Source organism: Kitasatospora sp. NPDC101447 (assembly GCF_044767225.1).
Taxonomy (GTDB): domain Bacteria; phylum Actinomycetota; class Actinomycetes; order Streptomycetales; family Streptomycetaceae; genus Kitasatospora.
The window spans coordinates 56917-103780 of sequence record NZ_JBIWNL010000005.1; the positions used below are offsets into that span (position 1 = coordinate 56917).

The 46864-nt window shown below is 72.3% G+C and carries 43 protein-coding genes and 1 pseudogene; 18 read left to right on the plus strand and 26 right to left on the minus strand.

Annotated elements, in window-relative coordinates:
- Positions 1–22: 22 nt before the first annotated feature.
- Positions 23–691 carry a helix-turn-helix domain-containing protein gene (locus ACIRST_RS09175; RefSeq protein ID WP_402801641.1) on the minus strand — a complete coding sequence of 223 codons (669 nt, stop codon included), beginning with the start codon at positions 689–691 and terminating at the stop codon, positions 23–25.
- A 143-nt stretch (positions 692–834) separates the two neighbouring features.
- Here ACIRST_RS09175 and ACIRST_RS09180 point away from each other — a divergent pair, with 143 nt between their 5' ends.
- Entirely contained in the window at positions 835–1824 is a 990-nt protein-coding gene (locus tag ACIRST_RS09180; protein WP_402801062.1) for an alpha/beta fold hydrolase, read from the plus strand.
- Positions 1825–1875: 51 nt separating this feature from the next.
- Here ACIRST_RS09180 and ACIRST_RS09185 read toward each other — a convergent pair whose 3' ends face one another.
- Complete coding sequence (locus ACIRST_RS09185; protein WP_402801064.1) at positions 1876–2937, minus strand: glycosyltransferase; 1062 nt, start codon at positions 2935–2937, stop codon at positions 1876–1878.
- Positions 2938–4090: 1153 nt separating this feature from the next.
- On the opposite strand from ACIRST_RS09185, the gene ACIRST_RS09190 reads away from it, so the two are divergent.
- Positions 4091–4603: a hypothetical protein gene (locus ACIRST_RS09190; RefSeq protein ID WP_402801066.1), complete on the plus strand. Its 513-nt coding sequence runs from the start codon at positions 4091–4093 to the stop codon at positions 4601–4603.
- Positions 4604–4726: 123 nt separating this feature from the next.
- Here ACIRST_RS09190 and ACIRST_RS09195 read toward each other — a convergent pair whose 3' ends face one another.
- Together ACIRST_RS09195 and ACIRST_RS09200 are read right to left on the minus strand one after the other, a co-directional pair.
- A complete protein-coding gene (locus ACIRST_RS09195) occupies positions 4727–5416 on the minus strand; it encodes a hypothetical protein (protein WP_402801068.1) in 690 nt (229 codons plus the stop codon).
- Positions 5417–5637: 221 nt separating this feature from the next.
- Complete coding sequence (locus ACIRST_RS09200; RefSeq protein ID WP_402801070.1) at positions 5638–8382, minus strand: M4 family metallopeptidase; 2745 nt, start codon at positions 8380–8382, stop codon at positions 5638–5640.
- A 310-nt stretch (positions 8383–8692) separates the two neighbouring features.
- Between ACIRST_RS09200 and ACIRST_RS09205 the strand changes: the two genes are divergently transcribed.
- From ACIRST_RS09205 to ACIRST_RS09215, 3 genes are all read left to right on the plus strand, one after another.
- Positions 8693–9451, plus strand: a complete 759-nt coding sequence (locus ACIRST_RS09205) for a hypothetical protein (RefSeq protein WP_402801073.1) — start codon at positions 8693–8695, stop codon at positions 9449–9451.
- A gap of 99 nt (positions 9452–9550) precedes the next feature.
- The gene (locus ACIRST_RS09210; RefSeq protein WP_402801076.1) at positions 9551–11710 is read left to right on the plus strand and encodes a bifunctional polysaccharide deacetylase/glycosyltransferase family 2 protein; all 2160 of its coding nucleotides are present in this window, start codon (positions 9551–9553) and stop codon (positions 11708–11710) included.
- A 97-nt stretch (positions 11711–11807) separates the two neighbouring features.
- Entirely contained in the window at positions 11808–12194 is a 387-nt protein-coding gene (locus ACIRST_RS09215) for a hypothetical protein (RefSeq protein ID WP_402801078.1), read from the plus strand.
- 180 nt (positions 12195–12374) lie between these two features.
- On the opposite strand, the gene ACIRST_RS09220 is transcribed toward ACIRST_RS09215, so the two are convergent.
- From ACIRST_RS09220 to ACIRST_RS09230, 3 genes are all read right to left on the minus strand, one after another.
- Complete coding sequence (locus ACIRST_RS09220; RefSeq protein ID WP_402801080.1) at positions 12375–13850, minus strand: UbiD family decarboxylase; 1476 nt, start codon at positions 13848–13850, stop codon at positions 12375–12377.
- A 13-nt stretch (positions 13851–13863) separates the two neighbouring features.
- A complete protein-coding gene (locus ACIRST_RS09225; protein WP_402801082.1) occupies positions 13864–14469 on the minus strand; it encodes a non-oxidative hydroxyarylic acid decarboxylases subunit B in 606 nt (201 codons plus the stop codon).
- 189 nt (positions 14470–14658) lie between these two features.
- A complete protein-coding gene (locus ACIRST_RS09230) occupies positions 14659–15879 on the minus strand; it encodes an alpha/beta hydrolase family protein (RefSeq protein ID WP_402801084.1) in 1221 nt (406 codons plus the stop codon).
- A 211-nt stretch (positions 15880–16090) separates the two neighbouring features.
- Here ACIRST_RS09230 and ACIRST_RS09235 point away from each other — a divergent pair, with 211 nt between their 5' ends.
- Complete coding sequence (locus tag ACIRST_RS09235) at positions 16091–16855, plus strand: sporulation protein (protein WP_402801086.1); 765 nt, start codon at positions 16091–16093, stop codon at positions 16853–16855.
- Between the two features lie 273 nt (positions 16856–17128).
- Here ACIRST_RS09235 and ACIRST_RS09240 read toward each other — a convergent pair whose 3' ends face one another.
- Both ACIRST_RS09240 and ACIRST_RS09245 read right to left on the minus strand, forming a co-directional pair.
- Positions 17129–18400, minus strand: a complete 1272-nt coding sequence (locus ACIRST_RS09240) for an alpha/beta hydrolase family protein (RefSeq protein ID WP_402801089.1) — start codon at positions 18398–18400, stop codon at positions 17129–17131.
- Between the two features lie 329 nt (positions 18401–18729).
- A complete protein-coding gene (locus ACIRST_RS09245; RefSeq protein ID WP_402801092.1) occupies positions 18730–19335 on the minus strand; it encodes a hypothetical protein in 606 nt (201 codons plus the stop codon).
- A 432-nt stretch (positions 19336–19767) separates the two neighbouring features.
- On the opposite strand from ACIRST_RS09245, the gene ACIRST_RS09250 reads away from it, so the two are divergent.
- A complete protein-coding gene (locus ACIRST_RS09250) occupies positions 19768–20535 on the plus strand; it encodes a glycoside hydrolase domain-containing protein (protein WP_402801094.1) in 768 nt (255 codons plus the stop codon).
- Positions 20536–20681: 146 nt separating this feature from the next.
- On the plus strand, positions 20682–21194 hold the full coding sequence (locus ACIRST_RS09255) for a peptidoglycan DD-metalloendopeptidase family protein (RefSeq protein WP_402801097.1): 513 nt from the start codon (positions 20682–20684) through the stop codon (positions 21192–21194).
- 81 nt (positions 21195–21275) lie between these two features.
- Here the strand turns inward: ACIRST_RS09255 and ACIRST_RS09260 are convergent, their stop codons facing one another.
- The 3 genes from ACIRST_RS09260 to ACIRST_RS09270 all read right to left on the minus strand — a co-directional run bounded on the left by ACIRST_RS09260 (position 21276) and on the right by ACIRST_RS09270 (position 23768).
- Positions 21276–22082, minus strand: a complete 807-nt coding sequence (locus tag ACIRST_RS09260; protein WP_350522365.1) for a DUF2182 domain-containing protein — start codon at positions 22080–22082, stop codon at positions 21276–21278.
- Positions 22083–22249: 167 nt separating this feature from the next.
- Entirely contained in the window at positions 22250–23203 is a 954-nt protein-coding gene (locus ACIRST_RS09265; protein WP_402801098.1) for an NADP-dependent oxidoreductase, read from the minus strand.
- Positions 23204–23396: 193 nt separating this feature from the next.
- Complete coding sequence (locus tag ACIRST_RS09270) at positions 23397–23768, minus strand: winged helix-turn-helix transcriptional regulator (RefSeq protein ID WP_402801101.1); 372 nt, start codon at positions 23766–23768, stop codon at positions 23397–23399.
- Positions 23769–23860: 92 nt separating this feature from the next.
- Here ACIRST_RS09270 and ACIRST_RS09275 point away from each other — a divergent pair, with 92 nt between their 5' ends.
- Positions 23861–24700: an SDR family oxidoreductase gene (locus ACIRST_RS09275; RefSeq protein WP_402801103.1), complete on the plus strand. Its 840-nt coding sequence runs from the start codon at positions 23861–23863 to the stop codon at positions 24698–24700.
- A gap of 87 nt (positions 24701–24787) precedes the next feature.
- Here the strand turns inward: ACIRST_RS09275 and ACIRST_RS09280 are convergent, their stop codons facing one another.
- The 4 genes from ACIRST_RS09280 to ACIRST_RS09295 all read right to left on the minus strand — a co-directional run bounded on the left by ACIRST_RS09280 (position 24788) and on the right by ACIRST_RS09295 (position 28381).
- Positions 24788–25363 (minus strand): hypothetical protein, encoded by a 576-nt coding sequence (locus tag ACIRST_RS09280; protein WP_402801105.1) that lies wholly within the window; start codon positions 25361–25363, stop codon positions 24788–24790.
- A 196-nt stretch (positions 25364–25559) separates the two neighbouring features.
- A complete protein-coding gene (locus tag ACIRST_RS09285) occupies positions 25560–26999 on the minus strand; it encodes a hypothetical protein (protein WP_402801108.1) in 1440 nt (479 codons plus the stop codon).
- 83 nt (positions 27000–27082) lie between these two features.
- Complete coding sequence (locus tag ACIRST_RS09290) at positions 27083–27433, minus strand: hypothetical protein (protein ID WP_350522371.1); 351 nt, start codon at positions 27431–27433, stop codon at positions 27083–27085.
- A gap of 72 nt (positions 27434–27505) precedes the next feature.
- Positions 27506–28381 carry an alpha/beta fold hydrolase gene (locus tag ACIRST_RS09295; RefSeq protein WP_402801111.1) on the minus strand — a complete coding sequence of 292 codons (876 nt, stop codon included), beginning with the start codon at positions 28379–28381 and terminating at the stop codon, positions 27506–27508.
- Positions 28382–28520: 139 nt separating this feature from the next.
- Between ACIRST_RS09295 and ACIRST_RS09300 the strand changes: the two genes are divergently transcribed.
- Positions 28521–29015 (plus strand): MarR family transcriptional regulator, encoded by a 495-nt coding sequence (locus tag ACIRST_RS09300; RefSeq protein WP_402801113.1) that lies wholly within the window; start codon positions 28521–28523, stop codon positions 29013–29015.
- 454 nt (positions 29016–29469) lie between these two features.
- Here ACIRST_RS09300 and ACIRST_RS09305 read toward each other — a convergent pair whose 3' ends face one another.
- From ACIRST_RS09305 to ACIRST_RS09315, 3 genes are all read right to left on the minus strand, one after another.
- Positions 29470–30393 carry an FAD-dependent monooxygenase gene (locus tag ACIRST_RS09305; RefSeq protein WP_402801115.1) on the minus strand — a complete coding sequence of 308 codons (924 nt, stop codon included), beginning with the start codon at positions 30391–30393 and terminating at the stop codon, positions 29470–29472.
- Positions 30394–30506: 113 nt separating this feature from the next.
- Complete coding sequence (locus ACIRST_RS09310) at positions 30507–30791, minus strand: hypothetical protein (RefSeq protein ID WP_402801118.1); 285 nt, start codon at positions 30789–30791, stop codon at positions 30507–30509.
- Between the two features lie 90 nt (positions 30792–30881).
- The gene (locus ACIRST_RS09315; protein WP_402801119.1) at positions 30882–31493 is read right to left on the minus strand and encodes a CGNR zinc finger domain-containing protein; all 612 of its coding nucleotides are present in this window, start codon (positions 31491–31493) and stop codon (positions 30882–30884) included.
- A 104-nt stretch (positions 31494–31597) separates the two neighbouring features.
- Between ACIRST_RS09315 and ACIRST_RS09320 the strand changes: the two genes are divergently transcribed.
- The 3 genes from ACIRST_RS09320 to ACIRST_RS09330 all read left to right on the plus strand — a co-directional run bounded on the left by ACIRST_RS09320 (position 31598) and on the right by ACIRST_RS09330 (position 34431).
- Positions 31598–32446, plus strand: coding sequence for an SDR family NAD(P)-dependent oxidoreductase (locus ACIRST_RS09320; protein ID WP_402801121.1), 849 nt, complete (start codon positions 31598–31600; stop codon positions 32444–32446).
- Between the two features lie 181 nt (positions 32447–32627).
- Entirely contained in the window at positions 32628–32969 is a 342-nt protein-coding gene (locus ACIRST_RS09325; protein WP_402801123.1) for a hypothetical protein, read from the plus strand.
- Positions 32970–33039: 70 nt separating this feature from the next.
- On the plus strand, positions 33040–34431 hold the full coding sequence (locus ACIRST_RS09330) for an alpha/beta fold hydrolase (protein WP_402801125.1): 1392 nt from the start codon (positions 33040–33042) through the stop codon (positions 34429–34431).
- 132 nt (positions 34432–34563) lie between these two features.
- Here the strand turns inward: ACIRST_RS09330 and ACIRST_RS09335 are convergent, their stop codons facing one another.
- Positions 34564–34779, minus strand: a complete 216-nt coding sequence (locus ACIRST_RS09335; protein WP_402801126.1) for a hypothetical protein — start codon at positions 34777–34779, stop codon at positions 34564–34566.
- A 385-nt stretch (positions 34780–35164) separates the two neighbouring features.
- On the opposite strand from ACIRST_RS09335, the gene ACIRST_RS09340 reads away from it, so the two are divergent.
- Positions 35165–35578 (plus strand): peptidoglycan-binding domain-containing protein, encoded by a 414-nt coding sequence (locus ACIRST_RS09340; protein ID WP_350522382.1) that lies wholly within the window; start codon positions 35165–35167, stop codon positions 35576–35578.
- 239 nt (positions 35579–35817) lie between these two features.
- Here ACIRST_RS09340 and ACIRST_RS09345 read toward each other — a convergent pair whose 3' ends face one another.
- The 5 genes from ACIRST_RS09345 to ACIRST_RS09365 form a co-directional block, all read right to left on the minus strand.
- Positions 35818–36675, minus strand: coding sequence for a protein kinase (locus ACIRST_RS09345; protein ID WP_402801129.1), 858 nt, complete (start codon positions 36673–36675; stop codon positions 35818–35820).
- A 187-nt stretch (positions 36676–36862) separates the two neighbouring features.
- Positions 36863–37921, minus strand: coding sequence for an NAD(P)-dependent oxidoreductase (locus tag ACIRST_RS09350; RefSeq protein WP_402801131.1), 1059 nt, complete (start codon positions 37919–37921; stop codon positions 36863–36865).
- Positions 37922–38366: 445 nt separating this feature from the next.
- Positions 38367–38588 (minus strand): helix-turn-helix domain-containing protein, encoded by a 222-nt coding sequence (locus tag ACIRST_RS09355; protein WP_396552824.1) that lies wholly within the window; start codon positions 38586–38588, stop codon positions 38367–38369.
- On the minus strand, positions 38588–39079 hold the full coding sequence (locus ACIRST_RS09360) for a DUF2975 domain-containing protein (RefSeq protein ID WP_350522385.1): 492 nt from the start codon (positions 39077–39079) through the stop codon (positions 38588–38590). Before ACIRST_RS09360 ends, ACIRST_RS09355 begins: the two co-directional genes overlap by 1 nt.
- 236 nt (positions 39080–39315) lie before the next feature.
- Positions 39316–41757, minus strand: coding sequence for a helicase C-terminal domain-containing protein (locus ACIRST_RS09365; protein ID WP_402801133.1), 2442 nt, complete (start codon positions 41755–41757; stop codon positions 39316–39318).
- 333 nt (positions 41758–42090) lie between these two features.
- Here ACIRST_RS09365 and ACIRST_RS09370 point away from each other — a divergent pair, with 333 nt between their 5' ends.
- The 4 genes from ACIRST_RS09370 (at position 42091) to ACIRST_RS09385 (ending at position 45720) form a co-directional block, all read left to right on the plus strand.
- A complete protein-coding gene (locus ACIRST_RS09370) occupies positions 42091–42258 on the plus strand; it encodes a hypothetical protein (RefSeq protein WP_402801134.1) in 168 nt (55 codons plus the stop codon).
- A gap of 23 nt (positions 42259–42281) precedes the next feature.
- Entirely contained in the window at positions 42282–42857 is a 576-nt protein-coding gene (locus ACIRST_RS09375) for a GNAT family N-acetyltransferase (protein WP_402801135.1), read from the plus strand.
- Positions 42858–43438: 581 nt separating this feature from the next.
- A complete protein-coding gene (locus ACIRST_RS09380; protein ID WP_402801136.1) occupies positions 43439–44650 on the plus strand; it encodes a Shedu anti-phage system protein SduA domain-containing protein in 1212 nt (403 codons plus the stop codon).
- A gap of 155 nt (positions 44651–44805) precedes the next feature.
- Positions 44806–45720, plus strand: coding sequence for an IS982 family transposase (locus tag ACIRST_RS09385; RefSeq protein WP_402801138.1), 915 nt, complete (start codon positions 44806–44808; stop codon positions 45718–45720).
- A gap of 17 nt (positions 45721–45737) precedes the next feature.
- Here the strand turns inward: ACIRST_RS09385 and ACIRST_RS09390 are convergent.
- Positions 45738–46730, minus strand: a pseudogene (locus tag ACIRST_RS09390) (IS30 family transposase); the annotation flags it as partial.
- Between the last annotated feature and the right edge of the window lie 134 nt (positions 46731–46864).

Genomic DNA, 46864 nt, shown 5'->3' on the forward strand with positions numbered 1-46864 from the left:
GACGCCCGAGGTCCGCTCCGCGCTACCGGGCCGCGCGGCCGGGGGCCGGGGTGCGCGGCCGTAGGCGCTCCCCCTGCGGCCCGAACATGACCAAGTATTCGACCGGTCCGTCGGGCCCGGCGTTCGCAACCCCGTGGGCGGTGCGGGTGTCGAACTCGACCACCTCCCCGGCGCTCAGGACGAGGTCCTGCTCGCCGAGCGCCAGCCACAGCCGCCCGTACAGGACGCAGAGCCATTCGTACCCGTCGTGGGAGACCTGCCGCGGCCGCGCCGGCGTCGCGTCGACGGGCGGCAGCACGTGCTTGTGGGCGTGCAGGCCCCCGACGTAGCGGGTCAACGGCAGCACCGCCTTGCCGTCACCGGGACGCTGCGGCATCGGGATGCGCGATCCGGCCGCGGCGGCGGGCGCGGTGCCGGGCGCAGGGCCGGGTACGGTGCCGGGCGCAGTACCGGGCGCAGTACCGGGCGCGGTGCCGGCCAGCTCGTCCAGGGAGATGTCGTACGCCTTCGCGAGCCGCAGCAGCACCTCCAGGGTCGGCTTGCGCCGACCGGTCTCGATCCGCGACAGCGTGCTCAGCGAGATGCCGGTCGCGCGGCTGACGCCGGTGAGCGTGGCGCCGCGCTGCTCGCGCGCGGTCCGCAGCCGCGGGCCCATGGCCGCCAGCGCGTCGGCCACGACGTCGTCCGTCACCATCGCCCGACTCCCTCCAGCCGTGCCGCCTCCACCGCCCTGTCCTGCCAGTTTGCCAGAATGACAAGGGTGCTCGCGTCGGACGGCCGCCACGCCGCAAGATCGGTGGGAAACCGCGGCCGACCGTGAACCGAGGAGAAGTCATGCACCAGCCCGCGCCGTCCACCGACCTGCGCCACCGCACCATCGAGGCGCCCGCCGGCCGCCTGCACCTGGTCGAACAGGGCACCGGACCGCTGGTCCTGCTCGTCCACGGCTTCCCCGAGTCCTGGTACTCCTGGCGCCGCCAGCTCCCGGCCCTCGCGGCAGCGGGATACCGGGCCGTGGCGCTCGACGTGCGCGGCTACGGCCGCTCCTCCAAGCCGGCCGCGACGGACGCCTACCGAATGCTCGACCTCGTGGCGGACAACGTCGCCCTGGTGCACGCCCTGGGCGAGGAGAGCGCGGTGGTCGTCGGGCACGACTGGGGCTCCACCATCGCGGCGACCTCCGCCCTGCTCCACCCCGAGGTCTTCCGGGCCGTCGCGCTGCTGAGCGTCCCCTACGCGCCGCCCGGCGGCCCCCGCCCCACCGACGTCTTCGCGCAGATGGGCGGCGACCAGGAGTTCTACGTCTCGTACTTCCAGGAGCCCGGCCGGGCCGAAGCGGAGATGGAGCCCGACCTCCGGGGCTGGCTCGCGGGCTTCTACGCGGCCCTGTCCGCCGACACCATGCCCACCGAGGGCGAGCCCGACCCGCACTTCGTGACCCGCACCGGCGGCCGGCTGCGCGACCGCTTCCCCAGCGGCAAGCGGCCCGCCTGGCTGACCGAGGACGACCTCGACGTGTACGCCGGGGAGTTCGAGCGCACCGGCATGACCGGGGCCCTCAACCGCTACCGCACCATGGACCGCGACTGGGAGGACCTCGCCCCGTACGCCGGCGCCCCGATCAAGCAGCCGTCCCTGTTCATCGGCGGCGCCCTGGACGCCTCCACGACCTGGATGGCCGACGCGATCGACGCCTACCCGGCCACCCTTCCCGGCCTGGCCTCCGCCCACATCCTGGACGGCTGCGGGCACTGGGTCCAGCAGGAGCGCCCCGAGGAGGTGAACCGCCTGCTGACCTCCTGGCTGGACTCCCTCCAGGACTGAACCGTCGGACGTTCGGGCCGGGCTCCGTCGCAGGAGAACCCGGCCGCGGGCTCAGGCCGGTACCGGCACGACCGCCCGCGCGGCTCGCTCCGCGAACTCCCGGTTGGCGAGCGTCTGTTCGCGGTACCGCTCGGGCAGGTCGGCGAGGGCCAGCAGACGGTCGCAGGCCTCCAGCGAGCCCTTCGGATCGCCGACCCAGTACGACGTGACGGAGTACTCGAAGAGCAGCCCCCAGCGGTACACCCAGGGCTGGGTGAACAACCAGTCGTCGGGCATCGCGCGGTCGAGGCCGGCCCGGGCGAAGGCGTGCGCGCTGTGGTGGCGTCCCATCAGGCGCAGGCGGGAGACCAGTTCGTAACAGGCCTCCAGCCGTTGCGGCCGGCTCTCCCAGGCCCGCAGCAGCGCCTCCATGGCCGACGGCCAGTCGCCCTGCTCGGCGGTCAGCACGCCGACCTGGAGCAGCGCGTAGTAGACCTCCTCCGCCCACGCCCCCATCCCCGCGCGCCGCCGGTACAGCTCGACGGCCTCGGCGGTGCGGCCGAGGTCGCGGAGGGTCTGGGCGAGGTAGAAGACCGTGCGCGGGTTGGCGGGGTCGCGTTCGAGGTCCTCCCGCAGCAGGCGTGCGTCGCGCTCGAACTTGTCGGACCGCGACCCGCCGTCGGCGAAGTGCTCGATGACCAGCGCGTCGAGGTCGGCGGACCGGTCCGCCTGATCCGTCGTCAGATACTCGTGGGTGGAGCCCTCGTAGCGCCAGGCCGTCGAGCCTCGGACCAGCCGCTTGATCCGGTACTCCAGGTCGGCGGCGTGGCGCAGCAGGTAGGAGTCGGCGGTCAGCTCCGGGAGCGGGCCCTCCTGCCGCACCACCATGTCCGCGTCGACGAGCAGCAGGTAGTCGGCCTTGCCGTGGGCGTGCCGGATGTTCAGCGTGCGGTTGTGCCCGAAGTCGACCCAGGGCTCCTCGTGCAGCTCGCCGGGGATTCCCGCGAGCGCGCGGCGGATCAGCTCCTGGGTCCCGTCGGTCGATCCGGTGTCGGAGATGACCCAGGTGTCGACCAGGTCGCGCACGGAGGCGAGGCAGCGTTCGATGACCGCCGCCTCGTCCTTGACGATCATGCACAGGCAGATGGTGGGCCTCGCCCCACGGGGGCGGGGGTTCTCGTGTGGTGCCACAACGGCCTCTCGGGGGTGGGGCTGCGGGGGCGCGGGGGCGTGGGGAGCGGCGGGTGGACGGAGCAGGGCAGGCGGAGTTCCGCCCCTGGTCCCGCGCGATGGGTCCTGACTCTATTTCGGCCGCGCTCGCGTTCCGCGGTCCAACACAGCCTCCCGCTGTCCGGGGGCGCCCCATGAGCACGGCCGGTGTGGGCCAGGTCGGTGATTTCCCGGGACGCCGCCATCCGGACCGCTCAGCTCACCGAATTATCGGAGCGCTGTGGCGGGACGGTCCGCCCTGCCGCTCTCCGAGGGAAATGAGGTGTACCGGGTGTCACCACGCAACACAGGGCCGAGGACGGCGGCGCAGGACCGCCGCGTGCAGCTGGCCGCGGGTGCGGCACTGCTCATCACGACCGTCGTGTCGACCGCCGGCACGGCTTCCGCCGGCGGGTTGTTCGCCTTCCAACCCCACCCCGGCGACCACCGGGTCGACGGCTCGCAGCACTGCCCGCCGGACCACGGGCACGGGCACTGGTTCGGCCAGGGAGACGAGCACGGCGGTGACGGCCACGGGGACGAGTGCAACCCCGCCCCGGCCGGGCCCACGGGGCCGACCGGGCCAACCGGGCTAACCGGGCCAACCGGGCCAACCGGGCCAACCGGGCCAACCGGGGCCACGGGAGCCACCGGCCCAACTGGCGCAGACGGCATCGGCACCACAGGACCGACCGGACCGACAGGTCCGACCGGAGCGACCGGAGCGACCGGGGCCACAGGTCCGACCGGCGCAGACGGCATCGGCGTCACAGGACCGACCGGACCGACAGGACCCACCGGTGCGACGGGAGCCAATGGGGCCACAGGTCCCACTGGCGCGATCGGGGCCACAGGAGCCTCAGGTGCAGCCGGCGCTACCGGACCCACCGGAGCCACCGGGCCCACTGGACCCACGGGAGCCGCGGGAGCCACCGGCGCGACAGGCGTGGGTAGCACAGGTGCCACAGGCCCCACCGGGCCCACGGGAGCCACTGGCGCGGTCGGGGCCACAGGAGCCACCGGGGCTACAGGTGCAACCGGGCCCATCGGGCCCACGGGAGCCACCGGCGCGACGGGTGTGGGCGCCACAGGCGCCACGGGACCCACCGGTGCTGTCGGCCCCACCGGCGCTGCAGGAGCCACCGGCGCCCAGGGCCCGTGCAGTTCGCTGGAGACCGCGGTCCACGGCCAGTTCCTCTACACCGGCGTGGTCAAGAACGGCGCCGTGCAGGTCGGCAGCCAGCCGCTCAACGGCTCGGGGGCCGGGACCACCACCTGGGCGTCCGCCCAGGCCCTGCCTGCGGGTGCCTCCCCCGCGTGCAGCGTCTCCGTGGTCGACCAGGGCGACCACGTCATTCTCCAGGCGATCACCACGAACGGTGTGGTGTACCAGACGAGTTGCACCTTCGCGAGCAACACGACGGCGGTGAGCTGCCCGAACCCGTGGGCGCTGCTCTCCTCGGAGCCCGCCCGGCAGTCGGAGTCGGGCGCTCCGCCGTTCGGCACCGAGCAGCAGCGCGGCCCGGCCCCCGCCGAGGGGGCACGGTCGATCAAGGTGTCCTGGGAGCCGTACGTCCGCCGCCCCTCCTGATCCGCCCTCCCGGACGGACCCGCCCGCCCCTGCCTGCCGTGTCGGGGGCGGGCGGCGTCCGGGAGAACGGGGCTCTCAAGGAGGCAGTCCTGAAGGCAGGGCGAGCCTGTCCCGCCCTGCTCGTCAGGGAGTGTCAGTCGCCGCGTACTCCCCCGTCAGGCCTGCGCGGGCCAACGCCCGGATGATGGCCGGCCCGTCCGACGAATCCCGGTCCGACGAGTCATCGTGGCAGTCGGTCCGGACCAACCGGTCAAGCAGCTTCTGCGGCTCCAGCCGGTAGGCCTCCGCGTCGGCCAGGAGGCTGTCGGCGCTCGCCCCGCCGACAGTGCGGTCCAGGTTGGCCGTCAGTTCGGCCAGTACCTCGCTGCGGTCGATGAAGGAGCTCATGCCGCAGTCCAGGCCGTCGTCGTCGAGGTCGTCCGGGTACGGCGCCCGGGCCCAGGTGCCGTTCTCGTACCAGTAGACGCACCCGATCTCGTACGCTTCGATCCGGTCCCGCAGCTCCTCGTACGGCAGCCAGTCCGGGCCGCCCGCCAGCACGTCGATCGCCGGCTCGTGCCATTTGACGCCGCTGGCCTCGTCCTCGCCGTAGAGCACGAACCGGCCGTCGCCGCCCTTGGACATGACCCACCAGGTGCAGCCGCAGTCGTCCCAGTGCAGGCCCTCGTCGTCGATCCACCGGCCGGTGCGGTGACGGGGCGGGCGCTCCTCGTCCTCGGTGGTCGCCCCGAGGGCTGCGAGCAGTGCCCAGCGCGCCCACAGCTCCTCGGCCGGCGGAAGGTCCTGCGGCAGTCCCGGCCGGTGAACGGTCATGTGTGGTGCCCCCGTGTGCGTTTCGATGGTGATCGCCGCACACGATACGGTCCGACACCGACACGACCGGGCTCCGGGCCCGACGTGAAGAGGCCCCGCCCGGCCGCGAAGGGGAAGCGGCCGGGCGGGGGGACCGGGGAGCAACGGGGTCCTGGCGTCCGGGGTGGGGACGCTCGGGGTCGGGACGCTCGGGGTGGGACCCCGGGGGCAGCGTTCCTCGGTCAGCAGGTCACGGCCGCGCTCTCGCGCATGACCAGATCGGTGCGGCCGGGCGTGGCGTCGGCCCAGAGCACCCGGGTGCCGCGGTCGGCCGCCGGCATGTACTGGCCGCCCCGGTTGCAGGAGAACCGCTGCGGGGTACCGCCCTCGATCGGGAGCTGCCACAGCTTCGGCAGGTCGGCGTTGGCGACGCGCCGGCCCTTCGGCCAGGTGAAGGCGTAGGCGAAGGTGACGGCCTTCTCGGAGGCGGTCAGTTCGTCGATCTGGCGCGGCTGCGTGGTGCTGCCGGTCAGCAGGTCGCTCACACCGGAGCCGTCGAGGGCGCCTGAGCGGATCGAGGTGCCGCGGCTCCTATCGGACGGCGTCTCCAGCCAGAGCAGCCGCTTCTCGGTCAGCAGCGTGCGGACCGCCAGGGTTTCCACGGTGTTGCCCGCACCGCCCGCGACGTACTGGGCGACGACCTTGCCCGCGGAGAGCGAGTAGACGGTCGGCGCGTAGACGGTGCGTTCGCCCTCCTGCCAGCGCTCGGTCCAGGCGAGCAGGTCGCCGCGCAGCGAGAGGGCCTGCCCGTGGTGGCCGTCGGGCAGCGCGATCGGTGCGGCGGGCGCGCCGTTCACGGAGAGCCACGGCAGGGTGCGGCCGGTGCTGAAGTCCATCGCCTCGAAGGCGACGGTCCCGCCGGCGACCCGGACGCCCGAGAGCATCTGGCCGGTGGTGCTGTGGACGGTGCGCGTGGCACCGCCGTCGAGCGGGCGGACCAGCACGGACCAGTCCGGCCGGCCCGGGGTGGTCTCGCCCTGGGAGACCCAGGCCGCGACGGTGCCGTCGGTGGCGGGCGCGCTGTGCGAGCGCTTGTCCCCGACCGGGCTGAGCCGGACCGGCTCGGCGGAGCTGCCGACGGTCCCGGTGAGGATGCCGAGGAATCCCGCCTCGCCGTTGGCCATCACCCAGCGGCCGTTGACGACGTCGGGCCGGTTCTGGGTGCCCACGGTGAGCGAGCGCACCAGGGTGCGGCTGTCCATGCCGATCCGCCGCTCCCAGCCCTCCTTGATCCCGTGCGCGTCGAACGCGGCGGTCACCGTGCGGAGTTGGGCACGGGTGAGGCCGAGCGAGCGACCGGCGGCGAGCACCGCGTTGCGGGCGTCGACGAAGGTGTCCAGCGGGGTGAGGTACTCGGCGAGCGCCCGGTAGACCAGCCGGTCGGCGAGCAGCGGGTCCAGGGTGCGCCGGATGTCCCACAGCGCGCCGCTCATGATCGCCGAGTTGTCGTGCGAGGCGTCCTCGCTGAAGTGGACCGGGAACCCGATGTAGTCGTTCACGGTGCTGCGGCCGGTGTCGAGGCGGCGCGCCGCGCAGTCCTGCGGGGTGCCGGTGCGGCAGAGGCTCTCGCCGAGCAGGGCGGCCCGCGGGTCGGTCATCGGGATGCCGAGGGTGGTGGCCTCGACCGCGTTGCCGAAGTAGTCGGCGAGGGCCTCGTCGAGGGCGCCGGACTGGTCCCGCATGACGAGCTTGGCGGTGTTCTCGACGACGCCGTGCGTCATCTCGTGGCCGGAGACGTCGAGCGCGGCGGCGAACGGGTAGTACTTGGCGTTGCCGCTCCCGTAGGTCATCCGCCCGCTGCCCCAGTAGGCGTTCGCCAGGCTCTCGCCCCCGCTGGTCACGTTCACGACGGCGTTGACCGGGCCGCCGACGCCGTCGATCCCGTCCCGGCCGAGCCGGTCGCGGAAGAAGTCGTAGACGGCGCCGGCGTTGCGCTGGGCCTCGGCGGCGCCGATGGCGGCGAGCGAGGCCGGGAAGTCCGGGGTCGGCGAGCTCACCGGGCGGACCCCGTCGGGCAACGGGCCGCCCACCTCGTACTCGTCCCGGCCGCCGGCGTCGTAGACGGTCAGCGCGGTGGGCCGGGTGAGGTCGATCAGCTGGTAGGTGCCGTCCGGCAGGCGGGCGATGTTGACGCGGGTAGGACGGCCTTGGACGTCCGGCGCGGTTCCGACGGCGGGTTCGAGGCCGGCCGCCGGCGTAGCCGCGGCCGCGACGGCGGGCGCCCCGGCGGCGCGGGCCCGGACGGTGTGGGCGAGGGCGACCGCGCCGGTGGTGGCGTCCACGTAGATCTCGCGGGCCCTGCCCTCCCAGACCGTCCGGTCGGTGCCGCGCACGGTGTAGTGCCGGGCCAGTCGGCCGGTGCCGCCGGGCAGCACCACCGGACCGCCGTCCTCGGCGGTGACGCCGGTGCGGGCCGGACCGTCCTCGACGGAGGCGAGCGCGAGGCCGCGCAGCACCTCGTCCGGCAGGGCCTGGACGGTCGGGGCGGTCAGGCCGGTGAAGTACTTGCCGCCGACCGACTCGACGTGCTGCGCCTTGCCCTCCCCGGCCAGGTGGACCAGGTAGGCGGCGCCGAAGACCGGCAGGCCGCCGTACCGCTGTTCGAACCGGACGGTGCGCCGGCCGTCCGCCGAGCGCTCCACGCCGCTCACGACGAGCTGCGCCGGGTCGACCCGGTAGCGCTCCCGGTGGGCGGCGAGGTGGGCGCGGGCCGCCTCCGCGGCGTCCCCCGGGGCCGGCTCGTTCACGCCGGTGACCAGCTGCGGGGCGGTGGTGTCCGTGCCGGCGACCAGACCGGGCACGGGGTCGGTGTCGGCGGCCGGATCCCCGGCCGGTCCGGCGAGCGCCGGCGGCACGCCGACGCCGAGGCCCAGAACGACGGCCACTGCGGCACCGAGCAGCCTGGGCGTACGGGAACGGTGGTGCACTGCGGGTCCTCCCTCGGGAAAGCGGGGGTCCGGTCGCATGCCGGACCACGCGTGCGCAGCGGGCGCCCACCCCACGACTCGTCCGTTCTCCGGAGTCGGCCGCCCGCCATGTGACGAACATAGGTCATCATCCTTCATATGTCGATCAACTGCTTATGATGCCCGGCCCGTCGAGGTCCCACCGGGAGGGTGTGACAGCACGCCGCGCGGCGGCGCTGTACAGGTACGACCACCGCGCCGGACGCCCACCAACGATCAATGGGGGGCATCCGTGGTCATTCCTGCACCGACAACGCTTGGACTCGATACCGTGCCCGTCACGTCGTACGGCCCGTGGCCGACCACCGAGGAGCAGTCGCACCCTCCACTGGTCCCGAGGTACTTCCCCGGCGTTCCCCCCGTCGGAGCCGGCGCGGCCCCGACCGGGCACTTCGCCCCCGTGGACGGTCCGGCCGACGACCTCTCGTGGTCCGACGACGCGCACGGCCCGTCCACCGTCGAACTGCCCGCCGTCACCGGCGCCGTGGACCAGCAGGCCGCCACCGATGTCGCGGACCGGCAGGCCCCGCCCGCGCCCCCGCCCGTGTTCGTCGACGCCTCCGGCCGACGTCAGCGCCGAATCCGCCGGCTCGGGGCGGTGCTGGCCGTACCGGCGGGCGGGTACCTCGTGCTGCTGGGCAGCACGCTGCTCGGCGGCCCCACCGTGAACGCGCCGTTCCTCCCGCTTCCCCAGCCGCCGGCACCGACTGCTCCCGCGTCGGCGGCCACTCCGTCCGAGGCGCCGTCCGACCCGCCGGAGGCAGCGGACCGGCCCAGCGCACCGCCCGCGGTGGCGCCCGCCGCCCGCCGGACCGACACCGGGTCGGCCGGAGACCACCGCCCCCAGGCGAACGGCGCGCCCTCGCCCGGCGGGTCCGGCACGGGCACACCCGGCGCCGCCGACACCGGCTCCCCCGATCCCGTCACCGTCCCCACGTCGGCGCCCAAACCGACACCCGCCGCCCCGTCCGGGCGCGGCCGCCCGACCACCCCGCCGGGCAACTCGGGCAACAAGCCCGTCAAGCCCTGACGCCCCCACGCCCCCACGCCCCCGCGCCCCCGCGCCCCCACGCCCCCACGCCCCCACGCCCCCGCGACACTCCCCCGCCCCGGACCCGAAAGCAGCACCATGAGCACAACACACCGACGACGACGAGCCCCCGCACGCACCCGCGGGGGCCGACGAGGAGTCGTGCGGCAGGGCCCGCTGCGCACCCACTGGCTGCTGCTCACCGCCCTGCTGCTCACCCTCTCCGGTGCCCTGCTGCTCCAGGGGTACACCCAACACAGCTTCGACGACCGCCCCGACCAGTCGGCCGCACACACGAGCGCGACCACCGTGCCGGAGGCGATCCGCGACGGCGGTCCGGTGATCGACGCCGCCGGACCCGAGCCGCGCAGCGCCACCCCGAAGCCGGGAACCGTCGCCCTCACCTTCGACGACGGCCCCGACCCGACGTGGACGCCGCAGATCCTCGACGTCCTGCGCCGGGAGGGGGTGCACGCCACGTTCTTCGTCGTCGGCACCCAGGCCGCCGCCCATCCGGACCTGATCCGCCGGATCGTGGCCGAGGGCCACCAGATCGGCGTGCACACCTTCACCCACACCGACCTCGGCGCCGCGCCCGACTGGCGCCGCTCGCTGGAGCTGCGCGAGACCCAGCTCACCCTGGCGGGTTCGGCCGGGGTGACCAGCTCCCTGCTGCGGCCGCCGTACTCCTCCCAGCCGGACGCCCTGGACGACCGCGGGTGGGACGCCGTACGGCAGGCCGGGCGAGCGGGATACCTGACCGTGCTCACGACCCAGGACAGCGAGGACTGGCGCCGGCCCGGAACCGCGCAGATCGTGCAGACCCTCGACGACGCCCCGGGCGGTCCGGGCCGGATCGTGCTCATGCACGACGCCGGCGGCGACCGCTCGCAGACCGTGGCCGCGCTCGCCGACCTGCTGCCCCGGTTGAAGGCCCGCGGCCTGCACCTCGCCACCGTCAGCGAGGCGGTCGGCCTCGCCGACCCCGTGCACGCGGCCGGGACCGCCGACCGGCTCCAGGGGACCGCGTTCATCTGGCTCCTCCGGGGCGGCGACTGGACGCTCACCGCCCTGGGCTGGCTGCTGTGGGCGGCGGGCGCGATCAGCGTGCTGCGGGCCGTCGCCGTCCTGGCGGCCGCCCGCCGGCACGAGCGCCTTCGGCGTCGGCCCTGGGGCCCGCCGGTCACCGAGCCCGTCAGCGTGATCGTGCCCGCGTACAACGAGTCCGCCGGGATCGAGGCCGCGCTGCGCTCGCTGCTCGCCTCCGACCACCCGCTGGAGGTGATCGTGGTCGACGACGGATCCACCGACGGCACCGCCGACCTCGTCGAGTCGCTGAACCTGCCGTACACCCGGGTCATCCGGCAGGAGAACGCGGGCAAGCCGGCCGCCCTCAACACCGGCATCGCAGCCGCCCGCGCGGAGCTGCTGGTGATGGTCGACGGTGACACCGTGTTCGAGCCGGACGCCGTCCGCCACCTCGTCCAGCCCTTCGCCGACCCCTCGGTCGGAGCGGTCTCCGGCAACGCCAAGGTGATCAACCGCGGCGGCCTGCTCGGCCGTTGGCAGCACATCGAGTACGTGGTCGGCTTCAACCTGGACCGCCGGCTCTTCGACCTCGCCGAGTGCATGCCCACCGTGCCGGGAGCGGTCGGCGCCTTCCGCCGCTCCGCGCTGCTGGCGGTCGGCGGCGTGGGTGAGGAGACGCTCGCCGAGGACACCGACCTCACCATGGCGCTGTGCCGGGCCGGCTGGCGAGTGGTCTACGAGGAGCGGGCCAAGGCCTGGACCGAGGCCCCCGCCTCGCTGGACGCCCTGTGGCGCCAGCGCTACCGCTGGTGCTACGGCACCCTGCAGGCGATGTGGAAGCACCGCGGCGCCCTCGTCCAGGGCGGCCAGGCCGGCAAGCTGGGCCGACGCGGGCTGCTCTACCTGTTGATGTTCCAGGTCCTCCTGCCCCTGCTCGCACCGGTGGTCGACGTGTTCGCGCTGTACGGGCTGGTCTTCCTGGACCCGGCGCGGATCATCGGCCTGTGGGCGGCGTTCCTCCTGGTCCAGATGCTGATGGGCGCCTACGCGTTCCGCCTGGACAAGGAGCGGCTCGGGCCGCTGTGGAGCCTGCCGTTGCAGCAGTTCGTCTACCGCCAGCTGATGTACCTGGTGGTGATCCAGTCGGTCTTCACCGCGCTCGCGGGATCCCGTCTGCGCTGGCAGCGGATGCAGCGCTACGGCACCCTCCGGGTCCCGACGGGCGGCTGAACCGGGCACGAGTGACCTGAAGCGGCGACGGGCAGCAGGGAACCGTGTTCCGGGGAGCGGACGTCCGGAACAGCAGATGATCAACTTCGGGGGAAACGTGAACACGCACCACCTGCCGTCACCGGGCGCGACGAGGGCCGACCGGACTGCTCTCTGCCTGGTCAGCTGGATCCTGACGGCCATCGCCACGTTCGTCTGGCTGCTGCTGGGCACACTGATCGCACTGGCGACCATCGGCCGTCACCCGGACCACTCGATCGACTGGGCCGCGGCCTTCGTGCTCCTGCCACTGGCCTGGACCGCCGGCGTGGCGGGGCTCACCTGGTTCGGCTACGGGCTGACGCGACCCGGGTCGGCCCCGAGATCCCGGTGGGCCTTGACCGGCTGCGGCGCATTGGCGGGGACCCTGTTGGGGGCGCTCGTGCCGACCGTGGGCCGGTCACCGCTGGACGCCGTCCTCACCCTGCTCACCGGGGCCGGGTGACCGCTGCAGACCGACCCGGAAAGCGACCGGGCACGGCCGGGCATGTGCTCGCTCCGACGCATCGCGGACGGACCGGGGGCTGACGGCGACGCGGGCGGGCCCCGGCTCCCGGCCGCGACGGTCCGCCGGGTCGGCGCCGGCGGACCTCGGTCCCCTTCCTGAGCCCTGAGCCCTGAGTCCTCAGTCCTCGCCCCAGTGGTCGAGGACGAGTCGACGGATCCGGGCCGGGTAGGCCTCGGCGAACGAGCTGTGCGGCATACGTCCTTGGCCGGGGGCGGGCTGGAGTCCGTCGTGGAGGACGACCGGGCCGGTCATGGCGGCCCGCTCGCTGTGGTGGTAGCAGTTCATCAGGGGGTGGATCAGGCCGTTCCACGCCTCCGCACGGTCGGTGGGGTGGATGCGGGTGGCCAGGGCCCACAGCAGGTCGGTGTCGTCGGCGGGGTCGATGTCGTCGTCGAGGACGAAGACCCGGGCGTGCAGTCTCCCGGTCCGGGTCACCGTGTCCATGACTTCGCCGATGCGGTGGACGAACTCCCGGGAGTCGGTGTCCGGCAGCAGTTCGCGCCAGTTCGCAGGGACGGTGAGCACCAGCCAGTGGGAGGCCGCGCGCAGGGGTGACCAGGCCGTGGTGATCGGCAGGCCGGCGGCGCGCAGGTCGTGCAGGACGTCGGCGGCGATGCCGATTCCGGTGACGGTGTGGAACTCGTCCACCGGGCGCCCTTCGGCGACGATCGGCCAGATCGGGTCATCGCGGTGGGTGATGCACTCGACGGTGTAGACGGGCTGGTGGGAGACCTCGTCGGGGACGTATCCGGCGAACTCCCCGAACGGGCCCTCGACGGCGGAGCGTTCCACGGACAGGTGGCCCTCGATGACGATCTCCGCACCGGCCGGTACTTCGAGGTCCGACAGCTCGCACCTCACCACCTCGACGGGCTCGCCGCGCAGCGCGCCGATGAAACCGGCTTCGTCGACACCGTCGGGGAGCGGGATGCCGCCGACGAAGGGGATCGCCGGATCGCCGCCCTGGACGAGTGCGTAGGGCATGGGCTTGCCGATCTTCACCCATTCCTGCCAGATGAGACCGATGTGCTGGGGCGGTATGACCAGGCCGGTCATGTGGGTGCCGTCGATCATCATGATGCGGGCGATCGACCAGTTGGTCCACGAGCCGTCCGGGGTGCGCGCGACGATGATGCCCCAGGTGTTGAGGTACCGGCCTCCGTCCTGCTCGTGGACGCGGGGCACCGGGAAGCGGTCCAGCGTCGCGTCCTCGCCGAGGAGGACGTTCTGCTTGCAGGGGGCCTCGGCGCGGGGCACGCGCCGGGTCGGCACCGGAGGCATGTCGCGGGTCGCCGCCAGCGTGTCCACGAGCTGCGCGGCAGTCAGGTCCGTGGGGAGCCCCAGGGAGAGCGCGACACGGGCGAGCGGTTTGCCGGGGACGGAGCTCAGCGAAGCGGGTGCGCCCATCAGGCGGAAGCCGGGCTCCGCCCCGCCGACGTTCTCGAAGAACGGCGCGGGAGCGGTGCGCTCGTAGGAGAGGCGGGTGATCGCCGCGGCTTCCAGGTCCCAACTCACCTCGCGCTTCACGCGTTTGAGGTCGCCGAGGGCTTCGAGTGCGGCGATGTGCTCACGGAGGTCCTTGCGGTGGTTCACGGGTTCGGTTCCTTCACTGGTTGATCCGGAGGGCCGTCGGGCGCGTGGTGGCAGCGGCACGCATGCCTTCCCAGCGCCGGGCCCGTGTGGAGTCGATGCCGAACTGGTCGCAGATCCTCGCCACGATGTGGTCGACGACGTCGTCCACGGTGGCGGGATGGTTGTAGAACGCGGGCATGGGCGGCACGATTGCGGCGCCCATGCGGGCGAGGGTGAGCATGTTGTCGAGGTGGATCTCGCTCAACGGGGTCTCGCGGGGGACGAGCACCAACTTCCGGCGCTCCTTGAGCGTGACGTCCGCGGCACGGGCCACCAGACCGTCGGCGTACCCGGTGCGTATCCCGGCGAGCGTCTTCATGCTGCACGGGACGATCACCATCCCGTCGGCGGGGAACGAGCCGGAGGCGATGGGCGCCCCCTGGTCGTCGGGAGAATGGACGGTGTCGGCCAGAGCCGAGACGTCGCGGGTGCTCATCCCGGTCTCCAGTTCGACGGTGGCCCGCGCCCAGCGCGTCAGCACCAGGTGTGTCTCCACATCGGGATGCCGGCGCAGTTCCTGGAGGAGCCGGACCCCCAGGACGGCTCCGGTCGCTCCTGTCATTCCGACGATCAGGCGCACTGTGTCTCCCTGTGCTCTCACGGTCGCTGTGCTCTCACGGTCGACGGACGGCCCGCGGGCAGGGCCCCGTCGCTCTGCCGGGTCGTCCGGTCATCGGGTCGTCCGGCCGTCGGGTCGTCCGGTCATCGGCTCTTCGGGGCTTCGGCCATTCCGGGCGTCGGCCCCTCGGAGCTTCCGGGCGTCGGCTCGTCAGGCGTTGGTGTTGAGGGTGTCGTCGAGCCAGTCGTAGATGCGGGCCTGGGTCAGGCGCATGGCGCCGGGGTGGCAGTGGGCGCCGGCGCCTTCCTCGGCGGTGAACACCATCAGGTCCTTGGGGCAGGTGAGGTGGTCGTAGAGCTGCTCGGGCTGGCCCTTGAAGAACATGTCGTCCTCGGCATCGCAGACCAGGGTGGGGCAGCGGATCTGTTCGGCGATGCCGCCGGCGAGGCTGTAGTCGAGGTAGGAGGCGTTGAAGGCCCGCGGGGTGTCGACGCCCATGACGTACATGCCGTGGTTGATCGCCCAGCGGGCGATCGGGTCCGTGGTCATGATCTGGTCGAGGGCGGCGTCGAGTTCGGGGGCGGACGGGGCGCGCAGGAGCTGCTCGGCGTCCTCGCGGGTGCCGGGGATGTTGCGTACGGAGGTCTGGCCGAGGTCGTAGAGGCCGTCGACGGCGACCAGCGCGGCCAGGCGGTGTTCGAACGCCGCGGCCCTGGGGGCGAGGACGCCGCCCATGCTGATCCCCAGCAGCGCGATGCGGCTGTCGTCGACCTCGGGGAGGGTCCGGGCGAAGTCCACGACGGGGGTGATGACGTTCTCCCAGTCGGGGCGGAAGACCAGGCCCTCGCGGTGGCGCGGCCCGGGCATTCCGGGGCCGTCGAAGACCAGCACGGTGTAGCCGCGCTCGACGCCGGCCAGCGCGCCGAAGAAGTGCAGTTCCTCGGCGGTGCCGTCGAAGCCGTTGTGCATGATGAGCGTGGGGCGCGGTGTGCCGGAGTCGTCGGCGCGGTAGAGGTAGCCGGGCAGGGTGGTGTCCTCGTACGGGATCTCGACCGGCTCGATGACCGGGGTGAACAGTGCGGCCGCCGACCGGAAGCAGGCCACGCTGCGCTCGTAGGCGTGGTCGTGGCGGGGGTCGCAGGGGTGGCCGTGGAGGAAGAACTCGGCGGAGCGGTAGTAGTTCGAGGCCCGCAGGAAGGCGTCCCGGGCGCTGACCGTGTGCCCGGCCGCCAGTGCCTTCCCGGCGTCGCGGGAGACCCGGTCGGCGGTGGCCAGCCACTCGGTGTACCAGCTTCCGTAGTCGCCCTCGGTGATCCGCTCGGCGGTGGAGACGACCTCGCCGAAGTCCGCGCCGCCGTAGGCGATGTGGCTCATCGAGCGCAGGGTCTCGTACCAGAACTGGATGTTGTTCGGGAACAGCAGCTGCTTCATCACACACTCCCCTTCACTCACAAGCACAGATCTGTGCTTGTGAAGAGGACTGTAGACCCCTGCCGCCCCGGAAGCAAATATCTGTGCTTAGGCAGGTTCGGGGTGGTGGGCCGGCGAGAGACGCCGGGGCGGGGACCGCCCGCCGGAGGCAAAGCGCAGGCAAAGTACGATCGGTGCGCTCGCGTCCCCGACCCTGTCAGGAGTACCCCGGATGGTGTTCAAGCGGCTTCTCGGCGCCCTCGGCGTCGGTGGACCCACCGTCGACACAGTGCTGTCCACGCCGACCGTCCGGCCCGGCGGCACCGTGCACGGTCAGGTCGACCTGGTCGGCGGCGACCGCGACGCCGAGATCAACGGCATCACGCTGTGCCTGGCCGCCCGGGTCGAGGTCGAGCACGAGGACGGCGAGAGCCACACCGTCAGGGAGTTCGCCCGGGTGCACGTCTGCGGCCCGATGCGGCTGGCCGCCGGGGAGCGGCGCGCCGTCCCGTTCGCCTTCCCCGTGCCGTGGGAGACGCCGCTGACGGCGATCGGGGGCCACCACCTGGCGGGCATGGTGCTCGGGGTCCGCACCGACGTGGACATCGCGGGCCAGCTGGACCGGGGGGACACCGACCCGCTCGCCGTGGAGCCACTGCCGGTGCAGCAACGGGTACTTGAGGCGCTGGCGGCGCTCGGCTTCCACTTCCACCGGGCCGATCTGGAGGCCGGGCGGATCCACGGCACGGGCCAGACGCTGCCGTTCTACCAGGAGATCGAGTACAAGGCGGCGGCGCAGTTCGCCCGGCGCTGCAACGAGATCGAGCTGTCCTTCGTCACCGACCCGCACCGGGTCGAGGTGGTGCTGGAGTTCGACAAGCGCGGCATGTTCCACAGCGGCGACTCGGTGCGCACGTTCCTGTTGGACCACGCAGCCGGCCAACACGACCTGACCGGCACGGTGGACGGCTGGATCCGCGGCGTGCTGGGCCACTGACCGCACGCCGGACCGTCGACCCGGCAGCTCCGGCGCCCCGGCGCCGGCGTCCGCGCCGCCATGACGGGGTGAACGGTGAAGGCTCCCCCGGTACGACCGGAGGAGCCTTCAGCGGTTCTCAGTGCCCTTGGTCCTGCCTGTCCACCACCGGGTGCACGGGCACGGCGGTGTCCGCGCGGCGGGCGGCCGCACCCCCGTCGCGGCCGCCCGCTGCCCTCGGGCCGGTCGGAAACGACCGGGCCGAGGGCCGTCACGCGCGTCTCCCCGTGCGCACTACCGCTCGTAGACCATTTCGGGGAAGCGCGGCGACGGGCCGTCCAGGAGGTGGTCGTCCTGGCCGCGCAGCCAGCGGTCGAAGAACGACGCGACGTACGAGCGGGTGGCGAGCACCGCGCGGTCCGGGCGGACGTCGCCGACGTCCTCGGTCAGCTTCTCCCCGCTGATCGCGCCCTGGCGGGCGAGCTGGGGCAGCAGGGACTGCGCGTCGGTGTAGGAGCTGTGGCGGGAGCCGGTGAGGGTGACATCGGCGTGCCAGCCGGTGCTGTGCTGCCACAGGGCGTCCCAGCCGGGCTGCTGGTGGTAGCTGCCGGAGTCGGGGTTCTGGGTGCCCATGAGCAGGAAGGGACGGGTCAGGCCGTCCTCGGCGACGGTGGGCAGGTGGACTCCGGTGCCGTCCGGGCCGGGGAAGTGCAGCTGGCCGTCGAGGTTGACGCCGACCTTGAGGCGCGGATCGTCGTGCATGGTCTGGAGGGCCGTGGAGCCGCCTCCGGAGTGGCCGACCATGCCGATCCGGTCGAGGTCGAGGCTTGCGGCGAGGCCGGCCGGCAGCTGCTTGTCGTGGCGCAGCCCGGCGAGCCGGTCCAGGACGAAGCGGGTGTCGTCGACCCTGGTCTGCAGCGTCTTGCGCAGGAGGGCGCCGATGTCGAGGCCGGGTTGGGCCATCAGCGCGGGGAAGACGGAGGTGGCGAGGTCCCCGTCGGGGAAGGCGACCTCGGAGGCGTCGTAGGTGTGGTCGACGGTGACGACGACGTAGCCGCGCGAGGCGAGGTCCTCCACCAGGCCGGTGCCCCAGGTGCGCGGGTCGCCGAAGCCCGCCGAGTAGAGCACGACGGGTCGTTTGCCGCCGGGGAGGGCGGGCGCGTCGGCGCGGGCGTGGGTGCGGATGCCCGCCCAGTCGGTGCGGCCGGGTTCGAAGCCGTAGTCGCTCTGGGCGACGCTCCCCGCGCTGCCGAAGTGGTCGGCGGCTGCGGGGGCCATGTACGGCGCGCGGTCGTCGCCGGTGGCGGGCCGGGTGGTCGGGTACCAGAAGCTGATCATCAGTGTGCGGTGCTGCCCGGGCTTCCAGGGATCGTCCCGGGTGTTGTCCGTGAGCTGGAGGGACGTCGTGCCGACCGGGTACGGCCCGGTCGGCTGCGGCAGCCGGGCCCCGGCCTGCTGCTCGGTGCCCCGGCCCGATGTCGCCACCGCGCCCGGTGCGCCGGCCGCGCCCAGTGTCACCGTCGCCGCCAGCAGCACCGCCGCCACGACCCGTCCTCGCCTGTTCATCGCCGTTCCTCCTCGTGGGGTTCCGCCTTCGCTTTCACCACGGGCGACGGTACGGGCGAGGAGGAACGGAAACCGTCATACCGGAGTGCCAAGTCCTCCTGTAGCACTGCGGTATGACGGCGGAGTCCGGGCCCCGCCCAGCAGCTGATTCCTGCCTCTCGCCTGCTGCGGGGCCCGCGCGTCAGCGCGGGCATTCGGCGTCGGGCCTGGATCTGACGCTCCCTCAGGCAGCCTGAAGGGGCACGCGGGCGCCCTGGGCGGGGTTGTCCCCGGGCGGGTTGCCCCCGGCCGGGATTGCCCCTGGGCGGGCCCGCGGCCCCTCGGGTCGGCTACCGTGCGGCCGACGTGGCGGTGCCCAGGGCTGCGTCGACCGCGGCGAGTTGGACGCGGACGAGGGCGACGAGGCGGGCGGTGTTGGCCGGTGTGGCGTCGAAGCCGGCGATGGTCGCCCCGACGAGGTGGTTCCCGTCCAGGACGCCGATGCCGATGTGCGTCTCGCCTCCCATGGTGACCGTGCCGCCGGTGGTCGCCGTGCCGAGGCGTGGCGTGGTCAGCGGGGTGAAGCCTGGGACGGCGCGGCTTGCCCGGGCGGCCTGCCGGAAGGCGGCCGCTGCGGCGGAGGAGCTGTCGTAGACGTCGACGGAGAGCGTGACCTTCTTGGTTCCGGTCGGGTCGGCGAGCACGACGGCGATGGTGGCCGTGGGCCGACCGACGGCGGTGCTGTCCGGACCGATGCTGACGACCCGGGTGACCTCCGGGAACAGTCGTTGGACGGCCTTGAGCGCCAGTGCCGCGTTCACCGACGGTGACGTGCCCGGGCTCTGCACGCTGACGACCGGTGGCGGTGTCTGCGCCTGTGCCGGCGCCGCGCACACCCCGGCCGCCAGCGCACCGGCCGCCGCGAGCGACAGCACGGCGAGTGAACTCTTTCGCATGACCATCTCCCGTCCTTGCGGGTACTTCCCTGGCATCCCCCTCCGGCCAGTCTCCCCGCCCGACGCGCCCGTGGCGATGCGAGCGGCCACCGCTCCGCCCGTCGACCGGAAGCCCGGCCGTCCTGCGCGCCGGTGAGTCGTGACGTTCTGTGAAATCACCTTCGTCGGCTGCATGGTTGCGTGTCGAACCGTCAGGCGGGGGAGCGACTTTGCGGGCGAATGCGACTAGAATCGAGTCGGCCTCGGGTCCCTGTGTGCACCCGGGCCTCCAGGAACGGGACGGGTGGAGCCCGCGCCACGGCCGGTCGTCCGCTCTCACGCGGTAGCCGGCTGACGGGTTCCGCGCCGGTCGGCACTGCGGTTGCGACCGATCGCCGTTGCGGCCGATCCGCGCATCCCGCCGAATCACTCCTTGCAATCGAGTTGTTGATCATGCATCTCGGATTCGATCGATCCGACTACCCGGGCGACGCCGTCATGCAGTCCCTCTGGGACAACACCCCGCTGGCCTTCGCCGCCGCCTACCTCGCCCCGGCCCCGAGTCACCCCAACACCTCGTGGATGTCGGCCGTACCCACCCTGACCGGCATGGGCTGGGGCCTGGCCCCCGTCTTCGTCGGCCAGCAGGCCCCGGGCGGCCCGGGATCCCACGTGCTCACGGCGGCCCAGGGCACAGTGGACGCGCAGACCACCGAAAGCCTCGGCCAGACTGCCGGCCTGGCTCCCGGCGCGGTCGTCTACCTCGACGTCGAGATCGGGGGACGGCTCACCCCGGACCACCTCGCCTATGTCGCCGCCTGGGCCAACTCCGTTACTGCAGACACCAGTTACAACCCCGGCGTGTACTGCTCGTTCTCCCAGACCGCCGCTCAGATCACCGCCGAGGTGGGCACCATCCCGGTCTGGGTCTTCCACCCCGTCGACGCCGGGCCGAGCCAGATCGACCTCGCCACCGAGAACCCTCCCGACCCGGCCAACTCCGGCTTCGCCGGCGCACTCGTCTGGCAGTACCGGATGAGTCTCAGCGGATCCGTCAACCTCAACTGGACCGACTCCGCAACGCCCAAGCATCTCCAGCAGGTCGACCTCGACTCGGCCACCTGCCTGGACCCGTCCCACCCCGACCACACGGACCGGAAGGCCAGCCGCCGCCGCAAGCGGCAGCTCGAACACAGCGGACCGCGCCACGGCGCCCACTGAACCGGGGCCCGTCCTCCCGTCGGGACCGACGGTTCCGTGCCCGCCCGGACCGTACAGGTGCCCCGGGCCGTACAGGTGCCCCGGGCCGTACAGGTGCCCCGGGCCGTACAGGTGCCCCGGGCCGTACAGGCGAGAGGAACAGTTCCATGCCCGCGTTCGACATCGACATGTCCAATCCGTTCCCCTCGGGCTGCACCGGCGGCCTCGGTGGCCCCAACACGGGCGACCACCAACCGCCGCACTGGTACATCCAGTTCGGCATGGACCTGGCGGCGCCCGGCGGAACGGACGTCTACGCCGCCTTCGACGCTCACATCACCAAGTACAAGCCGCACGACCCTGCCCAGGACACGCCGAAGGTGTACGGTGCCGAGCTGTTCATGCGGGCACCGAACGATCTGATGGGCGGCTTCTACACCCACCTCACCGCTGTTCCGTCCGATCTGGCGGTCGGATCCTCGATCAGCAGAGGCGACTACCTGGGCACGGTCTACGAGGTCACCTCGACCGCGGCGCACCTCCACCTGGCGCTCGTCGAGATCATCAACGGCACCTACCAGGGCGTGGACCTGTACCAGCTCTTCCTGGACACCAGGAACACCGACGAGGTCACCACCGTGACCTTCATGCAGGACGGCACGCCCCCGACGCACAAGTGAACGTCCCGACGTCCTCGCCCGGCCCGACCCCAGCGGCGGCGGCAGCAGCACGGCAGCAGCAGCGGCGGCAGCAGTGGCCGACTACATCATCGACGGCTGCAGACCGGGCAGCAGCCAGTCCTGGAAGGGCGCCAGCACAGCCATCCCCAGGAAGACGACGCCGGCCACCCGGGCGAGCTGCGGCCCCCGGTACCAGAGCTTCTCCAGGAAGATCAGCACCGCCAGTCCCGCCATCGCCGCGATGTTCATGACGCCCAGCGGGATCAGCGCGATCATCAGCGCCCAGCAGCAGCCGACGCAGTACGCGCCGTGGTGCAGCCCCACCCGCAGGTCGCGCATCCGCGGCCGGTACGAGGCGTAGTGCAACAGCTGGCCGATCGGACTGCGGCAGTGCCGCAGGCAGACGTTCTTGAGCGGACCCAGCTGGTACAGGCCGGCCAGGGCGAAGGCGGCCGCGCCGATCCACTTCCCCGCGTCCGGATCCCGGTCGACCAGGTCGCCGGTGACGGCGAGCGCACCGTAGGCGACCAGGCCGAACACCGTCCAGGCGATCAGATAGCCGGCGATGAACTCGGTGGTGCGGAGCGCCCTGGTGGCGCCGCTGGACTGCCGGGCGATCCCCTTGGCCCAGGTCACCGCGACGGGTGCGACGGAGGGCAGCATCATCGCGGCCATCATCGCCAGCCACAGCACCAGGAACAGCGGCAGCGCCATCCCCATCGTGCCGGGCCCGATGCCCATGTCCAGGGCCTGGCCCACGGTGAGCACCCAGGCCAGGACGGCGATGAGGACGATGAGTGACCAGGCGACGGCGAGCTCCCGGGCCGGCAGCAGCACCCCCGGCCGCAACGGATGGTCGTTGGTGATCGGCCGCTGAATCGTACGCATGACGCACTCCCTCGGACCCTTCCAGCACAGCACGGATCCCGCCCCCGCGACACTCCCGCCGCCGGCCACCGCGGCCGGCGGCCGGGCCGCCCACGGACTCCGGCCGCCCGAGGGCCTCACCATCCGGCGCCCGGCGCCCCGGCGGGCGCCGGGCGAGCTGCGGTCGGCTAGCCGTCCGTGACCTCGATGACGACCTTGCCGCGCCGGTGTTCCTTCTCCAGCGCCTCGTACGCGGCGCGGGTCTGCGCGAGGGGAACGACCCGGTCGACCTGGGGGCGCAGCCGTCCGCTCGTGATCAACTCGCTGATGGAGTCGAGCCCGTCGCGGTCCGGCTCGACGACGAAGAAAACGCCGTGCGTGGCAGGGTCCCGGGCCGCGCCGGGGTCGGGCGGTTCGACGATGCCGACCAGGACACCGCCGGGGCGCAGCACGGCCCAGGACCGGGTCTGGGTGTCGCCGCCCACCGTGTCGAGGACGACGTCCACGTCGGCCACATGGTCCTCGAACCGGCCGTCCCGGTAGTCGATGACGTTGCGGGCGCCGAGGCCGGCCACGAAGTCGGCGTCGCGGGCCGAGGCGGTCGCGGTGACCCGGGCGCCCAGGGCGGCCGCGATCTGGACGGCGAAGGAGCCGACGCCTCCGGCGCCGCCGTGGACGAGGACGTGCCGGCCCGGCTCAAGGTGGGCGTGGTCGACCAGCGCCTGCCAGGCCGTGAGCGCCGCCAGGGGGACGGCTGCCGCGCTGCGGTGGTCCAGGCGGGCCGGTTTGGCGGCGAGGATCCGGGCCGGCACGGCGACGAACTCGGCGGCGGCCCCGTCCTGCAGGAACGGGATGAGTCCGTACACCTCGGCGCCCAGGGCCGGGGCCGTGACACCGGTTCCGTGCCCGACCACGACACCGGACACCTCGTGCGCGGGGATGATGGGCGTCCGGTCCCGCCCGGAACCGTCGAAGCTGTCGGTCCAGGTGGCGTCCCAGGTGAGCTCGCCCGCGGTGACCGAGGCGGCTCGGACCGCGACGACGACCTCACCGGGCCCCGGTTCGGGACGCGGCGCGCTCTCGTGGACCAGCTGCTCGGGGCCGCCGCGCCGGTGGGCGCGTACCGCGCGCATCGTGCTCATCGTGCTCATCGTGCTCATCGGGCCATCGCCCTCGCTTCCGTGGCACGGGCGGGGCCGTTCCGAAGGCCCGCGCCGCCAGGACCAGCATCACAGGCAGCACCGCCGCCCGGCATCGGCCGTTCCAGGGATCTTCGGCGAACCTGCCACCGCGGATCGCCCGGCGGGCCGGCCCGGACCTCCTGCCAGGACCGCACTACCCCGGGCTGCCCGGTGGCAGGCGCTGCGTGATCCGGTCGAGCAGGTCCGTCAGCGGCACGCTGACGTCCCGGCCGAACTCGGACAGCCCGTAAGTGACCTGGGGCGGCGTGGTCGGCTCCACCTCCCGCCGGAGCAGGCCGTCCTGGACCAGCGCGCGCAGGGTCTGGGTGAGCATCTTCTCGCTGATGCCCCGGATGCCGTCGCGCAGTTCGTGGAACCGAAGGTCGTTGCTCCGCAGGGAGATCAGCACCCACACCCCCCACTTGCTGGTCACGTGGTCGACCATGCCGCGCGCGGGGCAGTCGGTGTGAAACACCTCATACCGCTCGCCCGCCCCGGCCTGCTTCAGCTGCGCACCTTCCCTCATGTTCGGAGCTTACCTTTCGGTACGTTCTTACGAAAAGTAAGCCCGACCCCTAGCGTCAGCTGCCTCAGCACACAACCGACGAGGAGCTGAACATGATCGTGGTGACCGGGGCTACCGGAAACGTGGGCCGGCCTCTGACGCAGGCCCTGGCCGAGGCCGGCGAGCAGGTGACGGCGGTGTCGCGGCACGCGGTGCCGATGCCGGACGGCGTCCGGCACGTGGCGGCCGACCTGGCCGACCCGACGAGCCTGACACCCGCGCTGGACGGGGCGCGGGCGCTGTTCCTGCTGCTGTCCGGCGACCTGCACGCCCCCGGAGCCAGGCCGGCCGACATCGTCGCCCTGGCCGCGGCCCGCGGGGTCCGCCGGATCGTCCTGCTGTCCTCACAGGGCGTGGCGACCAGGCCGCTCGGCCCGTCGCGGGTCGCGATGCGCACGGTGGAGGACGCGTTGCGGGACTCCGGCCCGGACTGGACCGTCCTGCGACCGGGCGGCTTCGCCTCCAACGCCCTGGCCTGGGCCGAGTCCGTCCGCACGCACGGGACGGTCGCCGCGCCCTTCGGCGACGTCGGGGTGCCGGTCATCGACCCGGCGGACATCGCCGCGGTCGCGGCGGCCAGCCTGCTGGACGAGCGGCACACCGGCGGGGTGTACGAGCTGACCGGGCCGAAGGTGATCACGCCGCGTCAGCAGGCGGAGGCGATCGCCGCCGCACTCGGCTCCCCCGTACGGTTCCACGAACTCACCCGCGGCGAGGCCAAGGCCATGATGACCCGGCACGTACCGGCGGAACTCGCCGACGACACCCTGGACATCATCTCCGCCCCGAACCCGGCCGAACTGCGGATCAGCCCGGACGCGGAACGAGTCCTCGGCCGCGCCCCGCGCCCCTTCGACGACTGGGTCGCCCGCAACATCGCCGCGTTCCGCTGAGGCGCAGCACCACCGCACCACCCCGGCAGCCTCGTGCGACTGCGGCCGCACGAGGCTGCCGGCCGGGTGCGCCCGCGTGGGAGGCCACTACTCGACGTCCGCCGGCACCGCCTCCGAACCCGGGCAGCAGACGGTGTCCTCATCGGCGATCGCCTCAAGGCAGCCCCCGCAGAGCCACGCCGTCTCGGGTTCCACGGGCCCGGACACGGTCACCTCGTTGTCACGCACCATCAGCTGCCAGGTGTCCCAGGGCTCCTCGCCCTGCGCGTCGATCACCCCGTCGAGCACGTGGTCGAAGGTGAACTCCTCGAACCCGGACTCGCCTTGGGCATGGGCGCCGGGCTTCAGGAAGTGGTCGACCAGGTAGCGCATCCACTCGGCGGAGGCGTAGAACTTCTCCTGCCGGTTCCATTCGATCGCGGCCCCGTCATCGGTGGGTTCCCAACTGCACCACAGGCCGGGCTGGCCCGCCGGGGGCGTGTTGAACTCGCGGATGTCCGCATCATGGCCCTGTCCCGCGTAGCCGGTGCCGTCGACGAAGTAGGGACCGTTGTCACGGTCCATGCGCCTGGTGCCGGCGAACCTCCGCAGGTAGCCGATCTCCTGTTCGTTGAGCGGCGGTTCCACCGCGATCCGACCGGTGAACTCCGTGGTGTATCCCATGCCCGGCAGGGTATCCACGCCGTCCGACACCGCAGGCCCCACGCCGGAGCGGCGGGAGCGGCTTGCCCGGGACTTCGACGTCGAGTCCCCGGACTTCGTGTCCTGGATCGAATCGCTCCGTCCTGACACGATCCGCTGACGAACGGGCCCGTCCCTGCTGCTCGGTGCGTTTCACGGCGTCGGAGTGCGGCGCCCGTCAGAACGGGGCCTTCTGGGTGGGCTCGCCCACCTCGGCCCAGGGGTCCTCCTGCTCGCGCTGCTCGGCCGCCTCCCGTTTCCGCCGCTCGGCCGCTTCCCGGTCTTCGGCGATCGTGGGTATGGAGGCCAGGGCCTCGGCGGGGCGGCCCTGTCTGATCAGCATCTCGGCCAGGTCGAGGTCGGCCAGGTAGTGGGTGGAGGAGCGGAGGAGCGCGAGGGCTTCCTCCGGCCGGCCGTCCCGCTCCAGCAGCCGCGCCAGCTCGGTGTCCCACTCGCCGGGCTCCCGCTCGTTGAGGGCGGCGGCCTCCGCGATGCCCTCCGCGCAACGGCCCGCCTCGCCCAGCAGCCACAGCCGCAGGCCGAGCACCTGGTCCGGGTGTCCCTCGGCCCACGCACCGGTGAGCCCGTCCAGGAGGTCGAGCGCCCGGCCGGGGCGGCCGTCGTCGACCAGCAGGTCCAGCGCCCAGTGGAGGAGGTTCCCGCAGTCGTAGTAGTCGTACGTGGACCGGCCGGTCTCGACGGCTTCGTCGATCCTTCCGCGGCGGACGAGGAGGCCCATCAGCGCGGCGCGGTCCTTCGAGTGGTCGTGGGCCTCGATGCGTCCGCGCAGCAGGGCCTCGGCCTCGGGTGCCCTCCCCGCGTCCTCCAGGGCCTTCGCGTACACGGCGAAGGCGGCGTAGGGCTCGGTGGCGGCGAGGGATCCCAGCTCCTCGATCAGGCCCTGCCGGGCGAGGAGTTTCGCGTAGTACTCGGGGAAGTTGACGGGGTGGCGTCGGCCCGAGGCCGTCTCGGTGCGCAGGACTTCGACGGCCTCCTCCGCTCGACCCGAGCGTTCCAGGACCCGGGCGATCATGATCAGCACGTGCCACCGGTCCGTCCCGTCGGCCGGGCACGACCGACCGCAGTCCTCACACGCCGCGTCCACCGAACGCTCCATGTGCTCCGCCACCTGCGTGAGGACCTCCAGGACCCGGCCGTCACGGCCCTGTTCCTCGGTCAGGTCGACCAGGCGCGTCCGGAGCCAGTACTCCCCGAGATGCGGCGTGATCACGTCGATGGCCTCGTCGGCCCGCCCGGCCTTGACCAGCAACTCCGCGTAGCGCGCGCAGACGTGGCCGTCTCCCGGCTCGGCCACATCCGGGCGCACCATCGCGAGCGCCTCGTCGCCCCGGCCCTGCCGGATCATGATCTCGGCAGTGGCCCACTCGGCGGCCCGCCAGCCGACGTCCGTGAACGGCTCCAACAGTGCCAGCGCGCGCTCGAACTCCGCGGCCGCGCACAGCTCCCGCGCCGCCGCCTGCGCGCAGTTCCAGTCACCACGCTCCTGCGCCGCCCGGATCAGCAGGTCCGACTGCCCCAGGTCGAGGAAGGTCTGCACCATCCGCGGCGAGACGCCGCCGTGGTTGCGCGCCTGCCACACAAGATCGTCGACGTTCATGCGGGCATCCTACGAACCGCCACCGACAAGTCACCCCGGGCCGTCCCGGGCCGCCGGCCGCCGGCCGAGCCGGGGCCGGGCGGTCAGTCCCCCTGGGACCAGGCGGCGGTCGGCATCGACAGGTAGACGCCGAAGTCGACGAGTCCGGTCGCGGCGCGCAGTTGCGCGTGGAGCGTGTCCACGCGCTCCTGGCGGTCGGCTTCCCTGTCCGCGGTCCACTTCGACTTGATCTCGATCACCACCGGCAGGCCGCTGCGGTCCAGCGGGCTCAGCGCCCGGAAGCGGATCTCGACGTCCCCGGGCTGCAGATCGCCGTCGTACGGCTCCTCGGGGCACTCCACGGCCAGGGAGACCAGGTGCGGCAGCACGGAGCCCAGCTCGCGCAGGAGGGTCTCGGGCACCGTGGGCGCGTAGGTCACTTCGACGAGCGGCATGCTCCGCACCCTAACCTCCGCGTCGGGCTGCTGTCAGGGGCGGCTGCGGTGCTGTCAGGGGCGGCGGTGCTGTCAGGGGCGGTAGCGGTCAACGCCGAGGACGGCCTTCAGCGTTCGCGCGGTGGCCCGCGGGAAGGCGGTGTTCCCGTTGTGGCCGCCGGGGAGGACCACCGGCTCCGTGCCCAGCAGCTCGGCCAGCGCCAGCGCGCAGCGGTAGGTGTGCACCGTCGGCCGGGTCGTCTCGCCGGTCGCCGGGACGATCCGGGTGGCGCCGGCGGTCGCCGCGGTGCGGGCGATCTCCGCCGGTCCGAAGCCGTCCGTGGTGACGGCGGTGAACTCCGTGGCGATGAAGAACCCGAAGTTGGCCAGCCGGCGGGGCGTCATGGGCTGCGGGGTGAGGCCGTCCTCGGCCGGGTCGTGCGCCGGGTCGATCCCGAGGTGGCGGGCGATCGCCGGGAAGGCGGCCGCCATGCCGCCCTCGGCGTGGACCTTCTGGATGTGCAGCAGTTCTCCGGTGTGTTCGGCCCGTTCGCCGGCCGGCAGCAGGTTCGGTGCGACGGGCTCGTGGGCGATGAGGGTGTCCAGTGCGCCCGGGTGGCGGGCGGCGACCTGGAGGCCGATCGCCGCGCCCATGCTGAACCCGGCCATCAGGGCCGGCTCGTCGGTGACCTCGGCGAGCAGCCGGGCGACGTCGTCGGCGTGGTCGGCCATGGTGACGGGGGCGGCCGGGTCGTCGAGGACGCTGCGGGACAGGCCCCTGCGGTCGTAGGTGACCACGGTGAAGGTGTCGGCCAGATGCGGGACGAGGTCGACGGTGCGGTCCGCGTCGCCCTCTCCGCTCTGCGCGAGCAGCAGCACCGGCCCGCGGCCCTCGACCTGGTAGTGGAGCGTGGCACCCGGGACGGCGAGCGTGCGGGCGGCGGCAGGTGCGGTCGGCTCGGTGGTCATGGCGTGTTCCCCCTCGGTCGGTTTGCCGGCGGCGTTTCCCGCCCGGCACTGCGACCGTATCGCATCGAAACAGATGCATCAAGATAGATACATCTCACTCAATACATCTGCTTCGATACGTCGATGTACTCTTGCGGGCATGAACGGAGTAGAGCTGTTCCTGCTGGGCCGCACCCTCATGAAGATCGGCGAACAGGCGATACCCCGACCGGACCGGTCGGAGCAGCCGGATCAGTCAGACCCGTCGGAGACGGGCGCGCGCGGCTCGGTCCGCTCGGTCCTGGTCACCCTGGGCGACGTCGTCGCGCATCCCGGGACGACCGTCGGGGAGATCACCGCCCGCACCGGCCTGCCGCAGAGTCAGGTCTCCACCGCCGTCGCCCGCCTGGTCGAGACGGGCTCCGTCACCACCGAACCCGACCCGGCCGACCGCCGCCGCCGGCTCGTCCACCCGGCCGCGCACCCGTCCGCCCGAGTCGCGGAGGTCCGCGCCACCACCATCGACGACGCCCTCACCGCGGCCCTCACCACCCCCGACGGCACCGCCCCCGACCCCAAGCTGTTCCACGAGGTGGCGACCGCCCTCGACACCCTGGCCCGCCACCTCACCCCCGCCGCCGCCCGCTCCCGCTGACCCGGACGGCCGGGCCGGGACGACGGCCGGGCCGGGGACGGGGTCCGGGCCGGGGTCCGGCAGGACCATGGGGTGCGGTGATTCCGCCGGCGCTGCCGATGGCCACTCGACCCGTGCGCCTGGTCGGTGAGATCGCCGCCCGGCTGCGCCCCGGCTGCTCGTCCTGGCCGGTGCTGTCGCGGGCCCCGGGATCTACCGCCGTGATGAATCCCCGGCGTCCGGTCCTGCCCCGCTCGGCGGCTTGTCCGGGCTCGTTCCGGCCGCCTCCGGCCCGACCAACCCGCGCCCTGGCCACCGCCTGGACGACGCTGCGCCGCTCGGCACGTGCGTGCGTCTCTCGTCCTTGATCACGTGCTGTGCCCGTGCGCGCCGGCGTCGGCCTGTGGCTCGTCTTTGGAACCGGCGTGGCACGGGAAGAGTCCCCATGGGTAGCGGATGTTTGTCTGACGCCAAGTCAAGGAGTCCTGGATGTCCGGTAGTTCAAGATCCGGCGGGCTGATCGATACGACACTCGCGGTCGGCGGCGCGGCGGCCACTGCAGTGATCGAAACAACGATCCTGGCCGTTGTCGGGCTCGCACGGCTCCTGATAGAGATCGGGCAGCTGATCGCAAAACTGGTGGAGTGGCGGAGGAACAGGTAGGCCAGGACATCCGAGTCGGAGCCACGCCGGGTCTGGCGGCGAATCCCCCAGGCGCTCGCGCGGTGGTGACCGACCAGGCCACCTGGCCGGCGAATGGACACCCTGGTGACCAGGTGACCTTGGCGGCGTAGCCGGTGAACAGCGGGTCGGTGCCGACGAAGTCGAAGCCCGCGAGCGCGCGCACCGCGCTGCGCCCGCCGTCGCAGCCCACCAGCCAGCGCCCGCGGTACTCCTGTCCGCCGGCAGTGGCGGTCGCACCGTCGTCGTCCTGCGTCACGGCGGTGACGGGAACACCCCGGACGATCTCCACGCCGAGCGAGGCGGCCCGCCGGGCGAGCACCGTCGAGACGGCTTCCAGGCTCGTCATGAACCCTTCCGTCGCCGGGCCGGGCAGCCGGAAGGGCAGAGCGGACGCGTCGATGCCACCCGCGTCCAGGCCCATGCCCGCGAAGTGGGACACGCTGCGGGGAGCGGGCGGTCCACTCGCGTCGGGGTCCGCACCGACCGCCTTCCCGTCGACGCCGGAGGCCTCCGTCATCGCTTCGAGCAGGCCGCGGCGGTGGAGCGTCTCGGCCGAGCCGGCGTTCAGGCCGCGCAGGCCGAGCGGGAGTGCCTTCAGCGGCGAGGTGGGTTCCCGGTCCCGTTCGATGATCAGGACCGAGCAGCCGGACAGGGCCAGTTCGCCGGCCAGGAACAGGCCGACCGGGCCGGCGCCCGCGATCACTGTGTCGTGCATGAGCAATCTCCCTTCGGAGAAGTCCAGTTGGCCGCCCGACCCAACCCAGCCAGCCCGGTTCGACCCAGCCCGACTCGACCCCGCCCGGCCCGGCCTGGCCCTGTGGAGCGGGGTCAGCGCAGACGGGTGAGGCCGTCGAGGACGACGGCGATGCCGGTGAGGAACTGCTCGCGGTCGTCGCGCTCCCTCATCTGGCCCGCGATGGCGTGCATGAACGGGTGGGACTCGGCGTCGAGGCCCTGCCACGCCTGCGAGGCGGCGTCGAAGAACTCCTCGCGGTCTACCCCCGGGTCGATGCCCGAAGTGTCCCCTTCGACGCGGGCGTTCTGGCTGATCGCGCCGAGGATGTAGTGCACGAGCGTCGAGGCGGCGTAGAGCACCGAGCCAACTTGGAGCAACGTTCCACTCTGGGAGCGGCGCACCTTGGGGCCACAAGCTCACACGGGTGGCCACGGCTTCAACGGGTGGCCACCCGTGGAGCCGAAACCTCACGCCTCGGGCGGCGCCTCGTCCTCCCGGCGCTGCCGCCGGCGGTAGTTGCGCATGGATACCTGGGAGCCGCAGCCGGTACTGCAGTAGAGCCCTGCCCCGTTGCGGGTGCGGTCGAAGAAACCGAAATGGCACGGGGGGTTGCGGCACGCCTTGATGCGCCCCCAGTCGCCGGTCTGCGCGAACGTCGTCACCGCGGCCAGTACGGTCCCGAACACCCTCGGCACCCCCGCCTGCGGCGATGCCAGCTCGACACCGCCGGCCGTGACCAACGTCGCCAGCGGGTAGAGCGCACCGGCGCGGCGCAGGTGTTGCTCGGCGTGCCGGAGCGGCTCGCCCTGGCTCTCCTCATCGCCGGAGTGCGCGAGCAGCAGGGTCACCAGGGCGTCACGCAGCTCGCGTGCGGCCGCGGCATCGGCGTCGGTCGCCACGGTCTCGCCGCCGAACTCGTCGCGCTCCGCGAGCCACGCCGCGAACGAGCGCCCGTCGCCGAACAGTTCTCGCCGTCCGCCTCCGTCCGCGCGCGTGTTCACGAACGCGAGCACGGTCTCCACTTCCGGCATGACGGTGCGCGGGCTGGGTTTCGCAGATCCGGCTGCAGCACTGCTCATCACGCCATCGTACCTCAGCAAGGCGAGGCACTAAGCCGCCTAACAGGCAACGCAGAGCGCCACCCCGGTTGACTCGTTATGAGCTAACCGCTTACGGTCGCAACATGAACGGAACACCGAACCAGCAGAACAGCCCCCGCACCTGGCTCATCACCGGCGCGACGTCCGGTATCGGCCGCGAACTGACCCTCCTGGCGCTGGAGAACGGCGACGTCGTCTCGGCACTCGCCCGCGACACCGCTCCCCTGGACGAACTGACCGAGGCGCACGGCGACCGCCTGCTCCTCATCCCTGCGGACGTGCGGGACGAGCAGGCCGTCCGGGAAGCGGTGGAGCGCACGCTCTCGCACTTCGGCCGCATCGACGTGGTCGCCAACAACGCCGGCTACGGACTCTTCGGAGCCGTCGAGGAAGCCTCCGACACGCAGGCCCGCGCCGTGTTCGACACCAACGTCTTTGGCGTGCTCAACGTGCTCCGCGCGACCCTTCCGGTCCTCCGCGCCCAGCGATCCGGACACATCCTCCAGGGCTCGTCCGTCTACGGGCAGTCCGCCCACCCCGGCGTAGGACTGCTGGCCGCGACCAAGTACGCGGTCGAGGGACTGTCGGACGCCCTGGTGGCCGAGGTCGCACCGCTCGGCATCAAGGTCACGATCATCCAGCCCGGAATGACCGCCACCCCCTTCCTGGCCAACCTCGACGTCGCCGCCGGCCTCGACGACTACGACCGGACCGTCCGCGAGGTCCAGAAGGGCATCGGAGAACTGCCCGCAGACGCGTTCTCCTCCGCCGCCCGGATCGCCGAAGGCATCCGAGCCGCGGTCGACAGCCCCAACCCCCCGCTGCGCCTGGCCCTCGGCACCTCCAGCGCCACCGGCATGCGCACCGCGCTGGAGGCCCGCACCGCGGACCTGGACGACTGGAACGGCGTGACCGTCGCCGTCGACAGGTAGCCGCAGGTCCCGCAGGGGGCCTCGGCGCCGACGGCCGAGGCCCCCGCGGCGCCACGGCGACGCGGTCCGCCCACCCGGGGGGGTGAAGGTCGGCCCCGACGGCCGACGTCGTGCCGCGACGGATGCCATCCGGACGCCTGCTCCGGTGCGCCGGCGGGTGGCCCTGTGGAACGATGCCGGGATGCCGACCACCGATGAATGGGACTGCATCCGCCGGGGCCTCCGCTTCGGGCAGCGCTTCCAGGGGACGGTGACCCTCGTTCCGAACCCGGGCGCCATCGGCGTCTTCGTCGACATCGGCCTCCCGGTCGGCGGCTTCGTGGACTGCCGGCTGCTGCCGGCGGAAGCCGACCGCTGGCCGGCCGTGGGGACGGTCACGGAGTTCGAGCTGTGGTGGGCGGACGAGCGGCAGCAGGTCCGCCTCAAGGCGGTGGATCCGCAGTTCGTGACCGGTGACTTCGACGAGTACCTGGCGAAGTGGCGGCCGGGCTGGCCCGACGAACGCGGCCGGGCGGTCCCGTAGCGAGCGTTCCGGAGCCCGGCCGTGACCGTGACCGTGACCGTACGGACGCGGCCTGAGCGGAAGGACGAACATGACGAGCACACGTGGCCGCGTCGCCGCCCTGCTGGGAGCCGTCGCGGTGGTCGCCGGCACCACTCTGGCCACTCCCGCCCTCCCGGCGGCCGCCGAACCGGCCCTCGTCGGCGGCGGGATCACCGGGCAGGCGCCGTGCCCGGACGCGCCCGAGTTCACCTGCGGGACCCTCACCGTCCCGCTCGACCACAGCGGTGCCACCCCCGGCACCCTCGACCTCGTGGTTGCCGTCACCGGCAACGCCAAGGCGCCCAAGGGCGACCTGCTGTTCCTCACCGGCGGCCCCGGCCAGCCCGGCGTCCCGTCGATGAAGCGGATCGCGAGCAAGCTCGAACCCGTCCTCAAGGACTACCGCCTGGTCATGTACGACCAGCGCGGCACCGGCCGCGGCGCGCTCCAGTGCCCGGGGCTCCAGGAGGACATGGGCTCCTCCGACCTCGCCGTGCCGCGCCGGCAGTCGATCGCCGACTGCGCCGCCGCCCTCGGCCCCAACGCCCGCTACTACAGCACCGCGGACACCGTCGCCGACATCGACCTGCTACGCCAGGCCCTCGGCGACCGGCGCCTCACCCTCGACGGCGTCTCCTACGGCACCGTCGTCGCCAAGCGCTACGCCCTCGCCCACCCGGCCCACGTGGCCCGCCTGGTGCTCGACTCGGTGGCCCCGCCACAGGGCTTCGACCCGCTCGACCTGGCCGCACTGCCCGCCACCGCCCGCGTCCTTCGGGCCGCCTGCCGGGCCACCGGCTGCACCACCGACCCGGCCGCCGACCTCGCCGCCACCGTCCGGCGGTACGGGAACGGGGCGCAGATCCTGAGCGCGCTCACCGGCTACGAGTTCATCGACCCGGACTACGGCGGTGTCCCGGAGATCCTGCACGAGGCCGCCGCCGGGCAGCCCGCGAAGCTCCAGGAGTTCTTCGCGGTCATCCACCGGGAGGTCGACTCCGCCTCGGCCGAGGAACTCAGCCAGGGGCTGCACTCCGCCGCCCTGTGTGCCGACTCGCACTTCCCGTGGGGCACCACCGACACCCCCGTCGCGGGGCGCGCGGCGGCGCTGGAGCGCACCCGGCAGCGGCTGACCGCCGAGCAGACCTGGCCGTACGACGCCGCGACCGCCACCGGGCTCGGCAGCCTACTGGTCTGCCTGGACTGGCCCCGCGAGCCGGTACCGCCCATCCCGCCGGCACACCGCAAGCTGCCCGACGTGCCGGTCCTGCTGCTCGGTGGGGACCGCGATCTGGCCACGCCGTACGAATGGCTGTACCAGCAGGCCGAGTTGGCACACGACCCGACGATCGTGATCGTGCCCGGGGCGGCGCACTCGGTGCAGAACCGGGCGGCGAACCCGGCCGGACGGCAGGCGGTCTACGACTTCCTGCTCAAGTAGGCGGGCGCAGCGATCACCGCCGAGGCCGACTCCCTCGTCCTGCCCCTGCTCTCCGGCCGGCGACGACGCCCGGGCCTTGACGGCTTCTCGCTCGCCCGAACCCTCTGCACCTGGGCTCACCAGGTGCTCAGCTCAGTGCCGGCCGATGCCTTGGCCGTCGAGGTAGTCGATCAGCGCGGCCTCCTTGCGCAGCAAGCGTTCGCGGTCATCGGCCGACAGCGACGCAAGCGCGTCGACCAAGACCCGCTTGCGGTGAATGTGGACCATGTTGCCCGCGTAGATCCGGCACCCCGAGCACCAGCCGAACGCGATACACCGCTCGAAGCCGGAGGACTCGGGCGGGTACACGCGGTACTGGTTCGAACGGACCGGCTCCCGGCACACCGTGCAGACCGCGCGTTCACCGTCGCGGACGCACCAGCCGGTTGCGCCCCTTCGCCAGGACTTGCGTCCGGCCGGTGCTCTTCAAGTCGTCATGGCGATCATTCTGCCTCCTCGTGCTCTCGGGAGACAGGGTGATCAGTCGTGACGCCTCTCGCGCTCGGCAGCTGCAGGACAGCGTCGAAGGTGCGGTTGGTCCCCGCCCAGCCTTCCGGATGGCGCCCGGTCTTCGTAATCCGATCACATTCGAACCGGTGTCGGTCTAGGATCCAGTCGATCTCGGGCAGCCACGCGCCGGACCGGACCGGGCCGGCGCCGGCTGTCCGCCGACAACCATTCCACGGGGGAACACATGTCGATACGCAAGCGTGCCCGTTCGATCAGTACGGTGGCCGCGGTCTCCGCCGCAGTCCTGGCGGTCACCGCCGGTACGGCCAGCGCCAAGCCGGGAGTGTCGTACGTCCGCTACGGCGCGAGCGGGCTGTCGGCCTACTGCGTGCAGGCAGCCATCAACCACGCGCACATCGAGCGGCGGACCAGCGCCGACATCATCTCGCAGGACGGCGAGTTCGGCCCGGCCACGCTGGGGGCACTCCAGCAGCTGCAGCACGACTTCAGCCTGGACCCCGACGGCGTGGTCGGCCCGGACACCGGCACGGTGCTGTGGCAGCAGATCAACGAGGAGATCCAGCAGAGCTACGACTGGAACACCGGCTTCGGGGCGTACGCCAGCTACTGCTACCACGTGCTGCCCACCCACAGCTGACACGCGGCTGGCGCCAGCATCGACGGCGCCGGCATCTCCAGCGCCGGGCCGGGACCGCCCCACCACGGGACCGGACTCACCGGACGCAGACAGACCGGTCCCGGGAGCGCACGTGTGGCCCCGGGACCGGCCGGTGGGACCGGCCGGTGGGAGGTCCCAGGGCCGAACCACCGTGGCGGCCGGGCCGAGGATCAGCCCGGCCGAGAGTCAGCCCGGCCGAGAGTCAGTCCGGCCGAAGGTCAGCCGAACCGCCGGATCTTCCCGGCGTAGACCGCCTGGCTCCGCCGGGACATGACCGTCAGTCGGTGGGACGTCCCGAGGACGCGCGCCCGATCGGCCGCCACCCCCTCCAGCAGTCCGGCCGCCTCCGTGTACCGCCCGGCCTCGCCCAGGTTGTACGCGTGGTTGTGCCGGGCGGTCAGCGTGTGCGGATGATCGCGGCCCAGCACGCGCGCCCGATCGGCGGCCACCCCTCCCAGCAGCACCGCCGCGTCGGAGCGCCGCCCCGCCTCGCCCATGGCCTGCTCGGGAGCCATGTAGGCGGCGGTGCCGATCATGTGACCGTCGGCGGTCAGCTGGGTGTGGTCCCCCTGCAGGTAGGCGGCGATGCCGAAGTCGAGGACGACGACGGCCTCCGTGCCGTCGGCACGTCGGGTCAGGAAGAGGTTGGCCGGCTTGATGTCGCGGTGCACGACACCCTCGTGGTGCGCCGCGGCCAGCGCCCGGCAGACCTGCACGCCCCAGTCCACGACCTGCCCGACGCCCGGGCGCTGACCGGACTTCAGCACCGCGTCGAGCGACCGCCCGGGCAGGAGGTCCATGACCACGAACGGCACGGACCGCCCGGCGTCCCGGTGGGTCCCGCAGTCGTGAACACCCACGATGTTCGGATGGCGGAGCCGCGCGGTGATCCGCACCTCCCGCTCGAAGCGCGCCTGCGCCGCGGCGCCGTCCTCACCGTCGAAGCGCGGCAGGACGAGCTTGACGGCAACGTCCCGCTCCAGCCGGACGTCATGGGCACTCCACACCGCACCCATGCCGCCCGCGCCGAGAAGCTCGGCCATCCGGTAGCGCTCGCCGACCAGCACGCCCTGCATCGGACCCCCCGCCCCTTGTGAGATCGGGTAAACAGTAGGGCATCGGCGCAGCTTTCGAGACCACATGACTCTGCTCGCGGACACCGGACGCGCCCCGGCCGGGGCACCTCTCGACCTGCCATCGGGTGGGAGACCCCGCCCGAGAAGCCCGCGCGTCCGATGGCGTTCCCCTGGCGATGGGCCGGCGTCAGCCGGTCACCACGGGCACGCCGTCCGGGCGGCCGTCGAGCAGCGACGCGATGTGGTCCGCGCACCGGATCGCCGCCGTCGCCATGGCGCCCCTGGTCATCCCGGCGACATGCGGGGTCAGCAGGGCGTTCGGCAGACCGAGGAGCGGCGAGGCGAAGGCGGCGTGCTCGTGCTCGAAGGTGTCGACGGCTGCCGCCAGGAGCGGGTGTGCCGGGTCGCGCAAGGCGTCGGCCAGTGCCTGTTCGTCGACGATCCCGCCCCGGGCGGTGTTCAGCAGGATCGACCCTGGCCGCATGACTGCCAGCTCCTCCCGACCGATCATCGCCCGGGTCTGCGGGGTGAGCGGAAGGTGCAGGGAGACCACGTCGCTGGTGGCGAGCAGCGCGTCGAGGGACTCGGCACGGGGGACGGAGCTCCCGGTCGGGCGCCGTGAGAGGCCCTGGACCGCCATGCCCAGGGCGGCGGCTCGTTCGACCAGCGCCAGGCCGATCCGGCCCAACCCGACGACGCCCAGGGTCAGTTCCGACAGCTCCACTGCGGGGGCGGCCGGTGTGCTCCAACGGCTCCGGTGCGCGGCCTCGTTGTGTGCCGGAAGGTTCCGGGTGAGGGCGAGCAGCTGAGCCAGGGCGAACTCGGCGACGGCGTTCGCGTTGGAGCCCGGGGTGTGGGTGACAACGACGCCGTGGCGGACGGCGGCGGCCAGCTCGACATGATCGGTGCCCGCCCCGGCCCGGCCGACCACCCGAAGCCGGTTGGCCAGCGTGGGGTCGGTGGCTGCCGTGAGGAATGCTGCGCGCAGCGGAACGCCTCCGCGGGACTTGACCGCGTGGTAGCCGACCCCGTCCCGGACGGTCTCGGCGATCAACGTCGGCTCGTCGAAGGCGTCGAAATCGGCAAAGTCCACGCGGCCGTCCCAGGTGGCCCGGGCCTCGGCTCTGTCGGTCACCCGCCGGAGGTTCAACGTGACGGCCAGGCCATGGCCCAGCAGACGTTGCAACTCCCGGTCGAGCAGCTCGCCGGGAGCCGCGTCCAGCAGGAGGACCCGCATTCGTTCCATGTGATGACCCCCTTCACCGGAACCGAACCCTACTGCGCTTCAGCAGCTGATCTTCGAAACACCTGTGAATCGGACCCGCCTCGGTGGTGCCGGCCTGGTCGATCCCGCGCCTACCGGCCACGCCTCGGAGCGCCGGTTCCATTGAGATGTTCCCCTGCCCCCTTTCCTGCGGCGGGCCTGACCGGCCGCCCCGGGGTGGCGGTGTGCCGGGTGCCGCCGGGACGGGACTCCGGGGCGTGCGGTCCCCAGCAGGGGTGTCAGGAAGCGTGCGACTTCTGAAGGAATCATCGTGAAACACCCCCCTCGCCTGTCCCGAGCCACGATCCTTGTGCTGGGCGCAGCCGCTGTCCGGGGCGGGCCTGCCCGTGACCGGTCGCGCCCGCCTTCCGCCGGGCGCTGTACCGAAGGCACCCGGGCTCGGCAATGACGGGCCGGCCGGCACGGTTCACTCGCCTGCGGTGTCCTCGGCCTCCCAGCGAAGCAGGTCGCCCGGCTGGCACCCGAGCACTTCGCAGAGCGCGGCGAGCGTCGCGAAGCGCACCGCCTTGGCGCGGCCGTTCTTGAGTACTGCCAGGTTGGCGGGCGTGATCCCCACGCGGTCGGCGAGTTCGCCCACGGACATCTTCCGCTTGGCCAGCATCACGTCGATGTCGACGGCGATCGGCATCAGATGACCTCGTCCAATTCGGCCTGCATCAGCGTCGCTTCGGCATCGCGGGCGACGGCCTGGGCGAGCAGCATCCTCAGCACGAGCACGATGAGCGCAACTCCCAGGATGGCCATGGCGATCCCGCCCATGATGAGGGTGACGCCCGGGTCGTCCCGCTGACCGGGCGCGTTCACGGCCGTGACCGCCAGCCACAGGACAGCGATCGAAGCGATCGCGCCGATGATGACGTCCACGTACCGGAAGGCGGCGTGGGAGAACACGGTTCCGCGTCGCACCATCGTCACCAGTCGCCAGACGCAGACCATGGTGACCTGGGCCGCCCCGATGCCCAGGATCGTGATCACGCGCAGCGGGGTCAGCGGGATCGACCCGTCCTCCGGGTCACTCCCGGTGACCAACGTCCACACCATCAATGCCTGCACGAACACGGTGCCCGTAAGCACCACCACGAGCACGGCGCGCAGCGCGCGTACTGCCAGCTTTCCCATGACCCATCCTTGCATCGACTTACGATGGAAAGCTATCGAATATCGATAGGTGAGGCAAGGCCGCTGGCACCGCCGTGGCCCAGCGGCCGAACCGGGCGTGCACAGTCTCGGCGGGCACAGCCTCGGCGGGCACCGCCACCGAACACGCGGAGAGCCCGGACCGGTGAACCGGTCCGGGCCCTCGTCTGCCCTGGCGGGCGGAGGCGGAGGATACTCGTGAGGGGTTGCCTCCCACGCTACGCGGGCATGACCCCGTGGATGCGCGAGATGGTGAACACGCGCTCGTCGTCCCGCAGGTGGCACCAGGCGCGGAGGTAGGGGGCATCCAGTTCGAGCTTGCTGAGGGTGCGGACCGTCGCGTTGCCCGAGGTCGCGACGTACTCGATCGTGATGGTCCGGCCGTCGTTGACGGCATCGGCCAGCTGGCGGACGTCGGTGAAGGACAGATTGCGCGCGTACCCAGCCATGATCTCCTCGGTGTCGCTGTCGTAGGGGCGACCGTCCCAAGGGTCGGGCTCCGGGATGTCCTGCGGGGCGTCCCGAAGCCGGGTGGCGAGGGCGCGCAGATCGACGGGCGCTCCCGCGTTCGCGGTGCGGGCGTCCGTCCGCTGCGTGCGGGACCTGCCGCCGGGCAGGCGCGGGGACGGAACGGGGCTCGCCGCGCGGTGGTGCTGGGCCCGTTCGATCCGCACGGTCCCGTCGGGTTTCTCGGCGACGGGGGCGTAGCCCGCGGACCGCAGTGCCGTGAGCGTCTTGTCCAGTGGGGTACGGCTGATCAGCACCGTCGGTGCCAGCAGCCGCAGGCCGAGCTGGGTGAGCTTGCGGTGCGCGGCCAGTTCGGCAAGGAGGGCGGGCTCCTCGCCGTGGATCACACAGGCCGCGGAGACGACGCGCATCCGACCGTGGCTGCGCGCGGTGTCGTGGATCAGGTACGAGAGCGGCTGGGGAAGCGGCTCGACGGCGATGGCGGCCAGGTCGGCGGTGAGGCCGGCGGGGGTGAGGCCGGCGTCGAGGGCACGGCGGACGCTTCCCGGGCTGAACCGCCACACGGACGCCGCACCGGCGGTCTCCCGGTCCGCGACGGAGTCCAGCAGTGCGAGGATGCGGGCCGACGGCGTGCCGGCGACCACGGCCGTGAGATCGCTGCCGAAACGGGCGGTCCCGCTGGCGGCGGGCAGCAGTCGCCGACAGGCGTCGGTCAGGGCTTCGGCGTCGTCGGCGAGCAGGGCGGCCCCGATCGGGGACACGGCTCCGAGGGCGAGTGCGCCGAGCAGTTCCGCCTCCCGGATCAGGGTGGCGAACGGTGTGGTGTCCTGGGGGAGTTCGTCGACGAGCGGGCGGAGCCACACGAGTAGCACCCCCAGGTCCGCCGGGTTCGCCGCGCCTTCGCCGGCGGGGAGCTGCGACGCGGCTGCGAGTAGCCCGTGCCGGGCCTGCACGCAGCCTCCGCAGGGCGCTGCCCCGGCGAGCGCCGGCAGCGCCTTCCCGTCTTCGTCGCGGCTCCCGCCGGGGGCCAGCGGGAGCGCCCACCACGCCCGGAGCAGCACGGCGAGTTGGGCGGCCGGTTCCTGCTCGGCCCAGTTGTCGTAGGACGCGGTCGCCGCGACCCGGTCGCCGTCCCGGGCCAGCAGTCCGGCCGCGCTCGCCGTCTCCAGCACGAGGCGTACCAGGATCTCGTCGCACCGCGCCGCTTTGCCGATCCTGGCCAGCTCGCGGGCGCCGACCCCGCCGGCCTTCAGCCGGGCCGGTGGAGCGGCGGCGCACACCCCGAGGACGGACACGGCGTGGGCGGCGAACGCCATCAAGGCGGCTGCGGCTTCCCGCTCGACGCCCGAGACGGTGGCGGGCACCGACCGTACGCCGGGCTGCACGGGTGTGAACGGGGCGTGCCAGTCGGAGCCGCGCAGCGTGAGTGCCACCTCCGCGGGCATGCGGGCCGGCCCGTACCGATGCTGGTCCCGGATCAGCAGCCCCCGCTCCACCGCCCATTGTTCGCCGGGCTGGGAGTCGGTCCGCGGAGCCCCGAACATGATGAAGCCCGGTTGCTCCGGAACCTCATGCGCCCGCCGTTCAAGGAGCTTCCGAGTGGTTCCGGGCGCCTTGGCCACCAGTGCGGCGACCCGCGCCGGATCGTTGTGGTGGTCGATCAGCGCCGTCAGACGCATCTCTTTCCTGTTGGCGGCGGGTTTGACGTCGAGCTTCGCCAACATGCGGCCAAGTTCGTCGGAGTTCGAGCCCGCGAGCAGTCGCGCGAGCGGCGCGTCGAGCCCCAGCGGCGCGTCCCACGCGTTCCGCAGCGGCGCCGCCATGTGCAGCAGGCCGTTGCCGTCGGGCCACACCAGAGCGCGATCGGCCAGCGTCTCCAGGACGGCATCCAACCCGTGGGCGCGGTCACCGTGCGTCGCGTCGAGGAGGCCCGCCAGACCGTCCCGTGACACGCCCGTCAGCGCGGCGACGGCCTCCGCCACCTGCAGGCACGGCAGCGCGAGGCGAGGCAGGGCCAGGGCCACTGACGCCGGGCGCTGGAGGCGGTCCGCCAGTTCGCCGACCGACCGCGGTTCCGGAGCCGACACGGCGTCCGGGCGCGCAGCCAGGACCCGCTCCAACCCGGCCGCGTCCAGACCGCGCAGCCACGCGGCCAGTGCCGATCCGCTGTTCTTGCTGATGGGGCACCTCACCACATAGGAGGACGTCCATGCCCTGCCGGAATCGGCCGAGAGCACAAGGATGACGCACCAACGGGGGTGAGTGCGACGAGGGCCCGCACCGCAGAGCGGACCGGACCCTCGTTCGCCCTGGCGGGCGGGGGCGGAGGATACGAGATTCGAACTCGTGAGGGGTTGCCCCCAACGCGCTTACCATTTCTCCCGCACCCCGTCCGCCTGGGTTCACACTCGCCCTGACCTGCAGCGGAGCGGACCGCTGAGCAGCAGCCGGACCCGCCTGGACGGGGTGAATGAGACCAGCTCGCCCGAGGCGAGGTCGAGGGGGCTGCCGAGGCCGTCCGCCCGGTGCTCGACCTCCCCATTGAGCAGCGGAACTTCGGCATCGTCAGCAGCGCCCAGCGCGTCCACGCCGCCCTGCACGGCGACGGTCGCCGCAGCGTCGGTGCGGCGGCCGACCTGCGCGAGGAGATCGAGGCCTTCACCGCCACCCCGACCTCGGTCCTCGTCCGGTGACCCCACGGATAGGCTCCGCAGCCATGACCCCAGTCCACCTGGCCGGCCCCCGCCTCGCACTGCGCGAAGTCGAACCCGAGGACACCGACGACCTCCTGGCCATCTACGGCGACCCCGAGGCCACCCGACACCTCAGCTTCGAACCCCGCACCCGCGAGCAGGTCCAGGCGATCACCGCCCGCTCCATCGCCTCCGCGAACGCCACCCCGCGAACCGAGTACTGCCTCGCCGTCACCCGGCTCGGCGAGCACCGGCTGATCGGCTACGCCCGCCTGGCCACCGAGCCGCAGCAGGCCGCCACCATCGGCTTCGCCCTCCACCCGGCCGAGTGGGGCAAGGGCCTCGGCACGGAGACCGTCCACCTGCTGTGCGCCCTCGGCTTCAACGTCCTCGGCCTGCACCGCATCTGGGCCGCCCGCTCTCCGCTCAACGAGGCATCGGCGCGCACCCTGCTGCGGGCCGGCATGACGGAGGACGGGCGGATCCGCGACCACGTCTTCGTCCACGGTGCCTGGCGAGACTCGATCACCTACTCGATCCTGGAGCACGAGTGGTCGCCGAACGGCGTGCTGGGAATCGCCGCCGAGTACGAGAGCTGAGTTCTGGGCCTACAGGCCTGGCAACGCAGCACCTTCGTGACCTACCCCCTGGCCTTGGCTCCGGGGCTGTCCTCGAACCCCTGGACGAGGGCAGATGCATGTGGCGGGCGGCATGACCGGCTTATGCGATGAGTGTCATCGCATGTCCCATCGCCATGGCCATCGACCCATTGGATACCCGCGAGATCACAGCTGTCCTAACGAGTCGCAACCGGACATCGGGCGAGAACCGGTAGCGCAACCAAAACGGCAACCACGGGCCGACGAGGGCCCCGACCGGTGAACCGGTCGGGGCCCTCGTTTGCCCTGGCGGGCGAAGGCGGAGGATACGAGATTCGAACTCGTGAGAGGTTGCCCCCCAACACGCTTTCCAATTCTCCCGAACCCCGTCCGCCGGGGTTCACACCGGTCCTGACCAGCAGATGAGCAAACCGATGGGCGGTGGCCGAACCCGGCTGGATGGGGATGAACGAGACCAATACTGAGACCAGGAGGCTCCTCAAGCGCGACAGCATGAGCATGTCCACGATGATGGGTTGACTCACGAGGCACTGTCACACCTGCCGGTCACACTTCAGCCCATGGGTGTCAGATCAGACTTCTCACTGGACCTGCAGCTCAAGTACGTTCACGAGCAGACGGCAAACAACGAGGTGAAGCGAGCGCTCACCTCTGTGCTCCAGCACATGAGAACCGGACGAGGTGGCCACCGCAGAGGCGGGAAGGCGCTCGTGCAACTCTTGGTGGCGGCACGCGGGCACGCAGCCTCGGTTGGTGAGTGGGAGGTTGTGCGGCTACTGCAGGACTCCCTCGATTACGCCGAGGAACGAATCCTGCAGCCGGAGTTCGACGAGAGATATCGACTCTTTCAGGACGGCATCCGCAACCAGCGGCTGCGGCGGTTTGTGGCGGGCACGCTTGAGATCAACTTCAAGTACGTCGCCGAGGCGGGGCGCGAGTACCTGGAGCAACACCCCGGTGCAGGTGTGGATGATCTGCTGGCCCACATCGACTCACTCAGCCATGACGCGCGGTACCTCGTAGCGCCGGAAGGCCGGCCAGGGCGCTACTCGCTCCTCCGCGGCCGGGCGGAGAAGATGGTGTGGCTGGACCGTGTGCTCCAGGAACGGATCGATATCGAAGACCCGGGTGAAGCCGCCCAGCGGATTGCCGCGTCACCAGAGGAATGGGCTCTCCTGGCTGCTGACCCAGATGGCCAGATGATCCTCCGGGCGGCCCAGCTTCAGCAGCGCTCGGCCCGTCTGGCCAGCTTGCGCAGAGTGGCGGAGGACAGAACAGCCACGGAGCTGGACCTGCAACGGGCGCTGGAGGGGCAGTATTGGATCTTCGGTGGACGTTTCGTCGGGGAAGCTGCCCAGCGCAGGTTAGTGTCCGGTGACGAGGTCGACATTCCTCTAATCCGCGGCGATGGAAGCCTTCAAATCGTCGAGTTGAAGCGAGCCATGAGCATGAAGGGCCCTCTGGTGAAGCGACATCGCGGAGCCTGGGTGCCTACTGCTGAGGTGCACGATGCCGTGGGGCAAGCGGTCAACTACCTTGTCGGGCTGGATGAGAACCGGCAACAGATCTTCGAAGAATTCAGCATCGAGACACGCCGAGCAAGCGCCATCGTCCTGATCGGCCATCCAGCCGTCCAGCCGAGCGTTCCGGAGCAGGAGATTAACGAAGCGCTTCGGACGTTCAACACGCACGTGAATCGTGTAGAGGTCATCACGTACAAGGAGCTCATCGACAACGCCGGACGCTCCCTCGGGGATCCCTCCGGAACATAGTGGCTGCACTGGTGGAGGACGGCGGATGACAGAGGGCCCGGACCGCTGAGGCGGTTTCTAGTGGTCGTCGCAACACGTGGTCGGTTGTCTAGATGATTGATGCCAAGGGTCAGCTGGGACGCATGAGATGAAGCGAGGGAGTCCAAAGGTCGGTTGTGACGCCTGACCTGGACTCCCTCGCGACCGCACTTTACGTGAAGACCGACGACCTGCTGAAGGAATCGCCGCATCTGGCGCCGTGGCGTCCCGAGATCGGCATCAGGCCGCGGCTCAGTGACGCCGAACTGGTCACCCTCGCGGTGATGCAGGCCCTGCTCGGCTTCACCTCCGAGCGCCGCTGGATCCGCCACGCCTCATCCCACCTGCGGCACCTGTTCCCTTACCTGCCGGGGCAGTCGGGCTACAACCGGCGCCTGCGCAAGGCCGCGGACCTGGTCGCACGGGTCAACCGCCTGCTCGCCCGAGACACCTCGCTGTGGACCGACACCGTCTGGGTCGTCGACTCCACACCGGTGGAGTGCGGGCGCTCGCGCGAGACGGCCAAACGCTCGGACCTGGCCGGATGGGCCGAATACGGCTACTGCGCCAGCCACTCCCGGTTCTTCTGGGGCCTGCGCCTGCACCTCCTGTGCACCCTGCACGGGCTGCCCGTCGCCTTCGCGCTGACCGGCGCGAAGGCGGACGAGCGCGAGACCCTGCTCGGCATGCTCCACGCCGAGCCCGACCTTGCGGCCTCCCGGCCGGGCCAGACCCTCATCAGCGACCGGCAGTACTACGGCCGCACCTTCGAACACGAACTCGCCGAGTGGGGAGTGCAGCTGCTGCGGCCGGCCCGCAAGGGCGAGCCCTTGCGGGCCGGATCCGCCCTGTTCAAGCCCCTGCGGCAGATCATCGAGTCCGTCAACCAGACCTTCAAGGCCCAGCTCGACCTCGAACGCCACCAGGGCCGCACCCCGGGTGGGGTAATGGTCCGCGTCCTGCAGCGTGTCCTCGCGCTGACCTGCGCGATCTGGCACAACGACCACACTGGTCAGCCAGTCATGCGCTCGCTGACCGCCTACGACCACTAACCCTTCGCATCATTCATCTAGGCCGCGAGGAGTTTATGCAGACGCTCGGCTGGGGTTTCCCAGCCGAGCGTCTTGCGTGGACGGCGGTTGAGCTGGTCGGCGACGGCGGCCAGGTGTTCCGGGGTGTGGACGGACAGGTCGGTGCCCTTGGGGAAGTACTGCCGCAGCAGGCCGTTCGTGTTCTCGTTCGAGCCGCGCTGCCAGGGGCTGGCCGGGTCGCAGAAGTAGACCGGGATGGCGGTGGCGAGGGTGAACTCGCGATGGCGGCCCATCTCGCTGCCCTGGTCCCACGTCAGCGAGCGTTTCAGCTCGGTGGGCAGCGTGCGGGCGGTGGCCACCAGGGCGTCACGGACGGTCTCGGCCGTGTGGTCGCCGGGCAGGTGCAGCAGCATCACGAAGCGGGTCGCGCGCTCGACCAGGGTGCCGATGGCCGACTTCTGGTCCTTGCCGATGATGAGATCGCCTTCCCAGTGGCCGGGGACGGCCCGGTCCTCGGCCTCGGCCGGACGCTCGCTGATCATGACCATCGGGTCGGCGAAGCGGGGCTGTCGGCAGTTGGCCTGCCGCTGGGGCTTGCGCCGGGCGCGCCCGCTCCGCAGGGCGCCGGCCAGCTCCCGCCGCAACTGGCCACGGCCCTGGACGTAGAGCGCCTGGTAGACGGTCTCGGGAACCACGTGCATCTCCGGCCGATCGGGGAACTGTGCCCGCAGAGCGTGGCATATCTGCTCCGGACTCCACCTCTCGTCCAGCATCGCCTGGACGGCGCCCCGCAGCTCTGGATTCGAGAGGATCTTGCGGGGCTTGGGACGGGGCCTGCGGGCATCGGAGCGGGCCTGGGCCGCGTGCGGCCGGTAGTGCCACTGCCCGCGGGTGCCGACGGTGCGGTTGCGACGGATCTCCCGGGAGACCGTCGACGGGCTGCGGCCCAGCTCGGCCGCGATCTGGCGGACCGTGGCCTTCTCCCGCAGCCGGTCCGCGATGTGGAGCTGTTCGTCCTCGCGCAGATACCGGGAGGGACCCGAAGGCGGGGGGGGGGGGGCGGGCGGGGGGGGGGGGGGGGGGGGGGGGCCGGCCGGCGGGGGGGGGGGGGCCCCGCGCGCGCCGGGCGGGGGGGGGGGGCGGGCAGGCGCCCCCCCCCCCCCCC

Coding starts and splice junctions, on each gene's coding strand:
- ACIRST_RS09235 (WP_402801086.1), top strand. CDS start 16,091: ATGGTGTTCAAGCGGCTTCTCGGCGCCCTCGGCGTCGGTGGACCCACC.
- ACIRST_RS09290 (WP_350522371.1), bottom strand. CDS start 27,433: ATGCCGCTCGTCGAAGTGACCTACGCGCCCACGGTGCCCGAGACCCTC.
- ACIRST_RS09330 (WP_402801125.1), top strand. CDS start 33,040: ATGACGAGCACACGTGGCCGCGTCGCCGCCCTGCTGGGAGCCGTCGCG.
- ACIRST_RS09320 (WP_402801121.1), top strand. CDS start 31,598: ATGAACGGAACACCGAACCAGCAGAACAGCCCCCGCACCTGGCTCATC.
- ACIRST_RS09315 (WP_402801119.1), bottom strand. CDS start 31,493: ATGAGCAGTGCTGCAGCCGGATCTGCGAAACCCAGCCCGCGCACCGTC.
- ACIRST_RS09325 (WP_402801123.1), top strand. CDS start 32,628: ATGCCGACCACCGATGAATGGGACTGCATCCGCCGGGGCCTCCGCTTC.
- ACIRST_RS09275 (WP_402801103.1), top strand. CDS start 23,861: ATGATCGTGGTGACCGGGGCTACCGGAAACGTGGGCCGGCCTCTGACG.
- ACIRST_RS09345 (WP_402801129.1), bottom strand. CDS start 36,675: ATGCAGGGCGTGCTGGTCGGCGAGCGCTACCGGATGGCCGAGCTTCTC.
- ACIRST_RS09300 (WP_402801113.1), top strand. CDS start 28,521: ATGAACGGAGTAGAGCTGTTCCTGCTGGGCCGCACCCTCATGAAGATC.
- ACIRST_RS09195 (WP_402801068.1), bottom strand. CDS start 5,416: ATGACCGTTCACCGGCCGGGACTGCCGCAGGACCTTCCGCCGGCCGAG.
- ACIRST_RS09295 (WP_402801111.1), bottom strand. CDS start 28,381: ATGACCACCGAGCCGACCGCACCTGCCGCCGCCCGCACGCTCGCCGTC.
- ACIRST_RS09375 (WP_402801135.1), top strand. CDS start 42,282: ATGACCCCAGTCCACCTGGCCGGCCCCCGCCTCGCACTGCGCGAAGTC.
- ACIRST_RS09270 (WP_402801101.1), bottom strand. CDS start 23,768: ATGAGGGAAGGTGCGCAGCTGAAGCAGGCCGGGGCGGGCGAGCGGTAT.
- ACIRST_RS09210 (WP_402801076.1), top strand. CDS start 9,551: ATGAGCACAACACACCGACGACGACGAGCCCCCGCACGCACCCGCGGG.
- ACIRST_RS09180 (WP_402801062.1), top strand. CDS start 835: ATGCACCAGCCCGCGCCGTCCACCGACCTGCGCCACCGCACCATCGAG.
- ACIRST_RS09380 (WP_402801136.1), top strand. CDS start 43,439: ATGGGTGTCAGATCAGACTTCTCACTGGACCTGCAGCTCAAGTACGTT.
- ACIRST_RS09245 (WP_402801092.1), bottom strand. CDS start 19,335: ATGCGAAAGAGTTCACTCGCCGTGCTGTCGCTCGCGGCGGCCGGTGCG.
- ACIRST_RS09360 (WP_350522385.1), bottom strand. CDS start 39,079: ATGGGAAAGCTGGCAGTACGCGCGCTGCGCGCCGTGCTCGTGGTGGTG.
- ACIRST_RS09250 (WP_402801094.1), top strand. CDS start 19,768: ATGCATCTCGGATTCGATCGATCCGACTACCCGGGCGACGCCGTCATG.
- ACIRST_RS09340 (WP_350522382.1), top strand. CDS start 35,165: ATGTCGATACGCAAGCGTGCCCGTTCGATCAGTACGGTGGCCGCGGTC.
- ACIRST_RS09305 (WP_402801115.1), bottom strand. CDS start 30,393: ATGCACGACACAGTGATCGCGGGCGCCGGCCCGGTCGGCCTGTTCCTG.
- ACIRST_RS09255 (WP_402801097.1), top strand. CDS start 20,682: ATGCCCGCGTTCGACATCGACATGTCCAATCCGTTCCCCTCGGGCTGC.
- ACIRST_RS09230 (WP_402801084.1), bottom strand. CDS start 15,879: ATGAAGCAGCTGCTGTTCCCGAACAACATCCAGTTCTGGTACGAGACC.
- ACIRST_RS09285 (WP_402801108.1), bottom strand. CDS start 26,999: ATGAACGTCGACGATCTTGTGTGGCAGGCGCGCAACCACGGCGGCGTC.
- ACIRST_RS09260 (WP_350522365.1), bottom strand. CDS start 22,082: ATGCGTACGATTCAGCGGCCGATCACCAACGACCATCCGTTGCGGCCG.
- ACIRST_RS09265 (WP_402801098.1), bottom strand. CDS start 23,203: ATGAGCACGATGCGCGCGGTACGCGCCCACCGGCGCGGCGGCCCCGAG.
- ACIRST_RS09355 (WP_396552824.1), bottom strand. CDS start 38,588: ATGCCGATCGCCGTCGACATCGACGTGATGCTGGCCAAGCGGAAGATG.
- ACIRST_RS09350 (WP_402801131.1), bottom strand. CDS start 37,921: ATGGAACGAATGCGGGTCCTCCTGCTGGACGCGGCTCCCGGCGAGCTG.
- ACIRST_RS09280 (WP_402801105.1), bottom strand. CDS start 25,363: ATGGGATACACCACGGAGTTCACCGGTCGGATCGCGGTGGAACCGCCG.
- ACIRST_RS09240 (WP_402801089.1), bottom strand. CDS start 18,400: ATGAACAGGCGAGGACGGGTCGTGGCGGCGGTGCTGCTGGCGGCGACG.
- ACIRST_RS09185 (WP_402801064.1), bottom strand. CDS start 2,937: ATGATCGTCAAGGACGAGGCGGCGGTCATCGAACGCTGCCTCGCCTCC.